Below are 43,986 nucleotides of genomic sequence, written 5' to 3' on the forward strand. Positions count from 1 at the left end.
GTGCGTACGCACTCCCGCCCCCTCGTCACGACAGAAGGATCAGCTCAGTAGCTCGACCTCCGCGAGCGTCGCCGAACCGTCCAGGACGAGCCGGTAGTGCGCGTACGCGCCCGGCTTGTCCACGGTGAAGGCCCGGGTCTGCTTGTCCCAGGCGAAGGACTCGCCGGAGCGCTTGTCCAGCTGGGTCCACTTCTCGCCGTCGGCGGAGCCTTCGAGCACCCAGCCGCGCGGCGCCTTCGCCTTGTCGGACGACGTCAGCGTGTACTGCGCGGCCTTCGTCGCCTTGGTGACGGGCAGCTCCACGGAGGACGAAGTGGCCTCCGTGGCCGAGGTGTTGTCGAAGAGCGCGCCGTCACCCTTGATGGCGTCACCGCGGGGCGAGGGCACCTTGTCGTCCTGCGTGACGGACGTGGGCTGGGCGTTCTTGCCCGTGCCCCACGACGAGGGCTCGGGGCCCATGTCGAACTCCAGGACACCGCCGCGTGCGATCTCCTTGTGGGGCAGCGCCGTGGAGGTCCACTTCTTGCCGTTGACCTTCAGGCCCTGGACGTAGACGTTCTTCGCGCTGTTCTTGGGCGCCTTGACGACCAGGTCGCGCCCGTTGTCCAGGTGCACGGTCATCTTGGTGAACTGCGGCGAACCGATCGCGTACTCGCCGCTGCCCATGACCAGCGGATAGAAGCCGAGCGAGGAGAAGAGGTACCAGGCCGACTGCTCGCCGTTGTCCTCGTCGCCGTGGTAGCCCTGCCCGATCTCGCTGCCCGTGTAGAGACGGGAGAGGACCTCGCGGACCTTCTCCTGCGTCTTGGACGGTTCACCGGCCGCGTCGTACATGTAGGCGGCGTGGTGGGCGACCTGGTTGGAGTGCCCGTACATGCCCATGCGTACGTCGCGTGCCTCGGTCATCTCGTGGATGACGCCTCCGTAGGAGCCCGCGAACTCGGCGGACCCGGTCTCCGGAGTGTCGAAGTACTTGTCGAGCTTGTCGCCCAGACCCTTGCGGCCGCCGTAGAGGTTGGCCAGACCGCGCGAGTCCTGCGGGGCGGTGAAGGCGTAGCCCCAGGCGTTCGTCTCCGTGTAGTCGTAGCCCCACACGCGCGGGTCGAACTTCTCGGAGGGGACGCGCCAGCCACCCTTCGCGTCCTTGCCCTGGAAGAAGCCCTCCCCGGCCGCCTTGCCGTCGAAAAGGTGCACGTAGTCACGGGCGCGGTTGAGGAAGTACTCCGACTCCTCCTTGTAGCGCTTCTCGCCCGTCTTCTTGTAGAGGGCCTCGCCCATGCGAGAGATGCCGTAGTCGTTGACGTAGCCCTCCAGGGCCCAGGACAGGCCCTCGTGGGTCTCGCTGGAGGTGTAGCCGAGGAAGGGGGAGGTCTCCATGCCCTTGCGGCCCACGCCCTTGCTCGGCGGCACGACCGTCGCGTTCTTCAGTGCCGCGTCGTACGCGTCCTTGGCGTCGAAGTCCACGCCCTTGACGTACGCGTCGGCGAACGCCACGTCCGACGAGGTGCCCGTCATCAGGTCGGCGTAGCCCGGCGACGACCAGCGCGACGTCCAGCCGCCGTCCTTGTACTGCTGCACGAAGCCGTCGACCAGCTCACCCGCCTTCTTCGGCGTGAGGAGCGAGTAGGCGGGCCAGGTCGTGCGATAGGTGTCCCAGAAGCCGTTGTTCACGTACGGCTTGCCGTCGACGATCTTCGCGCCGGTGTGGGTCGGGGTGTCCGGGCCCGTCTGCGGCGAGAACGGCGAGGCGTACTGGTACTTCTTGCCGACCTTCTCGAAGCCCGAGTTCGGGTAGAGGTAGAGGCGGTAGAGGGAGGAGTACAGCGAGGTCCGCTGGCCCTCGCTCGCGCCCTGCACCTCGACCTTGCCGAGGATGTCGTCCCAGCTCTTCTGCGCGCGGTTCTTCACGCGCTCGAAGGAGGTGCCGGAGGGGATCTCGCTGTTCAGGTTGGCCTTGGCCTGGTCGAGGCTGATCAGCGAGGTCGCAAGACGCAGGTTGACCGTGCGGTCCTTGCCCGCCTTGAAGCGCAGGTAGCCGGTGACGTCACCGCCACCGCCGCCCTCCAGCTTGCCGCCCGCGGTGACGGGGGAGTCGAAGGTGCCGTACACGAAGAGGCGGGTGGCACCGGTGGAGAGGCCGGACTTGACGTCCGAGAAGCCGCTGACGACACCGCTCTCCTTGTCGAGAGTGAGGCCGCCCTTCTCCGAGACGTTGTCGAATATGACGCTCGCGTCGTCACCGGGATAGGTGAACTTCATCATCGCGGCGTGGTCGGTCGGGGCCATCTCGGCCTTCAGACCGTTCTCGAACGTCACGCCGTAGTAGTGCGGGCGTGCCGTCTCCTTCTCGTGCTTGAAGGGCAGCGCGCGCTTGGTGCGGTCCGCGGACGGGGTGTCCTTGTCGACGGACGGCATCATCTGGAAGGTCTGCCGGTCGCCCATCCAGGGGCTCGGCTCGTGGCTCGCGCTGAACGCCTGGATCGTCGGCAGGTTGTCCGCGTTGTTGCCGCGCGCGTAGTCGTAGAGCCAGCTCAGCGAGCCCGCGTTGGTGACCGGCGTCCAGAAGTTGAAGCCGTGCGGCACCGCGGTCGCGGGGAAGGTGTTGCCGCGCGAGAAGCCGCCGCTGGAGTTCGTGCCGCGGGTGGTGTCCGCGTAGTCCGAAGGGTGGGCCTTCGGCTTCGCCGGGGCCTTCTCCTTCAGGGACACGTCGTCGACCCAGCCGCGGAACTTCGCCGGGCCCTTGGGGGAGTCGTACGCGACGAGCACCCGGTCCACGGTCTTGCCGCCCGCGACCTGCCCGATCCGGGCGGCGACGTTGTTCCACTGGTTGACGTAGAGGCCCTTGGCGGCTCCCTGGCCCTGCGGGGTCAGCGGGAAGCCGTTCTGGTCCGTGGCCTTGAGGTCACTCAGATAGGTGCCGTCGGTGAAGGCGAGGTCCACCGATACGTTCGTGGCGTCGTAGTCGAGGTCGCCCTCGGCCATCGACGGGAAGATGCGGTACGACAGCTCGGTGTCACGCCGCACCGAGACGTTCACGTCGAACACCTTGTTGTACGAGTATCCGCGGGCGTCCGCCTTGTGGGTGCCCGCATAGCGCAGGGCGCGCTTGCCGGTGAACCCGGCGCCCGACTTCGCGGTCGGCGATCCGCTGGGGCCGCGGTCCACGAGGGAGAGCATGTCCTCGGGGGCGGGGCTCTCGCTGCCGCCGACGGAGAGCTGGACGTCGGAGAGCTGGAGGGCGTCGGACGCGCCGTTGTTGGCGGTGACGTCCAGGCGGTAGTGGGCGTAGGCGGTGTCGTTCTCGAAGTCGTACTTCTTGGTCTGGTGGCGCTTGTCGAACGCCTCGCCCTTGCGGGTGTCGAGGGTCTTCCAGTCCTTGCCGTCCGCGGAGCCCTGGAGGGTCCAGTCCTTGGGGTCGCGCTCGTCGTGGTCGTTCGCCGACGTCAGCGCGTACGTGATGGCCTTGGCGGGCTCGTCCAGGTCGAACTCGACCCAGCCGGTGGGCTTGAAGGTCAGCCACTTGCTGGTGGGCTCACCGTCGGTCAGGTTCTCCTTGACCTCACCGCCCGAGGTGTTCTCGCCGCTGGCGCGGACCTCGGTGACGTGGTCGTTCACACTGCCGGGGATACCGGCACTGAACGCGCCGTTGACGCCGGCGGTCTTCTTCTTGCCGTCGGGCCCGGTCTCCACGGTGTTCAGCCAGTCGGGCTGCGCATCGCCCTCTTCGAACGAAGAAACGAACTCCCTCGCCGCTTTGGGTGGTTTCTCCGGCTTGGCGACGGCTGCGCCCTGCGCCGTCGCGACGAGCGTGAACGCGGCGGCACCCAGAACCGCGGCCGAACGATGGTGTCTGAAGCGAGGTCTGCGTGATCTGTGCGGCATCCCCGAGCCCCTCCCTGCAAGTGTGGACAACGTTGTCACTTGGCTGCGCAAGGTCCAGTAGGTCGTCAAGTTGCCGGTGGTGTCAAGGCTGTTGAAAGGGCCGGAGGAGCCGGAGGTGCTGCCGGGAAAGCCGGGAGGTGCTGCCGGGAAAGTCCAAGGAGGCCGGGGAGAAAGTCCAATGAGGAGCAAGGAGGGGCCAGGGAAGATCGGTGAGGGGAAGCGCCGGCGGGTTCCGACGCCGTCGATTATCCCGGCTGAATTTGCTCACGCCGTGAACGAACCAGTCCGTGTCTCCGCGAGGTCTCAACTCGGGAAAGACTGCTGGCCCAAGCTGCATTCGATCTTGCTCTGTCGCCGAGAAGTGGACTATACCTATCGGCACCCTGAGTGGCGGGTGCGAGCCCTTGCCATGTAGTTGACGCACGTGCAGCACCACCAAGCTTCAACTGACCCGCGGTGTCGGGCCCTTCGCCACTGGCGAGCTGTCGGGAGCCCCGTACGCCGCCTGAGTCCTGGAAGGCGAGGACTTGAGCATGGGATCCACCAGCATCAACCGTCGTGACGTGATGAAGAGGGCGGCGGCCACCAGCCTTCTCGCGGTGCCGGCCGTGGGCGCCCTGAGCTCCTGCGCGAGCGGGGGCGGGGACGAGAACAAGGCGGAGAAGGGCGACAAGTCCAAGAAGAACCCGCTCGGCGTGAAGGAGGACGCCGCGCTCGCCGTGGTCGTCTTCAACGGCGGTTACGGCGACAAGTACGCCCAGTTCGTCACCGACATGTACAAGAAGCGGTACCCGGACTCGGACGCCGGCCAGAAGTCGACGACGAAGGTCGCCACTCAGGTGCAGCCGAAGATCGTCCGCGGCAACCCGACGGCCGACGTCGTCAACAATTCCGGCGCCGACCAGATGAACCCCGGCAAGCTGGTGTCCAACAAACAGGTGGCCGACCTCACCGAGCTGCTCGACGCGCCGTCGTGGGACGACCCGAGCGTCAAGGTGCGCGACATCCTCGAACCGGCGGTCGAGGCGAGCGGCAACTTCGGTGGCCCCGGCACCTTCCAGGCCGGCATCTCGCTGACGGTCTACGGCACCTTCTACTCCAAGAAGCTCCTTGAGGAGGGCCTGGACTCCGAGTACCCGAAGACGTGGGACGAGATGTTGGCCGTCTGCAAGAAGGCCAAGGCCAAGGGCATCCACGGCTGGAGCTACCCGGGCGGCCACCCGCGGTACATGTTCTTCAGCATCTACACGATGTTCGCGCAGCGCGGTGGGCGCGAGATCACCACGGCCATGGACTACCTGGAGCCGGGCGCCTGGAAGAATGACGCGGTCAAGGACGTCTTCGAGGCCTGGGAGGAACTGGTCGCCAAGAAGTACGTCCTGACCGGCTTCGACGGCACCGAGGCGCACACCGAGATGCAGACCGCCTGGACCAAGGGCGGCAAGTGCGTCTTCGTGCCCAACGGTTCCTGGGTGGAGAACGAGGCCAAGGACACCACCCCGAAGGACTTCGGGATGTCGTTCGGCCCGAGCCCGTCACTGGACTCGGGCGACAAGATGCCGTTCGGCACGATCAACGCGCCGGCCGGTGAGTTCTACGTCGTCCCCGAGAAGGCGCAGAACCGGCAGGGCGGCCTTGAATGGCTGCGGGCGATGTACAGCAAGGAAGCCGCCCTGAACAACTTCAAGCAGCTCTCCGCTCTGCCGGTGGTCAAGGGGGCCATCGACGGCCAGAAGATGCCGCACGGTGTGGCCAGCGTGCAGGCGGCGATCAAGTCCGCCGGCGAGAACGTCGTCATCGCGAAGCACATGGACTGGTACAACGAGCTGTTCCGCGAGGACTTCAACAACATGATCGCCAAGTTCATGCTGGGCCAGATCGGTACCAAGCAGGCCATGGACATCATGGAGAAGGCCGGGGCCCGGATCCTCAAGGACCCTGACGTCGTCAAGGTCAAGAAGTCCTGATCAGCGGCGGATCGACCGAGGACGCGAGCGCGTGAACGAGGCGGGGCGGAGTGGCGTGAAGACTGACACCCGGGTGGACGGTTCGCCACCTTCGAAGAAGACACCGGACCCGGCAGGACGGCCCAAGTCGCCGAACGGGCTGCTGTTCGTCCTGGCGGTGCTGCTGCCGCCCCGCTTCACCCCGCAGAGCGTGCGCTACGACCGGCGCTACCGGACGCTCGACAAGTACCGCTTCATCGCGGGCTTCCTGTCGCTGCCGCTCGCGTTCTATGCGCTGTTCGTGATCTCGCCCTTCATCCAGGCGATCTACTACTCGTTCACGGACTGGTCCGGCGGTCCGGTGGCGAACTTCATCGGCTTCGACAACTTCACCAAGATGTGGAACGACGAGCGCTTCTGGGAATCCCTGGAGGTCAGCGTCACCCTGGCGGTCGTCGCCCCGGTGATCACGCTCGTGCTCGGCATGTTCTTCGCGTACATGATCACGTCGGGCGGGCGGCACCGTAAGGGCCAGGCCATCGCGGGCGTCGCGGGCTCGTCGTTCTACAAGGTCGTCTACTTCTTCCCCCAGGTCCTGTCCGTCGCGATCATCGCCGTGGTCTGGGGCCGCGTCTTCAACACCAATAGCGGCCTGATCAACGGCGGGCTCGACAAAGTGGGTGTCGACGGCCCGGCCTGGCTGGGCGGCGACCGCTCACTGGCCCTCATCGCCGTGATGATCGTGCTCTCCTGGAGCTTCGTCGGCTTCTACGTGGTGCTGTTCTCCGCCGCGATGGGCGCGATCCCCAAGGACATCTACGAGGCCGCGCTGCTCGACGGCGCGGGCCGCGGGCGGACCTTCTTCAGCGTGACGCTTCCGCTGATCTGGGACACCGTGCGGACCGGCTGGATCTACATGGGCATCCAGGCACTCGACTCGTTCGCGATCGTCCTGGTCATGGTTCCCGAACACGTCCTGAAGGTCACCCCGGTCTTCCTCTACGAACGGTTCCGTGACGGTCAGTACGGCTATGCCACCTCCATCGGCGTCGTCCTCCTCGTCCTCAGCATGGCGTTCTCGCTGATCGTCATGAGGATCGGGAACCGCGACCGGATCGAATACTAAAGACCGCGGGAGCACTGCATCATGACCACGACCACCGCACCCCGCGCCGAGTCCGCCGACACATCCCGCCGGGAGGGCGATTCGGCGGGCGGCGCGACCCTGAACGTCTTCTCGCACGCCTTCCTCGTCCTGTGGGTGGTCCTCGCGGCGGGCCCGCTGATCTGGGTCGCCCTCACCGCGTTCCGCCCCTCGGTCGAGATCCTCAGCGATCCGATGGGCTGGCCGACCTCCTTCCACTGGGAGAACTTCACCAACGCGTGGACCGAGGCGAACATCGGCCAGTACGCCATCAACTCCGTGATCATCCTGTCGGGTTCGCTGACCGGCACCATGCTGCTCGGCTCGATGGCGGCCTATGTGATCGCCCGCTTCACCTTCCCGGGCAACCGGTTCATCTTCATGCTCTTCGCGGGCGGCATGATGTTCCCGGTCATCCTCGCGCTCGTGCCGCTCTTCGCGGTGATGGAGAACTTCGGGCTCCTGGACACCCGGCCCGGCCTGATGATCGCGTACATCGCGTACTCGCTGCCCTTCACGACCTTCTTCCTCACCTCCTTCTTCCGCACGCTGCCCACCGGCGTCCAGGAGGCGGCGATGGTCGACGGTGCCTCGCACACGCGCACGTTCTTCCAGATCATGCTGCCGATGGCCAAGCCCGGCCTGGTCAGCATCGGCATCTTCAACTTCCTCGGCCAGTGGAACCAGTACCTGCTTCCGCTGCTGCTCAACAACGAGGAGGAGAAGAGCTACGTGCTGCCGCAGGGGCTCGCCACGCTCGCGGTCTCGCAGGGCTACCGGGGTGACTGGGGAGCGCTCTTCGCGGGCCTGACGATCGCGATGCTGCCGGTGCTCGTCGTGTACGCGGTGTTCCAGCGCCAGGTGCAGGCGGGCCTCACCGCGGGCGCTCTCAAATGACCCTGCCCGCAGGTGATTTCAGCTTGGCCACGAAAGTGGTCTAGGCCTGTTGCGGCAATTCCGGCCGTGAGTAATGTCGGCGCCACGGCGCCGCGGGGGGAACCTTTGCCCGCGTTCAAGTCGACACCGATGTCGAAGGGTTGAACAGCATGAGGAATCGATTGATCGCCACCGGTGCGGCAACGCTCGCGATGGCCATGGGACTTACCGCGTGCGGCGGTGACAGCGACAGCGGTGACAGCAAGACCATCAAACTCGTCGCCGCCGACTACGGTGACAAGGCGTCCAACGCTTCCAAGAACTACTGGAACGACGTCAAGAAGGACTTCGAGGCCCAGAACAAGGGCTACAAGGTCGACGTCCAGGTCATCAACTGGAACGAGATCGACAAGTCCGTCAAGAACATGATCCAGGCGGGCAACCAGCCCGACCTGCTGCAGACCGGCGGCTACGCCGACAAGGTCGCCGACGACCTGCTCTACAAGGCCGACGAGGTCCTCTCGCCCAAGACGCAGGAGAACCTCATCCCGAGCTTCGCCAAGGCCGGCGAGGTCAAGGGCACGCAGTACGGCATCCCGTGGGTCTCCTCCAGCCGCGTGATGTTCTACAACAAGGCCGTCCTGAAGAAGGCGGGCGTGAAGACGCCGCCCAAGACGTGGGACGAACTCGCCGCCGCCGCAAAGAAGATCAAGTCCTCCAAGGCGGCCGACACCCCCTACGCCCTCCCGCTCGGCCCCGAGGAGACCCAGGGCGAGACGATGATGTGGGAGCTCGGCAACGGCGGTGGCTACACCGACGCGAGCGGCAAGTACACCCTCGACAGCGCGAAGAACGTCGAGACCTTCGACTGGCTGCAGAAGAACCTGGTCAAGCCCGGCCTCACGTACTCCAACCCGGCCTCCACCGACCGCAAGACGGCCTTCGCGGACTTCGCGGCCGGCAAGGTCGGCATGCTCAACGGCCACCCGAGCCTGATCCAGATGGCCAAGGACGGCAAGGTCGACTACGGCGTCGCGCCGATCCCCGGCAAGACGGGCCCGCTGGACTCCACGCTCGGTGTCGCCGACTGGATGATGGCGTTCAAGGACGGCGGCGCGGAGAAGGAGGGCGTGAAGAAGTTCCTGGACTTCACGTACTCCAAGAAGATGCTGCAGTTCGACGAGATGTACAACCTGATGCCGGTCACGCAGGACACCCTCAAGGAGATGCAGACCAGCGGCAAGCACAAGGACCTGGAGCCGTTCTTCGAGGTCCTGCCGAACGCCAAGTTCTACCCGCTCGGCGACACCTCGTGGGACGTCATCTCCGCGGAGATGAAGAAGACCGGTGGCAAGGCGGCGAGCGACGACCCGAAGGCGGTCCTCGGCGACCTCCAGAAGAAGGCGGAGACGGCGGCCGCGGAGAACAAGTAGCCCGCAGGCAGACGCACTTTCGTCCCGTAGTCCCGTTTCGCTAGGAGACCTAGTGTCACTGAAGGCCCCTCCGCCCCCGGCCGACACCGGCCGGGGACGGAGCGGGCGCGCACCCAGGCCGGTGAGCCGCCGCAGCGGTATCGCACGACTCGGCCCGCTGCCCTGGATAGCGCCCGTCATTCTGCTGATCCTCGCCGTGGTCATCTGGCCGGTCGTCGAGCTGATCCGCACCTCGTTCCTCAACATCTCCATCGCCGGGATCGTGCGCGGCAGCGCGGGGACCGACAAGTACAAGAAGCTCTTCGACGAGACCGACTTCGGGGCGGTCCTGCTCTGGACGGTCGTGTGGACCGTCGTCGTCGTGACCGTGACGATGCTGCTCTCGCTGGCCCTCGCCCAGCTGTTCAACCAGAAGTTCCCCGGCCGCACCGTCACGCGCTGGGCGCTCATCGCGCCCTGGGCGGCGTCCGTCCTGATGACCGCCATCGGCTTCAAGTGGATGCTCAACCAGACCGCGGGCGTGCTCAACACGCTGATGCTGGACCTCGGCCTGATCGACAAGTCCAGGGACTGGCTCGGCAAACCGGAGACGGCCTGGCCGTGGATGATGGCCGTCGCGATCTTCGTGTCGCTGCCCTTCACCACGTACACCCTGCTCGCGGGCCTGCAGACCATCCCGCACGAGGTCTACGAGGCGTCGCGGATCGACGGGGCGAGCCCCTGGCAGACGTACCGTCACATCACGGTGCCGATGCTGCGGCCCGCGTTCCTCGTCGGTGTGGTCATCAACCTCATCAACGTCTTCAACTCCTTCCCGATCATCTGGGCCATGACGCAGGGCGGTCCCGGCTATGACACCTCCACGACCATGGTGTTCATGTACAAGCTGAAGGAGACCGACATCGGCGAATCCGCCGCCATGTCCGTGGTCAACTTCGCGATGGTCGTCGTGCTCGTGCTGATCTTCCTGAAGGTCAGCCGGTGGAACGAGGAGGACTGATGGCCACCGCGACGGCACCCCGCGCGGGGTCCCCGAAGGGCCCACCGAAGCAGCAGCTCAAGCCCAAGCGCACGTTCCGGCCGCGCACCCTGGTCATCACGGTGGTCGCCTGGGCGCTGGCGGCGATCTTCCTTGCTCCGTACCTGGAGATGGTGATCACCGCGCTCCGGCCCAAGAGCGAGCTGCGGGACCGGACGTATCTGCCCACGGACCTGGAGTGGTCGAACTTCATCGAGGTCTGGAAGGAGTCGGAGCTCGGCCAGAACCTGCAGGTGACCCTGCTCGTCGCGGGCGGCGCGACGCTTCTGGTGCTCCTGGTCTCGCTGCCCGCCGCGTACTACACGGCGCGCATGCGCTACCGCGGACGCAAGGCCTTCCTGCTTCTCGTCCTCATCACGCAGATGTTCCAGCCCACCGCCCTCCTGGTCGGCCTCTACCGCGAGTTCCACCAGCTGGACATGCTCAACTCGGTCTGGACCCTGATCATCACCAACGCGGCGTTCAACCTCGCGTTCGCGGTGTGGATCCTGACGGCCTACATCTCCTCCATCCCACCGGAGCTGGAGGAGGCCGCCATGGTGGACGGCACGAGCCGCTTCGGCGCCATGATCAAGGTGACGCTGCCGCTCGCGCTGCCGGGTGTGGTCACCGCGGTGATCTTCACTTTCATCACCTCGTGGAATGAGTTCGTGATGGGCCTCACGCTCACCACCGAGCCCGACAAGCAGCCGCTGACCGTCGGCATCAACAATTTCATCGGCGCCTACACCGTGGAGTGGAACTACCTCTTCGCCGCCTCCGTGGTGGCGATCGTGCCGGTCATCGTGCTCTTCGCCTTCATCGAGCGGCACGTGGTCTCGGGTCTCACCGCGGGATCGGTCAAGTAACGGATCGGCCCTCTCAGGCCGGGTCTGGGTGGTTTGGGGTGCATCCTCGCCACTTGGACCCGGCCTGTCCCACTGTTCAAGAGTGCCGATTTGGGTCAAGGACTTGACTGCGCCAACCCGTTCAGCAGAGCTTGGAGTTCACAACTTGTACGGGCGGCGAAGGTGCCGTTACGTCAGACGGAAAAGGGTGGCTGAGTCAATGGAGACTCCGGGGTCGCAGTCGTCGCTGCACCGGGCCAATCTCGAGCGGGTCGTACGCGCCGTACGCCTCGCCGGGTCGCTCACTCAAGCGGAGATCGCCAGGACGACGGGTCTGTCCGCGGCCACGGTCTCCAACATCGTCCGGGAGCTCAAGGACGGCGGAACGGTCGAGGTCACGCCCACCTCGGCGGGCGGCCGAAGGGCCCGCAGCGTCTCGCTCAGCGGTGACGCGGGCATCGTCATCGGCGTGGACTTCGGCCATACGCACCTGCGCGTGGCCGTCGGCAACCTCGCCCACCAGGTGCTCGCCGAGGAGTCCGAGCCGCTGGACGTGGACGCGTCGGCCGCACAGGGCTTCGACCGGGCCGAGCAGCTGGTCAGCAGGCTGATCGCGGTGACGGGCGTGGACCGGGCGAAGATCGCGGGCATCGGCCTCGGCGTGCCGGGACCCATCGACGTGGAGTCCGGCACGCTCGGCTCGACCTCGATCCTGCCGGGCTGGACGGGCACGAAGCCCGCCGAGGAACTCAAGGACCGCCTCGGCGTCCCCGTGCACGTCGACAACGACGCCAACCTCGGCGCGCTCGGCGAGCTGGTCTGGGGCAGCGGCCGCGGGGTCAAGGACCTCGCGTACATCAAGGTCGCCAGCGGTGTCGGCGCCGGGCTCGTGATCAGCGGGCGGATCTACCGCGGCCCCGGCGGCACCGCGGGCGAGATCGGGCACATCACCCTGGACGAGTCGGGCCCGGTCTGCCGCTGCGGCAACCGCGGCTGCCTGGAGACGTTCACCGCGGCCCGCTACGTGCTGCCCCTGCTCCAGTCGAGCCACGGCACCGAGCTGACGATGGAGCGCGTGGTCTCCCTCGCGCGTGACGGTGACCCCGGCTGCCGGCGGGTGATCGCCGACGTCGGCCGGCACATCGGCAGCGGCGTCGCGAACCTGTGCAACCTCCTGAACCCCAGCAGGGTCGTCCTGGGCGGCGACCTGGCGGAGGCCGGTGAGCTGGTCCTGGGGCCCATCAGGGAGTCCGTGGGGCGCTATGCGATCCCCAGCGCCGCCCGGCAGCTCTCCGTCCTCCCGGGGGCCCTCGGAGGCCGCGCCGAAGTCCTGGGCGCACTGGCTCTCGCACTCAGCGAAATGGGCGATTCAACCCTTTTGGACGGCTCGCTGCCCGCGACCGCACCTGCCTTCACTTAGATAACGCATGGCACCGTTGTCATCTCGTTAAGGATTTACTCCTTGACGCTGGTGTGGCGGCCGAGTTGACTTCGAGCCACCTCGGCCGCAACGACGCGGCCACGTCAGGGAGGTTGGACAGTGAACACCCATCTGCGTCGTGCCGCGATAGCCATGACCGCTACCGCGATGGCCGTTTCCCTTGCCGCTTGTGGCGAGGCCGGTGGCGGTGACAAGGGAGACTCGGACAACAAGACCATCGGTCTGTTGCTGCCCGAGAGCAAGACCACGCGTTACGAGTCCTTCGACTACCCGCTGATCAAGGCGAAGGTCAAGGAGCTCTGCTCCGACTGCGAGATCAACTACAAGAACGCCTCCGAGAACGTCTCGACCCAGAAGCAGCAGTTCGACGACCTCGTCGACTCCGGCGTCAAGGTCATCATTCTGGACGCGGTCGACTCCGGTGCCACCAAGGCGTGGGTGCAGGAGGCGAAGAAGAAGGACATCAAGGTCGTGGCGTACGACCGCCTGGCCGAGGGCCCGGTCTCCGCGTATGTCTCCTTCGACAACGAGAAGATCGGCAAGCTCCAGGGCGAGGGCATCGTCAAGGCCCTGGGCGACAAGGCCAAGGACTCCAATGTCGTCATGATCAACGGCAAGGAGTCCGACCCGAACGCCGCCCTCTTCAAGAAGGGCGCGCACTCGGTCATCGACGGCAAGGTCAAGAAGGTCGTCTACGAGCAGACGGGCGAGTGGGACCCGAAGATCGCCGGTGAGAAGATGGGCACCGCCATCACCTCGCTCGGCAAGGACGGCTTCGACGCCGTCTACTCGGCCAACGACGGCATGGCGGGCGGCATCGTCGCGGCGCTGGAGTCGGCGAAGGTCAAGGGGATCCCGGTCGGCGGCCAGGACGCCGAACTGGCGGGCATCCAGCGGATCCTGAAGGGCACGCAGGCCTTCACCATCTACAAGCCGTACAAGCCCGAGGCGGAGAAGACCGCCGAGGTCGCGGTGAAGCTCCTCAACGGCGAGAAGATCGACTCGCTGGTCACGGACAAGCTCGACAGCCCCAGCGACAAGGGCATCCCGTCGGCGCTCGTCCAGGCGTTCGTCGTCACCAAGGACGACATCAAGGACACCGTGGTCAAGGACAAGCTCTACAAGACGAGCGAGATCTGCACCCCGGACTTCGCCAAGGCCTGCGCGGACGCCGGCATCAAGTAGCCGCGAGTTGCCGGCAACGGACTCGTACGGCGTCTCGGCCCCCCTCTCACTCACCCCGCTGCCGGGGGCCGGGACGCCGTACGTACGCACCTGCTCGCACCCTCGCTACTTCCCCCCTTAGCCCACATCAACATCCCGCCGTACGCCATGCCCGTACGGCCCTCCGCCAGCCCCTGGCGGACGAAGGAGATGGTTCACATGTCCGCTCCGCCCGTGCTGGCGTTGCGCGGCGTCTCCAAGCGCTTCGGTGCCGTTCAGGCGCTCACCGATGTCGAACTGGAAGTACACGCCGGTCAAGTCGTCGCCCTGGTCGGCGACAACGGTGCCGGTAAGTCGACCCTGGTCAAGACGATCGCGGGGGTCCACCCCATCGACGAGGGCACCATCGAGTGGGACGGCAACCCCGTCTCCATCTCGCGCCCGCACGACGCCCAGGGCCTGGGTGTCGCCACCGTCTACCAGGACCTCGCGCTCTGCGACAACCTGGACGTCGTCGCCAACCTGTTCCTCGGCCGTGAGCTCGGCCGCGCCAAGGTCCTCGACGAGGTGGCGATGGAGAAGCGTGCCAAGGAGCTCCTTGACACCCTCTCCATCCGTATCCCCAGCGTGCGCATCCCGATCGCCTCGCTCTCCGGCGGTCAGCGCCAGGTCGTCGCGATCGCCCGTGCCCTGGTCGGCGACCCCAAGCTGGTGATCCTCGACGAGCCCACCGCGGCGCTCGGCGTCGAGCAGACCGCACAGGTCCTCGACCTGGTGGAGCGGCTGCGCGAGCGCGGCCTCGCGGTGCTCCTCATCAGCCACAACATGGCCGACGTCAAGGCCGTCGCCGACGAGGTGGCCGTCCTGCGCCTCGGCCGCAACAACGGTGTCTTCAGCGTCAAGGACACCAGCAACGAAGAGATCATCGCCGCGATCACCGGAGCCACGGAGAACGCCGTGACCCGGCGCAAGGCGCGTAACGCGGAGGCCGCGAAGTGAGTGACACCGTGAACACCTCGAAGAAGGTGGACGCCGAGGCCCCGGCCGCCGACGCCATCCCGGCCGTCGACCCGCGCCTGCTCGTCCGTGAGCAGGGTTTCGCCGGTTACCTCACCGAGTTCAAGCGCAAGATCAAGGGCGGTGAGCTCGGCTCCATACCGGTCGTCACCGGTCTCATCGTGATCTGGGCGATCTTCGAGATCACCACCGGGCGCTTCCTCGACCCGTCCAACCTCAGCAACATCGCGCAGTACATCGTCGGCCCCGGCCTCATCGCGACCGGCATCGTCTTCGTCCTGCTGCTCGGCGAGATCGACCTGTCGGTCGGCTCCGTCGCCGGTCTCACCGCCGCGATCAGCTCCGTCCTCGCCATCAAGCAGGACGTGAACGAACTGCTCGCCGTCCTCATCGGCCTGGCCGCCGCCGGCGCGATCGGTGCCCTGCACGGCTTCTTCTTCGCCAAGATCGGCGTCCCGGCCTTCGTCGTGACCCTCGCGGGTTTCCTCGGGTGGAGCGGCCTGCAGCTGTACGTCCTCGGCAACACGCTGAGCCTGAACAACATCTCCGACGGCATCATCTACAACCTGAACAACTACTACTTCAGCGATGTCGCCGCCGCCTACGGCCTCGCGACCGTCGCGGTCGCCGCGTACGCCTACTCCCAGTGGAGCCAGCGCGTGCGCCGCAAGGCCGCCGACCTGCCGCACCGCCCGGTCAGCGAGCTGGCCCTGCGGACCGCCGTCGTCGCCGTCCTGGCCTACGTCGTCGCCTTCGTCCTGAACCAGGAAGACGGGCTCCCGCTCGGCCTCACCGTCTTCGTCGGCGTCGTGGTCCTTGCCAGCTTCGTGCTGCGCCGCACCAACTACGGCCGCCAGGTCTTCGCGGTCGGCGGCGGCGTCGAGGCCGCCCGCAGGGCCGGCATCAACGTCGTCTGGATCCGGATCTCCGTGTTCACGGTCTCCGGCTTCCTCGGCGGGCTCGGCGGCCTGTTCATCGCCTCCCAGTCCGGCGTCGCCGACTCGAACCTGGGCGGCGGCGACACCCTGATGCTGGCGATCGCCGCGGCGGTCATCGGCGGCACCAGCCTCTTCGGCGGCCGGGGCACCCCCTGGTCGGCGCTGCTCGGCATCCTGGTCATCCAGTCGATCATGACCGGCCTTTACATGTCCGGCAGCTCCAGCAAGGCCGTGCAGTCGATGATCACCGGCGCCGTGCTCCTCGCCGCGGTCGTCCTCGACTCCGTGTCCCGCAGGAGCCAGAAGGCGGCGGGCCGCGCCTGACCCCCGCCCGCGGGCGCTGCCGTCATCCGATCGGCAGCAGCCTCGCATGAACCCTGTGCCCGGCGTCGACGAAGACGCCGGGCACAGTCATGACCCGTTCGCGTGACGTGGAACTCACGGCCCGGACGCCGTCGGCAGCGGCGGAACATTAGACTCAACAAGCCCGGCAACATCCGGTCAACGCTCGAACAGCTCTACTGCAAGGAGGCACGGGTGCCGCTGCTGACCCGCATCAGGGGACCGCGCGATCTGGACCGGCTCAGCCCGGAGGAGCTGAACCAGCTGGCCGGCGAGATCCGCGCCTTCCTCGTCGACGCAGTCTCCAAGACAGGCGGCCACCTGGGCCCCAACCTCGGTGTGGTCGAGCTCACCATCGCCATGCACCGCGTCTTCGAGTCCCCTCAGGACAAGGTGCTCTTCGACACCGGCCACCAGAGCTACGTGCACAAGCTGCTCACCGGCCGCCAGGACTTCGCCAAGCTGCGCACCAAGGGCGGCATCTCCGGCTACCCCGCGCGCGCCGAGTCCGAGCACGACGTGATCGAGAACTCGCACGCCTCGACGGTCCTGGGCTGGGCCGACGGTCTGGCCAAGGCCAACGAGGTGCGGGGCAAGGACGACCACGTCGTCGCCGTCATCGGTGACGGCGCACTCACCGGCGGCATGGCCTGGGAGGCGCTGAACAACATCGCCGCCGCCAAGGACCGCCCCCTGGTGATCGTCGTCAACGACAACGAGCGTTCGTACGCCCCGACCATCGGCGGCCTCGCGAACCACCTGGCGACCCTGCGCACCACCGACGGCTACGAGCGCTTCCTGGCCCGCGGCAAGGACCTCCTGGAGCGCACTCCGGTCGTCGGCAAGCCCCTCTACGAGACGCTGCACGGCGCGAAGAAGGGCCTGAAGGACTTCATCGCCCCGCAGGGCATGTTCGAGGACCTCGGCCTGAAGTACGTCGGCCCGATCGACGGCCACGACATCGAGGCCCTGGAGTCCGCCCTGACGCGCGCCAAGCGCTTCGGCGGACCGGTCATCGTGCACTGCATCACCGAGAAGGGCCGCGGCTACAAGCCCGCCCTGGAGGACGAGGCGGACCACTTCCACGCCGTCGGCGTCATCCACCCGGACACCGGCCTGCCGATCTCGGCCTCCGGCATGGACTGGACCTCCGTCTTCGGCGAGGAGATGGTCAAGCTCGGCCGCGAGCGCGAGGACATCGTCGCGATCACGGCCGCCATGCTCCAGCCGGTCGGCCTGAAGAAGTTCGCCGAGGAGTTCCCCGACCGGGTCTACGACGTGGGCATCGCCGAGCAGCACGCGGCCACATCGGCGGCGGGCCTGGCCACCGGCGGCCTGCACCCCGTCTTCGCCGTCTACGCGACCTTCCTCAACCGCGCCTTCGACCAGCTCCTGATGGACGTGGCCCTGCACAAGTGCGGTGTCACCTTCGTCCTGGACCGGGCGGGCGTCACCGGCACGGACGGCGCCTCGCACAACGGCATGTGGGACATGTCGATCCTGCAGTGCGTGCCGACCCTGCGGATCGCCGCCCCGCGCGACGCCGACCAGGTCCGCCTCCAGCTGCGCGAGGCCGTCGAGGTCGACGACGCCCCGACGGTCGTCCGCTACTCGAAGGGCGCGGTCGGCCCGGCGGTCAAGGCCGTCGGCAAGGTCGGCGGCATGGACGTCCTGCGCAAGGCGGGCACCAACCGCCCCGACGTCCTCCTCGTGTCCGTGGGCGCGCTCGCGCCCATGTGCCTGGAGATCGCGGGCCTCCTGGACAAGCAGGGCATCACGACCACGGTCGTCGACCCCCGCTGGGTCAAGCCCGTCGACGAGGCGCTCGCCCCGCTCGCCGAGCAGCACCGCGTGGTCGTCACCGTCGAGGACAACTCGCGCGCGGGCGGCGTCGGTTCGGCCGTCTCCCAGGCCCTGCGCGACGCGGGCGTCGACGTACCGCTGCGCGACTTCGGCATCCCGCCGCGCTTCCTCGACCACGCATCGCGCAAGGAGATCCTCGCCGAGATCGGTCTGACGGCGCCGGACATCTCCCGCCAGGTCACCGGCCTGGTCGCCAAGCTCGACGGACGGTACGAGCGCACGGCCGCCGTCGACTCCGTCGAGGCCGGGGAACCCGCGCGCGACTGAGTCAACCCGCACCGCCGACGGGCCGGTTTCACCACCCTGTACGGGTGGTGAAACCGGCCCATTCGCGTGAATAGGCTCGCGCCGGGGCTTACGGGGTACCCGCCCTCTCGATCATGTCGGGGACGACAAGCGTGGGAGGTACGCCCGTGAGCAGCAGTCTCTTCAGGACGAAGAGCGTCGAGCAGTCCATCAGGGACACCGAGGAGCCGGAACACGCGCTCAAGAAGTCCCTGTCCGCCCTCGATCTCACGGTCTTCGGCGTCGGTGTCATCATCGGCACCGGCATCTTCGTGCTGACCGGAAAGATCGCCAAGGAGACGGCGGGCCCCTCGGTCGCCCTCGCCTTCGTCGTCGCGGGACTCGTCTGCGGCCTCGCGGCGCTCTGTTACGCCGAGTTCGCCTCGACGGTGCCGGTGGCGGGATCGGCGTACACCTTCTCGTACGCCTCGCTGGGCGAGTTCCCCGCCTGGATCATCGGCTGGGACCTCATCCTGGAACTCGCGCTCGGCTGCGCGGTGGTCGCCGTCGGCTGGTCGGGCTACATCCGCTCGCTGCTCGATTCGGCCGGCTGGCACCTGCCGCAGGCGATGAGCGGAACCCACGAGGGCAGCTTCGGCTTCGACCTCCTCGCCTGCCTGCTCGTCATCGTCCTGACCGGCATCCTGGTCGCCGGGATGAAGTTGTCGTCGCGGGTCACCAATGTGATCGTCGCCGTCAAGGTGACGGTGGTGCTCCTGGTCGTCATCGTCGGCGCCCTCTTCATCACCGGCTCCAACTACGACCCGTTCGTCCCGCCGTCCGAGCCCGCCGAGGGCGGCGGCGGCATCACGGCGCCCCTTGTCCAGCTGATGTTCGGCTTCACGCCCTCGCACTTCGGCGTCATGGGCATCTTCACCGCGGCGGCCGTGGTCTTCTTCGCGTTCATCGGCTTCGACATCGTCGCCACCGCCGCCGAGGAGACGCACAACCCGCAGCGCGACGTGCCGCGCGGCATCCTCGGCTCGCTCTTCATCTGCACGATCCTCTACGTCGCCGTCTCCGTCGTCGTCACGGGCATGCAGAAGTACACCGAACTCTCCACGGACGCACCGCTGGCGGACGCGTTCAAGGCCGTCGGGCACCCCTTCTGGGCGGGCCTGATCAGCTTCGGCGCCGCGGTCGGCCTGACCTCGGTCTGCATGATCCTGCTGCTCGGCCAGACCCGGGTGTTCTTCGCGATGAGCCGTGACGGACTGCTGCCCCTGACCTTCTCCAAGGTCCACCCCAAGTTCGGCACCCCTTACCGCTCGACGCTGCTGCTCGGCGGCATCGTCGCGATCGTCGCGGGCTTCACCTCCATCGACGAGCTGGCCGAACTGGTCAACATCGGGACGCTGTTCGCCTTCGTGGTGGTCGCGATCGGCGTGGTCCTGCTCCGCAAGCAGCGCCCCGACCTGCCGCGTTCCTTCCGCACCCCGCTGGTGCCGTTCGTTCCCGTCCTGTCGGTGCTCGCCTCGCTGTGGCTGATGCTGAACCTGCCCGCCGAGACCTGGCTGCGGTTCGCGGTCTGGATGGTCATCGGCGTGGTGATCTACTTCGCGTACGGGCGTTCGCACAGCCGTCTGCACCAGCGCGACCCGCACGCCGACGACGCACGGTAGTTGCCGCTCTCCGGCGTTCCTCGGCACTCCTTCACATCCGGCCCCGTATGTCCCGTTCCGATGGGGACTGCGGGGCCGGATAGCGTGCACCGTATGCTCGTCGAGCCCACCGCATCGCTACGTTCCGTAAGTACCCTTCGGGGATCGGGCCCGTCCGGGGAGCGCGTCCGGGGCGGTGGGGGCGCCTACTGGGTGCGTCTGCTCCCGCTGCTCGCCGCCCTGGCGTGCGTGACCCGGCTGCCCTCCTTCCGGTGGCCGCTGTGGAACCCCGACGAGGGCTATCTCGCCGTACAGGCCCGGATATTGGCGCACGGCGGCGAGCTCTACGAAACGGTCGTCGACCGCAAACCGCCGCTCGTCCCCTGGCTGTACGAGGGGTCCTTCGCGCTCTTCGGCGACTCCTCGCTCCTGCCGCTCAAGGTGCTCGCCGTCACCGCCCAGCTTCTGACGGCGGTCTTCCTGGCCTCCCTGGCCCGGCGGCGCTGGGGGGACGCGGCGGGACGCACGGCGGGCGTCCTCTACCTCCTGATCTCGATCGGCCTGAACCCGCAGGACGCCCAGGCGGCCAGCTTCGAGATCTTCATGCTGCCGTGCACGGCAGCCGCCATGTGGTGCGCGGACCGCCGCCGGTGGGGCTCCGCGGGGGCGGCGGTGGCCTGCGCGTTCCTCGCCAAACAGACCGGGGGAGCGGTGCTCCTGCCGGTGGCCTGGCTGCTGTGGCGGGACGGGGCCTCCCGCTGGTGCGCGGCGCGCCTCGCGGCGGGCCTGTGCGGTCCCGTCGTCGCCGCGGCCGTCCTGACGGCCCCCGCGGGCTTCGTGTTCTGGACGGTGACGGGGTCGGGCGCGTACGCCTCCTTCACCGGCTCCGAACTCCACGTGCTGGGGCGGGGCCTGGTGAACGCGGCGGTCCTCGCGGGGGCCTGTGCGGGGATCATCCCGCCGGTCCTGCGCGTCCTGTGCGTCGCCCGGACCGGGGCGGCCGAGCTGTGGCTGTGGCTCGCGTCATCGGCGGCGGCGGTCTCGCTCGGCTTCCACTTCTTCGGCCACTACTACCTGCAACTGATGCCGCCGCTCGCCCTGTTGGGCACGGCGGCGTTGCAGAGCCTGCCGCGTGAGCGCACGGCCAGGGCGGTCGTCGTCACGGGGTGCTCGTGCGCGGTGTTCCTGGCCTGGGGTCTCCTCGCGCCACGGCCCGAACTGGCGCACGCGGCGCGGCTCGCGGAGGCGGTCGAGTCCCGTACCGGCCCGAAGGAGAAGGTGCTGGTGTGGGGGATACACCCGGAGACGTACTGGCTCGCCGACCGCGCCCCTGCGAGCCGCTATCTCACGGCCGGGCTGCTCACCAACTACAGCGGGGGCCGCAACGGGCCGCAGGTGGGGGAGAAGTACGCGGTCGAGGGCGCCTGGCCCGTCTTCCGCGAAGAGCTGCGACGCCACCCGCCGGCGCTCGTGGTCGACGACTCACGGGGCAAGCCGTACGGCCCTGACCGGGTGCCGTCGCTGCGGCGGGTGCTCACGGTGGACTACCGGCCGGTGCTGCGGGTCGGGGGAGCGGTGGTGTACGCGCGGGTGGACCAGGGGCGGTGAGAGGCGAGGGGACGGCCGGTGCGGGGCTGGTACGGGGCGGGCGGCCAGGGGGCTTCTGACGGACCTCCGCCGCGTCGCGGCGCCCGGCATGTCGTCTCGCCGCACCTTCCGGCCGGTACGCCGAGTGCACGACCGGACGCCGCTCCTTCCTCCACGGAGATCGGTCAGAGGCCCGCTAACCGTCGCGCCGCCAGGTGCGTGTGACGTCCGCCAGGGCCTCGACCGCCTCCGCCGAGCGGGCACGGTCCTCGCGGATCCGGTGGCCGAGCTCGATGTGCAGGAACGGCACGTCGTGCGCCGCGGCCGTCCGGCCCTGCAGATTGGAGCGGCCCGCGAGGGGGCAGGACCTGGCCCAGGCGCGGCAGACGTCGTAGCCCCGCTTCCGCAGTGCGTCCGCGAGGTCGCGGCCCTCGGTGACGGCGTCCCTGCCCCGGCCCGTGGAGGCGACGACATCGTGCTCCGGCGCGGATTCGTCGTCCATCCCGTGCAGCTGCACGCCGGGGAGCCCGCGGCGCACCAGCTCGGCGCAGACGGCGTCAAAGACGCTGTCCCTGCGGTGCGCCACATCCGCCTCGTCGCCGCGCCCGGCTTCGCGATGTGCTCCCGCGACGACCAGTACGCCGCCGGGTGAGCGGCTCATGAGCTCCGCGCCGAGCCGTTCGGTGTACCGGTCGGCGACCGGGTGCGGGATCTGGGCCGACCAGCGGACGGGGGAGTCGAGGTCGACGTAGACACGCCCCCAGCCGCGCGGTGCCGAGCCGCCGTCGGAGCGGTCGGCGGCTTCGGCGACCTCGGCGAACCGCCGGCCGCCCGCCGGGTCGGTGACGGTGCGGACCGCGAAGTCCACCTCGGCGAGGCGGCGTTCGGCCTCCGTGCGTTCGTGATCGAGGAGCAGCGCGATGCCCGCTGCCATCGTGCGCCGGTCCTCGCGCGTGGGGCGGCGGTATCCGCTGTCCGCGTGGAAGCCGGCGGTGTAGTCGGTGATCAGCCGTTCGAGGCCCTGGCCGGAGGGCTTGTCGTCCTTGCCCCGTGGGTCGCCCCCGCACTGCACGAGGCCGAGGATCCCGGCCGTCGTGACGGCGAAGGCCACGACGGCGAAGACCCGGAGCTTCTTTGCGATCGTCATCGGCCGGGTGCGGGAGTGCGTGAGCGCTTCATGGTGGTTCGAAGATAAGGCCCCGCCTGCGGCGCCTGACGCAGGGGCCGTGCGTCTCCTGACGTAACGGACGTCGGACGTTCAGCGCGAGCTAGCTCACATTTTCCCTTTCTCGTGCATCCCTTCGGTTGTCTCGTAGGTCCAAGCTCTCCGGAACGCATCACTCTGCGCTCGCGCGGCCGTGCGTCACCTCACGCCACCGCACCACCGGAAGTCCCCGCACCACCGGAAGTCCCGCATCACTTCACGTTCCCGCGTGATTCCAGGAGAGGAGCACCCCTTGGCCGCTTCGCGTTCGAAGCGGCGGCACAAGGTCCGCCGAAGGACCGACATGTCCCTGATAGGTGGCATTCGTCCACCGATCGCCGTGCTGTCGGTCCTGCTCCTCGCCCTCGCGGGCATCACCGCCCTCACCCTCGGCCGCGCAGGCCAGGAAGCCGTACCCAAGGCGGTGAAGTCGTCCCAGCAGCACTTCGCCGAGGACGGCGCCATCGCGCTGCGCGCCTCCATCGACGAGTCCGTGACCGACCTGACCCGGACCGCCGAGCTCTTCAGCGCGGGCGACCCGGTCCCCGCGGACGCGGTCCTCGACAAGATCGGCAGCGTCTACCAGAAGTGGATGGGCACCGCGGTCGTCGAAATCTCCTCGGGCAAGCTCCTCGCCGCCCGCGGCGAGAACCTGCCGCTGACCGCCATCGACCGCGGCAAGCTCGCGGACGAGGACGGCCTCGCCCCGCGCATGGTGCGCCTGGAGAACGGCGAGACGCGCCTGCTCTCCTTCGCCCTGCTCACCTGGAAGGGCGAGCCGCAGCAGCTCCTCGTCGCGTCGAGCAGCCTGCGCTTCCCCGGCATCAGCCTCGGCAAATCCCGCTCCATCGCCGTCGTCAGCCATGACGGCGGCGTCCTCAGCCAGGACGGCATCCCCGAGCCGGAGCAGGTCAGCGGCGAAGGCCCGCGCGAGGAGATCAAGCGGTCCGAGGCACAGCTCAAGGCGTTCGCCACGACCGCCGCCAAGAAGACCCGCGAGCACCCGATCATGTCGAAGGAGCCCGGCTCCGGCGGCTTCGCCGGCGTCAGCGGCCACCTCACCGGCGAAGGCCACCTCGGCCAGCGGGCCGTCGCCGGGTACGCAGGCCTCGCCGCGCCCGAGCCGGGCGAGACCACCATGGCCACCGAGCTCGGCCTCTCCGTCGTCGCGATGGTCCCGGTCGCCGAGGACCGGACGGCCACCAACAGCTCGGCCTTCGGGGTACTCGCCGCGGCCGCCCTGCTGCTCATCGGCGGGGTCACGGTCTTCCTGCTCCTGCGGACCGTGCAGCGCCCGCTGATCCAGCTGTTCCTGGAGGGCCGCAGGCTCACCCGCGGCGACCTCGAACGGCCCGTCTCCGTACCGCGCCGCGGCGAGGCCGCCCGTATCGGCGCCGCCCTCGAACGGCTGCGCCGCCAGCTGCTCGGCGCGCCCACCGACCAGCAGGACAGGCCGGCCCGCCGCGGCAAGCGGGGCAGCCGCACCCTCCTCGCGGTCTGCGCCGTGCTCCTGCTCGCCTGGTCCGCGCCGCTCATGCTGCTGCTCAACCGCGCGGGCAACGGCGTCGACATCCCGCAGCAGATGGTCGCCGACCAGCGCGAGCGCACCGACACCCTCACCGACCGGGTCCGCCGCGCCCTCAACGAAGGCCACGCCGACCTCACCTCGGTCGCCACCCTCATCGGCGACCGCACCGAGGCCTCGGACATGACCAAGGTCCTCGAAGGCACCCTGCACCAGCACACCCGATACCAGTCCCTGTACGTCCTCGACGCCTCGGGCAAGGTCCTCGCCCGGGCGGGCGACGACCCCCGCAGCCCGGATGGCGAGGGCGCGTCGACGCAGCCCGTCCGGGTCATCGACGAGGGCGGCAAGAAGCCCGTGATCCTCGGCACGGCCGAGGTGCCGGGCCGCAAGGGCGCCGCCGTGGTGGGCGAGTTCCGCATCGAGTTCCTCAACTCGCTGCTCGGGCGCCCCGGCCTCGGTGAGGTCCGCGTCGTCGACGACAAGCGCAGGGTGATCGGCGCCAACACCGGCTACCGCGAGTTCCAGGACCTGCCGGGCGGTCGCATCACCGAGCTCGCGAAGTCCGTCGCGGGCAAGGGCGTCGAGAAGCCGCGCGCCGACGGCGCCCTGCACCGGGACGACGGTGACGTCCGGATCGCGGCGGCGGCCCCGTTCGCGGGCGGCGGCGTCGCCCAGGCCCTCAACTGGACCGTGGTCACCTGGCAGCCCGCATCGGCCCTGGCCATCCCCGAGTACAGCCTGCAGAACCGCACCGTCCTCGCCGGTCTCCTCGGCATCACCGCGGCGGCCGCCTGTCTCGGCTGGCTGCACATCGTCGTCGTACGGCCGCTGCGGCACCTCGCCGACCAGGCCGAGGCACTCGCCGACGGGGACCGCCGCACCGTCCTCTACCCGCGCCACCACGACGAGGTCGGCGCCGTCACCCGCAGCCTGGAACTCATCAGGCAGCAGCTGCCGACGGGCACACAGCGCAAGCGGGACGGCGTCACGGCCGGCCTCGCCGGAAGGAACTGAACCCCGTGCTCTTCCTCTACACCGTGCTCGTGGTGTGCGGCGCCATCCTGCTCGCCGCCGGAATCGTCGAACAGCGGCGGCACTTCGCCAACCTGGAGCACATCCCCTCCCGGGTCCTCGTCAACGGCATCCGCGGCAAGTCCTCCATCACCCGCCTCTGCGCGGGCGCCCTGCGGGGCGGCGGGCTCAACACGGTCGCCAAGACCACCGGCACCGCGGCCCGGTTCATCCACCCGGACGCCACCGAGGAGCCCGTCTACCGCAAGTTCGGCATCGCCAACGTCGTCGAGCAGATCGGCATCGTGCGCCGGGCCGCCGCGTACAACCCGGACGCCCTGGTCATCGAGTGCATGGCGGTCATGCCCGCGCTCCAGGAGATCAACCAGTCCAAGCTGATCCGCTCCACCATCGGCGTGCTCTGCAACGTCCGCGAGGACCACCTCGCCGAGATGGGCCCCACCCTCGACGACGTGGCGCGCTCCCTTTGCCGCTCCATGCCGGAGAACGGCATCTGCGTCACCGCCGAGAAGGATCGTTTCGACATCCTCCAGGAGGAGGCCGACGCGCGGAACTGCCAGTTGATCTACGCCGACCCCGAGACGGTGACCGACGACGAGCTGCGCGGCTTCAGCTGGTTCACCTTCAAGGAGAACGTGTCGATCGCGCTCAAGGTCGCCGAGCTCCTCGGCGTCGGCCGCGAGGTCGCACTCCAGGGCATGTACGACGCCCCGCCGGACCCCGGTGTCCTCTCGGTCGAGCGGTACGCCACCGAGGACGGCAAGAAGGTGCGCTTCGCCAACGTCTTCGCGGCCAACGACCCCGAGTCGACGCTGATGAACATCAACCAGCTGCTCGACCTCGGCGCCATCCACCGCCCGCTCCACGTGGTCATCAACTGCCGTCCCGACCGCGTCGAGCGCAACGGCCAGATGGGCGAGATCATCCCCGACCTCCAGCCGGAGAAGGTCTTCGTCATCGGGCACCCCGCCAAGTCCGCCATCGACGCGATCCCCGCCGAGTGGCGCGGGCGCGCGGTGGACCTCGGCGGCGACCGGCGCGACCCCGAGGAGTTCCTGCACCAGATCCTCGGTCAGCTCGGCGCCGACTCCTCCCTCGTGGCGATCGGCAACATCCACGGCCAGGGCGAGCTGCTCCTGGAACACCTCGCGGAGCTGCCGCCGGACGAGAGCGAGGAGCAGGCCCCCGAGGAGCCCGCGCCGTTCTACGAGCCGCACGTGGACCCCTACCAGCACTACCCGGAGGCGTACGAGTCGCGGTACTCCACGGCCCAGCTCCAGCAGGTCCAGGTCCCGCAGCCTCGGGCCTACGCGCCGCAAGAGCCCTACCAGCACTACCAGCCGCACGAGCAGCACCAGCAGTACCAGCAGCAGCCCCAACCCCCCGCGCCCCGCGGCATGTTCGAGCCGAGGGTCGCCCCCGTACCGCCCGCCCAAGACGACGACCAGCAGTGGCACAGCCCAGGAGAGCCCCGTTGATTCCCTCCGTCCTCACCCCCGAGATCGCCGCGGTCGGCATCGCGCTCGGGCTGCTCTTCTCCCTGGTCTGCTATCTGACGACCAACCTCTCGCCCGGCGGCATGATCACGCCGGGCTGGCTCGCGCTGACCCTCGTCGAGGACCTGCAGCGCGCGGCCATGGTGCTCGGCGTGACCGTACTGACCTACGTCGGCACGCTGCTGATGCAGAAGTTCGTGATCCTCTACGGCAAGCGCCTCTTCGCCGCGGTCGTGCTGCTCGGCGTCACCCTCCAGGCGACCGTGATGATCGTCCTGTCGATCGAGTTCCCGCTCATGTACGCGAACCAGACGCTCGGGTTCATCGTCCCCGGCCTGATCGCCTACCAGCTGGTGCGCCAGCCCAAGGGCCCCACGCTGCTCGCCACGGGCTCGGTGACGCTCATGGCCTACGTCGTCCTCACCGCCGGGATCCTCCTCGGCTTCATGCCGTCCGCCTGATTCCCAGGAGTCATTCATGCCGCCCAAGAAGAAGCGTCCCGTCCTGCACGCGGCGACCGTGCTCGCCCTCCTCGCGGGCAGCGCGTACCTGACCGTGGAACTGCGCAAGGACGAAGAAGCCAGAGCGCCCAAGGTGCAGGCCGTCACCGACACCCCCGGCGGCCTGCAGAACAGCAACGGGCAGCCGGACAGCGGGAAGCAGAAGTGGGAGCGCCTGAAGAACCCCGCCCGCTCCGTCCTGCGCACCGAGGGCGGCAAGGTCATCGCGACCTTCACCGACAACGCCCGCACCGCGACGCTGACCGGACCGAGCCGCACCTTCACCGAGCCCGCGAACACCAAGTCCCGCGTCGTCACGAACGACTGGGCGCGGCTGATGCCGGAGACCTGGCGCGAGGGCGCCGAGAAGGAGAAGTGGTTCAAGGACTGGTACAAGGAGTTCGCCGGCAGCGAGGAGGACGACATCTTCGCGATGGCGTTCCAGTACGTGCAGGGCGCGCCCGTCAAGAAGGACGACGAGGGCATCGCCTACGCGGGCGACGCCAACTTCGGCCCGCTCAACCCCGACGGCAGCGCGGGCAACGACCTGCGTCTGGAGCAGTCGGACTTCTTCGACTACCTCGGCATCCCGTACACGTTCCGCAGCGGCACGACGATCCAGCCGGAGACGATGCGGGCCCGCTCCATGGACTGCTCCGGATTCATCCGCACCGTCTTCGGCTACCGCGCCCGCTACCCCCTGATGGCCGACGACAAGACCGGCGACGGCCTGCCCCGCACGGCCAACGGCATGGCGCGTGGCAAGGCGGGCACGGACGTCATCGAGCTCAAGGGCGTCGGCAAAGCGGACCGGCCCAAGTCCATCGACGTCGTGCAGCCCGGTGACCTGGTCTTCTTCAAGCTGGACGCCCGCACCAAGGAGCGCCTGGACCACGTGGGGATCTTCCTCGGCCACGACGCCGACGGCCACAAGATCTTCATCTCCAGCCGCGAGGAGGTCAACGGCCCCACGATCGGCGACAAGGGCGGCACGTCCCGCCTCGACGGCAACGGCTACTACGCCGCCACGCTGCGCAGCGCCAAGCGGCTCTGAGCGGCGGCTACACAGGACGTACGGTTCGGGGGCCCGCGCATTGGGCCCCCGACTCGCCCACCCGGCGGCGCAGTTCGCGGTCGGCCGTGACGACCAGGCAGGGGCGCTCTCCGGCCGCGGCGGCCAGCTCCACGATGCGGTCGTCGCCGCTGCCGGGCGCGCTCTCCACGCGTACGCCGGGCACGGACTCGATGCCGCGCGCCGCGCCCTCCACGACGAGGACCACCTCCAGCGGTCCCGGATGACCGGGCAGGCCCTCCCGCGCGTACGTCACGAGCCCGTCCCGCAGCCGCTCGGCGGCCCCGCGGCGGTCGCGCCACCAGCCGTCGGGCACCGAGCCGACGACGTTGGCGGCGTCCACGACGAGCAGAGTTCCCATGGCGCAAGACTGGCACACCGGGCGCCGAGCCCCGGCCGGGAGCCGTCCCCGGCGAACGTAGACTGAACGGGCCGGAGAAATCGCACGCTCGTAGGAAGGTCGGCGCCGAGTCATGCCGCTGAGGTCCTCCCCAAGGCCGGAGCGGGAGCCCTCCCGCCCGACGGCCCCCACCGCCGGCCAGGTCGCGAGCGCCACCCTCGCCACCGGAAGCTGGCTGCTGCGCGGCAAGGACGGCAGGCTCACCGCGTACGCCCGCTCGGCGGACGGTCTGCTGCGCTGGACCCAGGACCGCCCCGGCGGCCCGGACTGGAGCGGCCCGGACCTCTTCGACGCGTCGCACCTGAGCCACCTCACCCTGGCCCAAGGCGCCGACGGGTACGTGCACTTCGTCGCGTTGCGCACGCGTCCCAAGGAGGGCGGCGGCACGGAGGTCGACGTCGTGCACGCCGTCCAGTACCAGTCGGGCCGTCCGCTCATGGACTGGCGCTCGCTCGGCAACCCGCACACCAAGATGGTCGAGCGCGCCCCGCACCTGGGGGCTCCGACCGCCGCGGTGGACGCCTCGGGATCGGTCCACGTCTTCGTGCGGGACGCGGTGCACAGCGTGCGGCTGCGGCGCGAGGGCAAGGGCGGCAAATGGGAGGGCTGGAAGGACTTCAAGGTCCGTGAGGTCCTCGACGGCATCACGGCGGTCGCCACGTCCACCGGCCGCGTCGAGGTCTTCGGCCCGGCCGAGAACAAGACGCTGCACTGGACGCAGGAGAAGCAGGGCGACGGGTTCCAGCGCACCGACGACATCCCGCTGCCCCCGGCCTCCGGCTCGGGCGCGGCCCTGGAGACGGCCCCGGACCGCCTCACGTACTACGCCACCGACGCCCGCGGCAAGGGAGTCCTGGCCCACCGCTCCGGAGAGGCCGAGGCGGAGGTACGGCCCCTCGGCGGCACCCCCGACGCGGGACCCACGGCCGCCGTGCGCGCGACGATAGAGGGCCACGACTGCACGGTCCTCGCGCACCGGGGCGCGGACGGCCGCCCGGTCATAGCTGCGTACCCGACGCAGGACGAGCAGGCGGGCGTCTGGTGGGCCGAGACGGGCGAACCCTGTCTGGGCACACCGGCGTTGGCCCTCGACGCGCAGGACCGCGTGGTCATGGCGACGATCGGCCTGGACGGCACGCTGCGGATCGCGCGGCAGAAGGCGGAGTCGGGCCTCGCGCTCGACGCGTGGACGCGGGTGTAAGCGGCAAGCGCACAACGACCGATGCCCGGCAGACCAGGAGGCCTGCCGGGCATCGCCCGTGTACGGCAGTGTTACGCGGGAACGCTGGCCACGCCCGGCGCCAGGAACTTCTTGCCGTTGACGCGCTCGCTGACGCCCTCACGGTCCAGGTACGGCGTGATGCCGCCCAGGTGGAAGGGCCAGCCCGCACCGGTGATCAGGCACAGGTCGATGTCCTGCGCCTCGGCGACGACGCCCTCGTCGAGCATCAGGCCGATCTCCTGCGCCACGGCGTCCAGCACGCGGTCACGGACCTGCTCCTCGGTCAGGACGGAGTCGCCCTGCTTGAGGAGGGCAGCGACCTCGGGGTCCAGCTCCGGCTTGCCGGAGTCGTAGACGTAGAAGCCGCGCTTGCCGGCCTTGACGACCGCCGCGAGGTTCGGGGACACGGTGAAGCGCTCGGGGAAGGCGCGGTTCAGGGTCTCCGACACGTGCAGACCGATGGCGGGGCCGACCAGCTCAAGGAGCACCAGCGGCGACATCGGCAGACCGAGCGGCTCGACGCCCTTCTCGGCGACGGCGACCGGGGTGCCCTCGTCGATGACGTTCTGGATCTCGCCCATGAAGCGGGTGAGGATGCGGTTCACGACGAACGCCGGGGCGTCCTTCACGAGGACCGCGGTCTTCTTCAGCTTCTTGGCGACACCGAAGGCCGTGGCGAGCGAGGCGTCGTCCGTCTGCTCGCCGCGCACGATCTCCAGGAGCGGCAGGATCGCGACCGGGTTGAAGAAGTGGAAGCCGACGACCCGCTCGGGGTGCTTCAGCTTCGACGCCATCTCGGAGACCGAGAGCGAGGAGGTGTTGGTCGCGAGGATGGCGTGCGCCGGAGCGACGGCTTCCACCTCGGCGAACACCTGCTGCTTGACGCCGATCTCCTCGAAGACGGCCTCGATGATGAAGTCGGCGTCGGAGAAGCCCTCGGCCTTGTCGAGCACGCCGGAGACGAGCCCCTTCAGACGGTTCGCCTTGTCCTGGTTGACGCGGCCCTTGAGGAGGAGCTTGTCGATCTCCTCGTGGACGTAGCCGACGCCCTTGTCCACGCGCGCCTGGTCGATGTCGGTCAGGACGACCGGCACCTCGAGGCGGCGCAGGAAGAGCAGCGCGAGCTGCGAGGCCATCAGACCGGCGCCGACCACGCCGACCTTGGTGACCGGGCGCGCCAGGTTCTTGTCCGGGGCACCCGCCGGGCGCTTGGCGCGCTTCTGGACGAGGTTGAAGGCGTAGATGCCGCTGCGCAGTTCGCCGCCCATGATGAGGTCGGCGAGCGCCTTGTCCTCGGCGTCGAAGCCCTGCTGCAGGTCGCCGTCCTTCGCGGCCGCGATGATCTCCAGGGCGCGGTAGGCGGCGGGGGCCGCACCGTGCACCTTGGAGTCCGCGATGCCACGGCCGCGCGCGACGGCGGCGTCCCAGGCCTCGCCGCGGTCGATCTCGGGGCGGTCCACCGTGAGCGAGCCGTTGAGGACGGAGGCCGTCCAGATCAGCGACTGCTCCAGGAAGTCCGCGCCCTCGAAGAGCGCGTCGGCGATGCCGAGCTCGAAGACCTGCTTGCCCTTGAGCTGGCGGTTCTGGTTCAGCGAGTTCTCGATGATGACCGAGACGGCCTTGTCGGCGCCGATCAGGTTCGGGAGCAGCGCGCAGCCGCCCCAGCCCGGTACGAGACCGAGGAAGACCTCGGGCAGCGAGAACGCCGGGAGCGCCTTGGAGACGGTGCGGTACGAGCAGTGCAGACCGACCTCGACACCGCCGCCCATGGCAGCGCCGTTGTAGTACGCGAAGGTCGGCACGGCGAGGCCCGAGAGCCGCTTGAAGACCTCGTGGCCGCCCTTGCCGATGGCGAGCGCGTCCTCGTGGTGCTTGAGGATCTCCACGCCCTTGAGGTCGGCGCCGACGGCGAAGATGAACGGCTTGCCGGTGACACCGACGCCGACGATCGTGCCCTCGGCCGCCTCCTTCTCGACCTGGTCGATGGCGGTGTTCAGGTTCGCCAGGGAGCCGGGGCCGAAGGTGGTCGGCTTGGTGTGGTCGAAGCCGTTGTCCAGCGTGATGAGCGCGAAGCGCCCGGCGCCGGCCGGCAGGTCGAGGTGGCGTACGTGCGCCTGCGTGACGACCTCGTCCGGGAACAGCTCGGCCGCGCCCTTCAGAAGCTCAGTGGTGGAGCTGCTCACTTGTCGCCTCCGGCGTCCTTGTGGTTCGGGTTCTCCCAGATGACGGTGGCGCCCATGCCGAAGCCGACGCACATCGTCGTCAGGCCGTAGCGGACGTCCGGCTGCTCCTCGAACTGCCGCGCCAGCTGCGTCATCAGACGCACGCCGGAGGAGGCGAGGGGGTGGCCGTACGCGATGGCGCCGCCGTACTGGTTGACGCGCGCGTCGTCGTCCGCGATGCCGTAGTGCTCCAGGAAGGCGAGCACCTGCACGGCGAAGGCCTCATTGATCTCGAAGAGACCGATGTCGGAGATGGACAGGCCCGCCTGGGCGAGCGCCTTCTCCGTGGCGGGGATGGGCCCGTAGCCCATGACCTCGGGCTCGACACCCGCGAAGGAGTACGAGACGAGCCGCATCTTGACCGGCAGGTCGTGCTCGCGGGCGAAGTCCTCGGAGGCGATGATCGACGCCGTGGCGCCGTCGTTGAGGCCCGCTGCGTTGCCCGCGGTGACGCGGCCGTGCGTACGGAACGGCGTCTTGAGGCCTGCGAGGCTCTCCAGGGTGGTGCCGGGCCGCATCGGCTCGTCGGCGGTGGCGAGGCCCCAGCCGGTCTCGCCGGCTTCCTCGTTCGTCCGCCGTACGGAGACGGGCACGAGGTCCTGCTGGATCTTGCCGTTGGCGTAGGCCTTGGCGGCCTTCTCCTGCGAGCGCACGGCGTACTCGTCGGCGCGCTGCTTGGTGATGCTCGGGTAGCGGTCGTGGAGGTTCTCGGCGGTCATGCCCATGAAGAGGGCGGACTCGTCGACGAGCTTCTCGCTCACGAACCGGGGGTTCGGGTCGACGCCCTCGCCCATGGGGTGGCGGCCCATGTGCTCGACGCCACCGGCGATGACGGCGTCGTACGCACCGAACGCGATGGAGCCCGCGGTCGCCGTCACGGCGGTCAGCGCGCCCGCACACATGCGGTCGATGGAGTAGCCCGGCACGGACTGCGGAAGCCCGGCCAGGATGCCGGCCGTGCGGCCCAGCGTCAGACCCTGGTCGCCGATCTGCGTGGTCGCGGCGATGGCGACCTCGTCGATCTTGGCGGGGTCGAGCGCCGGGTTGCGGCGGAGCAGCTCCCGGATGGCCTTCACGATCAGGTCATCCGCACGGGTCTCGTGGTAGATGCCCTTCGGGCCCGCCTTGCCGAACGGGGTGCGGACGCCATCAACGAAGACGACGTCCCTGACGGTACGAGGCACGATGGCTCTCCTCCAGGGTGCGGGGCGCTGGCGCTTGCAGGCGCTTTTCCTCATCCATGCTACTTGCCGGTAACTATGCGGCCAAGGGCTGGCACGGGGTGCCTCGGGGAGGCGAAGGTCACACTTGGGTTTCGGTGGGGTGGTGTGTCTTGGCGGGGGATGTCTTGCGCGCTGTGGCGGGGCGCGCGTGCTGATCTCTCCGTGTTCTTGTCCCGCCCTGTGGTGGATGCGGGGCGGCCCCGGCCCGCCGCTCCGCGACGGATCTCTCCCGCCCGCCCGGTGCCCGGCATCTACCGGGGTTGGGTCGGTGTGTTTCCGCGGCTCGGTGGGGCGGCCCCTGTCCCGCCGCTTCGCGACGGATGTCTCCCGCCCACCCGCCCGAGCACCCGGCGTCCACCGGGGGGCGGTCTGTATCCGCGGCTCGGTGGGGTGGTTCCTGTTCCGCCGCTTCGCGACGGATGTTTCCCGCCCGCCCGCCCGAGCGCCCGGCGTCCACCGGTTCGGTGGGGCGGCCGCTGTCCCGTCCGCCCGCCCGGGTGTCCCGCATCCCCCAGGGCCGTAGGAGCAGCCGCCCCCGCCAGGCGGCACCGCAACGCGAACCACCCACCCGCCCCTTCACCTCGCAACGCGGGGTAAACGGGTGGGTGGGTGGGAGACATCCGCCGCGCAGCGGCGGATCAGCCCGCGACGGCAGGGCCACCCCCCACTGCGGGGCACGGCCGCGCCGGCAAGGCACCGCCCCGCGGACAGGTCAGTCCGTCGTGAGGGCCGTCACCAGGGCCGGAGTGACCTGGGTGATCTGCCACTGGCGCGCCCCGTGCGAGGCGAGCGCCGCGGCCACGGAATCCGGTTCCACCTGAGCCGGAGGCTCCCAGCAGACGCGCCGGACCGTGTCCGGAGTGATCAGGTTCTCCTGCGGCATGTTCAGCTCCTCGGCCAGCGCCGAGACCGCCGCCCGCGAAGCGGAGAGCCGAGCCGCGGCAGCGGGGTCGCGGTCCGCCCAGGAGCGGGGCGGCGGCGGCCCGGACACGGCCTGCCCGGGCTGCGGAAGCTCGGAGTCGGGCAGGGCCTTGGCCCGGTCCACCGCGGCCTGCCACTGCTCCAGCTGACGCCGCCCCATCCGGTGCCCGAAGCCGGTGAGCCCGGCGAGCGCGTGCACGTTGGGCGGCAGCCCCAGCGCCGCCTCCACGATCGCGCCGTCACTGAGCACCTTGCCGGGCGACACGTCCCGCCGCTGGGCCACCTTGTCGCGGGCGTTCCACAGCTCCCGTACGACCGCCATCTGACGGCGGCGGCGCACCTTGTGCATGCCCGAGGTGCGGCGCCAGGGGTCGACCCGCGGCGGCGCCGGCGGCGCGGAGGCGATCGCGTCGAACTCCTCGCGGGCCCACTCCAGTTTGCCCTGCCGGTCGAGCTCCTTCTCAAGCGCGTCCCGCAGGTCCACGAGCAGCTCGACGTCGAGCGCCGCGTACCGCAGCCAGGGGTCGGGCAGCGGGCGCGTCGACCAGTCGACGGCCGAGTGGCCCTTCTCCAGGACGAAGCCGAGTACGCCCTCGACCATCGCGCCGAGGCCGACCCGCGGGAAACCGGCGAGGCGCCCGGCGAGCTCGGTGTCGAAGATGCTGGTGGGGATCATGCCTATTTCGCGGAGGCAGGGCAGATCCTGCGTGGCGGCGTGCAGCACCCACTCCGCATCGGAGATCGCCTCGCCCAGCTGCGAGAGGTCGGGGCAGGCGACGGGGTCGATCAACGTGCTGCCCGCGCCCTCCCTGCGCAGCTGCACGAGATAGGCACGCTGGCCGTACCGATAGCCGGACGCACGTTCGGCGTCCACGGCCACGGGGCCACTGCCTGCCGCGAACGCGGCGATCACCTCGGCGAGGGCGGTCGCGTCCGCGACCACCGGGGGGATGCCGTCGCGCGGCTCGTCCAATGGGATCGGCGCCGTTTCGACGTCGTCCGGAGGGCCGCCTCCGGTGGTTCGCAGTGAACTGTCTGCTGCGGTCTCTTGGGCGTCGGTCACCTGTCAAGGGTATCTGTGTATGCACAGCGCCCGTCGACGGAACGTTCCGTCGACGGGCGTGCGAGGGGTGTAAATCAGTCAGTGGATGATTCCGGTGCGCAGAGCCACCGCCACCATCCCGGCCCGGTCACCCGTGCCGAGCTTGCGTGCGATCCGGGCGAGGTGGCTCTTCACGGTCAGGGCGGACAGGCCCATCGAGACGCCGATGGCCTTGTTCGACTGGCCCTCCGCGACGAGCCGGAGAACCTCCACCTCACGGCCGGACAGCTCGCGATAGCCGCCGGGGTGGCTCGGGGCGCCCGGCGGGCGGCGGTGCATTCGGGCGGCGGCCGAGCCGATGGGCGCGGCGCCGGGACGGGTGGGGAGACCGACATTGTTGCGGGTGCCGGTGACGACGTAGCCCTTCACGCCGCCCGCGAGGGCGTTGCGTACGGCACCGATGTCATCGGCGGCGGAGAGGGCGAGGCCGTTCGGCCAGCCCGCCGCACGGGTTTCGGAGAGGAGAGTCAGGCCGGAGCCGTCGGGGAGGTGGACGTCTGCGACGCAGATGTCACGGGGGTTGCCGATGCGGGGACGAGCCTCCGCGATCGACGAGGCCTCGATCACGTCGCGTACACCGAGGGCCCACAGGTGGCGGGTGACGGTGGAGCGTACGCGGGGGTCGGCCACGACGACCATGGCGGTCGGCTTGTTCGGGCGGTAGGCGACCAGGCTTGCAGGCTGCTCGAGGAGAACGGACACCAGGCCTCCTGGGGTGCGGGACGCAATCCGGCTCGGGGATTAAGCCGGGACGAACCGTGCTGTCAAGGTCACCAACCTCTTCGGCATCAAACCCGTCCGCCTTTAGAGAATGATCACGATTTGGTGAGTAACAATTCGGACCATTCGGACGTGTGATCGATCATCCGAAGATCAACCCGAATCGCAGTCGTTCAGAATCGCTCATCCGCGTGACCGTCCGGTCCCGTCCGGCGCGCTTCAGCCCTCCCGGCCCGTCGGCCCCTCGGCCCCCTCAACCGCCGCAGGCCCGACCCCCGGTCACGGCGTCTGCGGCCCCCGCCGCTGCGGCAGCGACACCACGGACCCCTCGCCGTGGCTCTGGTTCACCGGCGGCAGCCCCGCGATCTGGCAGAGCAGATCGCACCACGCCGCGAGGTGCGCCGCCGTGTCCGGCACCCCGCCCGCCCCTTCGCGCGGCGTCCACGACGCCCGGATCTCGATCTGGGACGCCGGCGTGCGCTCGGAGAGCCCCCCGAAGTAGTGCGAGCCCGCGCGCGTGACCGTGCCGCTCGGCTCACCGCAGGCCAGACCGCGCGCCTGCAGCGCGCCCGTCAGCCAGGACCAGCAGACCTCCGGGAGCAGCGGGTCCGCGGCCATCTCCGGCTCCAACTCCGCGCGGACGAGCGTGACAAGGCGGAAGGTGCCCTGCCAGGCGTCGTGTCCCGCCGGATCGTGCAGCAGGACGAGACGTCCGTCCGCGAGGTCCTCGTCGCCCTCGACCACCGCCGCCTCCAGGGCGTACGCATGGGGGGCCAGGCGCTTGGGCGGCTTCGTCGGGTCGATCTCGATCTCAGGCCGAAGCCGTGCCCCGCGCAGCGCCTCGACCGCCGCCCGAAAGGGCAACGGAGTCGATTCCGCCACCTTCCCCTCCGTACTTTCCATCTCGCCAGCGCCGTCCGACCGTTGTCCCTGAGCCGCAGCCATGCGGGGAAGGTTAAGGGGAACGGTGGCTTCGCGCAGGGAGGGACACCCGTGCGGGGGGCCCCGGTCAAGGCAGGGTGTCCCTCGGGACGGGGTCGCGCGGGCCCGTGCGAGACTTTCCGGGTGAGCGCCAACAACAGCCCCGCGGGCCAGCAGAACGCAGCGACGAACGCAGCGACGTACGACTCCGCCTTCATGAAGGCCTGCAGGCGCGAGCCCGTGCCGCACACGCCGGTCTGGTTCATGCGGCAGGCGGGGCGCTCACTGCCCGAGTACCGCAAGGTGCGCGAGGGCACGGCCATGCTGGAGTCCTGCATGATGCCGGAGCTGGTCACCGAGATCACGCTGCAGCCGGTGCGCCGCCACAAGGTCGACGCCGCGATCTACTTCAGCGACATCGTCGTCCCCCTCAAGGCCATCGGCATCGACCTCGACATCAAGCCGGGCATCGGCCCGGTCGTCGCCAACCCCATCCGCTCGCGCGCCGACCTCGCCCAGCTGCGGGATCTGACGCCGGACGACGTGAGTTACGTGACCGAGGCGATGGGCATGCTGACGGCCGAGCTGGGGTCCACCCCGCTCATCGGCTTCGCCGGCGCACCTTTCACTCTCGCGAGCTACCTCGTGGAGGGCGGCCCGAGCCGTAACCACGAGAACACCAAGGCCCTGATGTACGGCGACCCGCAGCTGTGGGCCGACCTGCTCGACCGGCTCGCGGAGATCACCGGCGCCTTCCTGAAGGTGCAGATCGAGGCGGGCGCGAGCGCCGTGCAGCTCTTCGACTCGTGGGTGGGCGCCCTTGCCCCCGCCGACTACCGGCGCTCGGTGATGCCCGCGTCGCAGAAGGTCTTCGAGGCGGTGGCCCCGTACGGAGTGCCGCGCATCCACTTCGGTGTCGGCACGGGCGAACTGCTCGGTCCGATGGGCGAGGCGGGCGCCGATGTCGTCGGCGTCGACTGGCGCGTGCCGATGGACGAGGCCGTGCGGCGGGTCGGTCCCGGCAAGGCGCTGCAGGGCAACCTCGACCCGGCGGTCCTCTTCTCCACGCGGGAGGCGATCGAGGCCAAGACGGACGAGGTTCTGGACGCCGCGTCCGGTCTCGAGGGGCACATCTTCAACCTCGGCCACGGCGTCCTGCCGACCACGGACCCGGACGCGCTGACGCGGCTCGTGGAGCACGTCCACACGCGGACCGCCCGCTGACGGGGCCGCCGCACAGTTGGCTGAAAATCTCGCCTGAATATGACGGGTGAGGAGGGGGACGGGACGTGTCCGCGGTGGAGATCGGCGATCTCGTCGAGGTCTGGGGCTCGGTCCAGGACGACTACCAGCGCCACGGAGACGCGGCAAAGGACCGGATCGTCCTGGAATGTGCACGGTCGCTCGCCGCGGACCCCGGCGGTGAGCGCGCACATCAGTGGACCTTCGGCCTGGTCATGATGCTGCCGTACGTCGGCTGGCTGCCGGGCGACGACGTTCCCGGCGCCGTGTTCGACGCGGCGCGGGCGGCCGACGAGGCGCTCAGGGACCGGCCGTGCGCCCACGAAGTGCATCCGTACGCCGAGGACGAGCTGGAGGACCACCTCTTCTGGCTCCGCGATCTCGTGGCGGACCTCGTCGACGAGAGCGCCGAGTGGGACGAGGACGAGCGCCCGCGCGACGAGTGGCTCTGCCCGCGCAACGTCGCCGGGTTCGCGCGCATCGCCATGGACTTCATCGAGCCCGGATCGGCCACCGGCATCCCGCCGCGCCTTCCCGAGGACACCCAGCGGGACATCGAGTCGCTCTCGGCCGTCCTGCACGGCTACCCCCGGCCCGGCACCGACGTCGACTCCGAGATCTCCTGCGTCGGTGACGCGCTCGGCCGGGCCACCGACCCCGACGACCGCGCGGGGCTGGTCATCGCCACCACGGCCGTGTCCTGGTACGCCGTCTCCGACATGATGCGCTCGAAGTCGGTCCTCGACGATCTGGCCGCGGGACTCGAAGCGGCCCTCTCCCATCTCTCCGACGCACGGTGCGCGCACGTCGGGCATCCCGACCTGCCGAGCAGCGGGCCGGACGCCGTCTGGGTCGGCCTCCACCTGAGCAGCCCCGCCGGACGCCGGCTCTACGATCTGGAGCGCATGTCCAGCGGCTGGGGCGCCCCGCCGGACGCCCTGCTGTGCCCGGCGTTCACCGCGGCCACCGCCCGCGAGACCCTCGCGCGGCTTCGGGAGCGGCGCGAGGCCCTCTTCGGAGCGGGGTCCCCGGAGAACCCGAAAGCCACCTAGCGCGCCGACCTGACCGCCGCCACCGCCTTGCGCGCCGCCACCAGGACCGGGTCCCACACCGGCGAGAACGGCGGTGCGTAGCCGAGGTCGAGCGCCGTCATCTGGTCCACCGTCATCCGGGCCGTCAGGGCCACGGCCGCGATGTCGACACGCTTGCCCGCGCCCTCGCGGCCGACGATCTGGACGCCGAGCAGCCGTCCCGTGAGGCGCTCGGCGAGCATCTTCACCGTCATCAGGGCCGCGCCGGGGTAGTAGCCCGCGCGGCTCGTCGACTCGATGGTCACCGGCACGTACTGCAGGCCCGCCGCCCGTGCGTCCTTCTCGCGCAGGCCCGTGCGGGCGATCTCCAGGTCGCAGACCTTGCTGACGGCCGTGCCGACGACGCCGGGGAACGTCGCGTAACTGCCGCCCACGTTCGAGCCGATGACCTGGCCGTGCTTGTTGGCGTGGGTGCCGAGCGCGATGTGGCGCTCGCGGCCCGAGACCAGGTCGAGGACCTCGACGCAGTCACCGCCCGCCCAGATGTTCTCGTGCCCCCGCACCCGCATCGCCAGATCCGTGAGCAGGCCGCCGTACTCGCCTACGGGCAGGCCCGCGGCCTTCGCGAGCTCCGTCTCGGGGCGCACGCCGATGCCGAGCACCACCACGTCCGCCGGATACTCCGCGTCCTCGGTGGCCACCGCCCTGACCCGGCCGTCGTCACCGGTCAGGATCTTGGTGACCTCGGCGTCGTTCACCATCTCGATGCCCATGCCGGACATCGCGTCATGGACGAGACGGCCCATGTCCGGGTCGAGCGTCGACATCGGCTCCTTGCCGCGGTTGACGACCGTGACCTCGTAGCGGCGCTGGATCAGGGCCTCGGCCATCTCGACGCCGATGTAGCCCGCGCCGATCACGACCGCCCTGCGGCCCGGCGTGCGGGCCAGCGTGTCCAGGAGCGCCTGGCCGTCGTCCAGGGTCTGCACGCCGTGCACACCGGGGGCGTCGATGCCGGGCAGCGACGGGCGGATCGGGCGGGCGCCGGTGCCGATGACGAGCTTGTCGTACGCCGTCCAGGCCTCGACGCCCGACTCCAGGTCCCGGGTGCGGACCCGGCCGCCCCCGACGTCGATCTCCACGACCTCCGTACGCATCCGCAGATCGATGTCGCGGGCCCGGTGCTCCTCGGGCGAACGCGCGATCAGCTCGTCCCGCGAAGGGACGTCGCCGCCGACCCAGTAGGGGATGCCGCAGGCCGAGTACGAGGTGAAGTGGCCGCGCTCGAACGCGACGATCTCCAGCTCCTCCGGGCCCCTGAGCCTGCGTGCCTGCGATGCGGCGGACATGCCCGCCGCATCGCCCCCGATGACCACCAGTCGCTCTCTCGCGCTCTTCATACGGACACGCTACGACGCGGCGGCAGTTGACGGACCGCTGGAAGCCTCTAGTCGTCGTCGCCCTCGCGCGCCGGTGCGGAGGGGGCCGCGGCCACCGCCGGCCGACGGGGCAGCCGGGGCCGCACCAGGCGCTGCCACAGCAGGAACAGCAGCGTCGCCACCGCCACGAACGGCAGGATCGCGCCGAGGGCGACCGCCAGCCACCGCAGCATCGTCACGAAGGCGCTCCAGCCGCCGGACAGCGCGTCCACGAACGTCGGGTCGTCATCGTCCGCGACCGCCTTCTTCACGGCGCTCTCGCTCAGCGAGAGCGTGATCGTCGACATGCTCGTACGGTCCTTGAGCGAGGACTGCTGTGCGAGCAGCGCCTCCAGTTCGGACTGACGCGAGCTCAGCTCCCCTTCCAGGGTGACGACATCGCTCAGCTTCGTCGCCTTGTCCATCAGCTCCCGTACGCGGGCCACGCTCGCACGCTGCGACTTGATGCGGCTGTCGACGTCGACGACCTGGTCGGTGACGTCCTGCGCCTTGGCCTTGCGCTCGATCAGCTTGCCGGTTCCTTCGAGCGACGTGAGGACCTCCTCGTACTGGTCCTGCGGGACGCGCAGGACGATGCGGGAGCGCTCGTGGCCGCGGTCGTCGCGGTCCGTGGTCTCGTCGCCGACGACACCGCCCGCGTCGGTGGCCGCCGCGCGCGCCTCGTCCAGGGCCTTCGGCACGTCCTTCACGCGGACGGTCAGGGTGGCGGTGCGGATGATGTGCGTGCCGGTGAGCTCGGGCGGCTTCTTCTTGCCCGACTGATCCGCCCGGCCGCCGCCGCCCATCCCCTTGTCGTCCTTGTTGCCGGACGCCACGTCCTCCTGTGCGGAACCCGCCGCCTTGCCGCCGTCGTCGCTGTCGCCCCCTCCCGCGCTGCACCCCGTGAGCGCGAGGGCGGCCGCGAGCAGCAGGGCCGAGAGTGCCTGGACGGTGCGGTGCCTTGATGTGCCGGACGCGAGCATCTCGACGTACCCCCCGAGGTTTTTGGTGACTGGTGCTCCTTTGACGCCGGGGAGGGGCGAAACGATGGTGTCCGACCGGTCCCGATGGGGTCACGGTCGGGACTCGTACGACGCGTGAAGCACGGCTCGTAGAGTGGGGGCATGCGCGAAACGGACACACGTAGGGGCCATGTCGTCGTCATCGGTGGCGGGATCGGCGGACTGGCCGCCGCCCACCGATTGCTCGACACCGGGGCCCGCGTGACCGTCCTGGAAGCCTCCGACCGGCTCGGCGGCAAGCTGCTCCCCGGCGAGATCGAGGGCGTCCGCGTCGACCTCGGCGCCGAGTCGATGCTGGCCCGCCGCCCCGAGGCCGTCGCCCTCGCCCGCGAGGTGGGCCTCACCGACCGGCTCCAGCCGCCCGCCACGGCGACCGCGGCGATCTGGACGCGCGGGGCCCTGCGGCCGATGCCCAAGGGCCACGTGATGGGCGTACCCGGTGACGCTTCCGCCCTCTCCGGGGTGCTCTCCGACGAGGGCCTGCACCGCATCGAGCAGGACCGTGACCTGCCGCCCACCGAGGTCGGCGAAGATGTCGCCGTCGGCGAGTACGTGGCCGCGCGCCTCGGCCGCGAGGTCGTCGACCGCCTCGTGGAGCCACTGCTCGGCGGGGTGTACGCGGGCGACGCCTACCGCATCTCGATGCGCTCGGCGGTCCCGCAGCTCTTCGAGGCCGCCCGCACGCACGCCTCGCTCACCGAGGGCGTCCGCGCGCTCCAGGCCCGCGCCGCGCAGAACCAGCAGACCGGGCCCGTCTTCATGGGCATCGAGGGCGGCGTCGGCCAACTGCCGCTCGCGGTCGCCGATTCGGTACGCGCGCGTGGCGGCGAGATCCGCACCGGGACCCCGGTCGACGAACTGCGGCGCACCCCGGAGGGCTGGCAGGTCACCGCGGGGGAGCAGACCATCGACGCCGATGCCGTGGTCGTCGCCGTGCCCGCCTACGCCGCCGCCGCGCTGCTCGGCGTCGAGGCACCCGCCGCCGCTGCCGAGCTCGCGGGCGTCGAGTACGCCTCCATGGCCCTGATGACCCTCGCCTACCGCCGCAGCGAGACCGACCTCCCCGAAGGCAGCGGTTTTCTCGTGCCGCCCGTCGACGGGCACACCATCAAGGCGTCCACCTTCGCCTCCCGCAAATGGGGCTGGATCGCCGACGAGGACCCCGACCTGCTGGTTCTGCGCACGTCGGTGGGCCGGTACGGCGAAAGCGCGATCCTGGGGCGCGACGACGCCGACCTCGTCGCGCTCTCCCGGCGCGACCTGCGCGCGGCCACCGGCCTGGACGCCGAGCCCGTCGCCACCCGCGTCACGCGCTGGCACGACGGCCTGCCGCAGTACCCCGTCGGCCACCACGCGCGCGTGGCCCGCGTCCGCGAGCACGTGAGCAAGCTGCCGGGCCTGGCCGTGTGCGGAGCGGCGTACGACGGCGTGGGCATCCCCGCCTGCATCGCGAGCGCGTACGCGGCCGTCGACCAGCTGGGCGGTGACCTGGCCGGTGTGCAGCAGCTCACCGCCAACCCGGTGCAGAGCCTGCACGGCGGCGGAGGAGAATAGGGCCATGAGTGACGACGCCCCCGCCAAGAGCCCGAACGCGGGCAAGAAGGCCAAGGACCTCAACGAGGTCATCCGCTACACGCTGTGGTCCGTCTTCAAGCTGCGTGACGTGCTCCCCGAGGACCGCGCAGGCTACGCTGACGAGGTCCAGGAGCTGTTCGACCAGCTCGCGGCCAAGGACATCACCGTCCGCGGCACGTACGACGTCTCGGGCCTGCGCGCCGACGCCGACGTCATGATCTGGTGGCACGCCGAGACCTCCGACGAGCTGCAGGAGGCCTACAACCTCTTCCGCCGCACCAAGCTGGGCCGCGCCCTGGAGCCGGTCTGGTCGAACATGGCGCTGCACCGTCCCGCCGAGTTCAACAAGTCGCACATCCCGGCCTTCCTGGCCGACGAGACGCCGCGCAACTACATCAGCGTCTACCCCTTCGTGCGCTCCTACGACTGGTACCTCCTGCCCGACGAGGACCGTCGCCGCATGCTCAAGGACCACGGCATGATGGCCCGCGGCTACCCCGACGTGCGCGCCAACACGGTCGCCTCGTTCTCCCTGGGCGACTACGAGTGGCTGCTCGCCTTCGAGGCCGACGAGCTGTACCGCATCGTCGACCTCATGCGGCACCTGCGCGCCTCCGAGGCCCGCATGCACGTCCGCGAAGAGGTCCCGTTCTACACCGGCCGCCGCAAGTCCGTGGCGGACCTCGTGGCGGGCCTGGCGTAACCCTCCCCGTTTCACGCACCGGGCGGGCGCGGCGACCGAAATTCGGT

General features: G+C 69.7%; 32 protein-coding genes. 22 read left to right on the forward strand and 10 right to left on the reverse strand.

Translation table 11 applies throughout. From position 1 onward, the window contains the following. Positions 1–39 precede the first annotated feature (39 nt). Complete coding sequence (locus ACWFR3_RS37245; protein ID WP_453739129.1) at positions 40–3,882, reverse strand: GH92 family glycosyl hydrolase; 3,843 nt, start codon at positions 3,880–3,882, stop codon at positions 40–42. A gap of 533 nt (positions 3,883–4,415) precedes the next feature. Between ACWFR3_RS37245 and ngcE the strand changes: the two genes are divergently transcribed. The 13 genes from ngcE (at position 4,416) to ACWFR3_RS37310 (ending at position 21,406) form a co-directional block, all read left to right on the forward strand. Beyond that, a complete protein-coding gene (gene ngcE, locus ACWFR3_RS37250) occupies positions 4,416–5,849 on the forward strand; it encodes an N-acetylglucosamine/diacetylchitobiose ABC transporter substrate-binding protein (protein WP_453739130.1) in 1,434 nt (477 codons plus the stop codon). Positions 5,850–6,039: 190 nt separating this feature from the next. Beyond that, on the forward strand, positions 6,040–6,954 hold the full coding sequence (locus ACWFR3_RS37255) for a carbohydrate ABC transporter permease (RefSeq protein WP_453739157.1): 915 nt from the start codon (positions 6,040–6,042) through the stop codon (positions 6,952–6,954). 21 nt (positions 6,955–6,975) lie between these two features. Next, positions 6,976–7,869, forward strand: coding sequence for a carbohydrate ABC transporter permease (locus ACWFR3_RS37260; RefSeq protein WP_453739131.1), 894 nt, complete (start codon positions 6,976–6,978; stop codon positions 7,867–7,869). A gap of 149 nt (positions 7,870–8,018) precedes the next feature. Further along, the gene (locus ACWFR3_RS37265; protein WP_453739132.1) at positions 8,019–9,281 is read left to right on the forward strand and encodes an ABC transporter substrate-binding protein; all 1,263 of its coding nucleotides are present in this window, start codon (positions 8,019–8,021) and stop codon (positions 9,279–9,281) included. 121 nt (positions 9,282–9,402) lie between these two features. Next, a complete protein-coding gene (locus ACWFR3_RS37270; protein WP_453739133.1) occupies positions 9,403–10,281 on the forward strand; it encodes a carbohydrate ABC transporter permease in 879 nt (292 codons plus the stop codon). Continuing rightward, complete coding sequence (locus tag ACWFR3_RS37275; RefSeq protein ID WP_453739134.1) at positions 10,281–11,168, forward strand: carbohydrate ABC transporter permease; 888 nt, start codon at positions 10,281–10,283, stop codon at positions 11,166–11,168. Before ACWFR3_RS37270 ends, ACWFR3_RS37275 begins: the two co-directional genes overlap by 1 nt. A gap of 199 nt (positions 11,169–11,367) precedes the next feature. Beyond that, a complete protein-coding gene (locus ACWFR3_RS37280) occupies positions 11,368–12,567 on the forward strand; it encodes an ROK family transcriptional regulator (RefSeq protein WP_453739135.1) in 1,200 nt (399 codons plus the stop codon). A 120-nt stretch (positions 12,568–12,687) separates the two neighbouring features. Continuing rightward, entirely contained in the window at positions 12,688–13,773 is a 1,086-nt protein-coding gene (locus ACWFR3_RS37285; protein ID WP_453739136.1) for a substrate-binding domain-containing protein, read from the forward strand. 189 nt (positions 13,774–13,962) lie between these two features. Then, positions 13,963–14,751 carry an ATP-binding cassette domain-containing protein gene (locus tag ACWFR3_RS37290; protein ID WP_365858470.1) on the forward strand — a complete coding sequence of 263 codons (789 nt, stop codon included), beginning with the start codon at positions 13,963–13,965 and terminating at the stop codon, positions 14,749–14,751. Beyond that, entirely contained in the window at positions 14,748–16,031 is a 1,284-nt protein-coding gene (locus ACWFR3_RS37295) for a sugar ABC transporter permease (RefSeq protein ID WP_453739137.1), read from the forward strand. Before ACWFR3_RS37290 ends, ACWFR3_RS37295 begins: the two co-directional genes overlap by 4 nt. A 213-nt stretch (positions 16,032–16,244) precedes the next feature. Then, a complete protein-coding gene (gene dxs, locus ACWFR3_RS37300; RefSeq protein ID WP_453739138.1) occupies positions 16,245–18,179 on the forward strand; it encodes a 1-deoxy-D-xylulose-5-phosphate synthase in 1,935 nt (644 codons plus the stop codon). Positions 18,180–18,292: 113 nt separating this feature from the next. Beyond that, complete coding sequence (locus tag ACWFR3_RS37305; protein ID WP_453739139.1) at positions 18,293–19,819, forward strand: amino acid permease; 1,527 nt, start codon at positions 18,293–18,295, stop codon at positions 19,817–19,819. Positions 19,820–19,912: 93 nt separating this feature from the next. Continuing rightward, on the forward strand, positions 19,913–21,406 hold the full coding sequence (locus tag ACWFR3_RS37310) for an ArnT family glycosyltransferase (protein WP_453739140.1): 1,494 nt from the start codon (positions 19,913–19,915) through the stop codon (positions 21,404–21,406). Between the two features lie 175 nt (positions 21,407–21,581). Here the strand turns inward: ACWFR3_RS37310 and ACWFR3_RS37315 are convergent, their stop codons facing one another. After that, on the reverse strand, positions 21,582–22,532 hold the full coding sequence (locus ACWFR3_RS37315; RefSeq protein WP_453739141.1) for a hypothetical protein: 951 nt from the start codon (positions 22,530–22,532) through the stop codon (positions 21,582–21,584). 361 nt (positions 22,533–22,893) lie between these two features. Between ACWFR3_RS37315 and ACWFR3_RS37320 the strand changes: the two genes are divergently transcribed. Genes ACWFR3_RS37320 through ACWFR3_RS37335 form a run of 4 tightly spaced genes read left to right on the forward strand, consistent with a single transcriptional unit; the run spans position 22,894 to position 28,199 of the window. After that, the gene (locus ACWFR3_RS37320) at positions 22,894–25,131 is read left to right on the forward strand and encodes a HAMP domain-containing protein (protein WP_453739142.1); all 2,238 of its coding nucleotides are present in this window, start codon (positions 22,894–22,896) and stop codon (positions 25,129–25,131) included. 5 nt (positions 25,132–25,136) lie between these two features. Continuing rightward, a complete protein-coding gene (pgsB, locus tag ACWFR3_RS37325) occupies positions 25,137–26,627 on the forward strand; it encodes a poly-gamma-glutamate synthase PgsB (protein ID WP_453739143.1) in 1,491 nt (496 codons plus the stop codon). Next, positions 26,624–27,106 (forward strand): poly-gamma-glutamate biosynthesis protein PgsC/CapC, encoded by a 483-nt coding sequence (locus ACWFR3_RS37330; protein ID WP_249587145.1) that lies wholly within the window; start codon positions 26,624–26,626, stop codon positions 27,104–27,106. Before pgsB ends, ACWFR3_RS37330 begins: the two co-directional genes overlap by 4 nt. A 16-nt stretch (positions 27,107–27,122) precedes the next feature. After that, the gene (locus ACWFR3_RS37335) at positions 27,123–28,199 is read left to right on the forward strand and encodes a C40 family peptidase (protein WP_453739144.1); all 1,077 of its coding nucleotides are present in this window, start codon (positions 27,123–27,125) and stop codon (positions 28,197–28,199) included. A 7-nt stretch (positions 28,200–28,206) separates the two neighbouring features. Here ACWFR3_RS37335 and ACWFR3_RS37340 read toward each other — a convergent pair whose 3' ends face one another. Further along, positions 28,207–28,578 carry an NTP pyrophosphohydrolase gene (locus ACWFR3_RS37340; protein ID WP_453739145.1) on the reverse strand — a complete coding sequence of 124 codons (372 nt, stop codon included), beginning with the start codon at positions 28,576–28,578 and terminating at the stop codon, positions 28,207–28,209. Positions 28,579–28,690: 112 nt separating this feature from the next. Between ACWFR3_RS37340 and ACWFR3_RS37345 the strand changes: the two genes are divergently transcribed. Next, complete coding sequence (locus ACWFR3_RS37345) at positions 28,691–29,818, forward strand: hypothetical protein (protein ID WP_453739146.1); 1,128 nt, start codon at positions 28,691–28,693, stop codon at positions 29,816–29,818. A 71-nt stretch (positions 29,819–29,889) separates the two neighbouring features. Here ACWFR3_RS37345 and ACWFR3_RS37350 read toward each other — a convergent pair whose 3' ends face one another. From ACWFR3_RS37350 to ACWFR3_RS37370, 5 genes are all read right to left on the reverse strand, one after another. Continuing rightward, positions 29,890–32,022 (reverse strand): 3-hydroxyacyl-CoA dehydrogenase NAD-binding domain-containing protein, encoded by a 2,133-nt coding sequence (locus ACWFR3_RS37350; RefSeq protein WP_453739147.1) that lies wholly within the window; start codon positions 32,020–32,022, stop codon positions 29,890–29,892. After that, positions 32,019–33,245 carry a thiolase family protein gene (locus tag ACWFR3_RS37355; protein ID WP_453739148.1) on the reverse strand — a complete coding sequence of 409 codons (1,227 nt, stop codon included), beginning with the start codon at positions 33,243–33,245 and terminating at the stop codon, positions 32,019–32,021. Before ACWFR3_RS37355 ends, ACWFR3_RS37350 begins: the two co-directional genes overlap by 4 nt. A gap of 751 nt (positions 33,246–33,996) precedes the next feature. Next, positions 33,997–35,268, reverse strand: coding sequence for an HRDC domain-containing protein (locus ACWFR3_RS37360; RefSeq protein ID WP_453739149.1), 1,272 nt, complete (start codon positions 35,266–35,268; stop codon positions 33,997–33,999). Between the two features lie 78 nt (positions 35,269–35,346). Beyond that, positions 35,347–36,009, reverse strand: a complete 663-nt coding sequence (locus ACWFR3_RS37365; protein WP_160507754.1) for a response regulator transcription factor — start codon at positions 36,007–36,009, stop codon at positions 35,347–35,349. Between the two features lie 297 nt (positions 36,010–36,306). Next, complete coding sequence (locus ACWFR3_RS37370; RefSeq protein WP_453739150.1) at positions 36,307–36,972, reverse strand: DUF3000 domain-containing protein; 666 nt, start codon at positions 36,970–36,972, stop codon at positions 36,307–36,309. Positions 36,973–37,092: 120 nt separating this feature from the next. On the opposite strand from ACWFR3_RS37370, the gene hemE reads away from it, so the two are divergent. Together hemE and ACWFR3_RS37380 are read left to right on the forward strand one after the other, a co-directional pair. Continuing rightward, entirely contained in the window at positions 37,093–38,172 is a 1,080-nt protein-coding gene (gene hemE, locus ACWFR3_RS37375; protein WP_453739151.1) for a uroporphyrinogen decarboxylase, read from the forward strand. A gap of 65 nt (positions 38,173–38,237) precedes the next feature. Further along, on the forward strand, positions 38,238–39,242 hold the full coding sequence (locus ACWFR3_RS37380) for a hypothetical protein (protein ID WP_453739152.1): 1,005 nt from the start codon (positions 38,238–38,240) through the stop codon (positions 39,240–39,242). Here ACWFR3_RS37380 and ACWFR3_RS37385 read toward each other — a convergent pair. Beyond that, positions 39,239–40,621, reverse strand: a complete 1,383-nt coding sequence (locus tag ACWFR3_RS37385) for an FAD-dependent oxidoreductase (RefSeq protein ID WP_453739153.1) — start codon at positions 40,619–40,621, stop codon at positions 39,239–39,241. The genes ACWFR3_RS37380 and ACWFR3_RS37385 overlap by 4 nt on opposite strands. Positions 40,622–40,668: 47 nt before the next feature. After that, entirely contained in the window at positions 40,669–41,622 is a 954-nt protein-coding gene (locus ACWFR3_RS37390) for a DUF4349 domain-containing protein (protein ID WP_453739154.1), read from the reverse strand. A 141-nt stretch (positions 41,623–41,763) separates the two neighbouring features. Here ACWFR3_RS37390 and hemG point away from each other — a divergent pair, with 141 nt between their 5' ends. Both hemG and hemQ read left to right on the forward strand, forming a co-directional pair. Next, on the forward strand, positions 41,764–43,215 hold the full coding sequence (gene hemG / locus ACWFR3_RS37395) for a protoporphyrinogen oxidase (protein WP_453739155.1): 1,452 nt from the start codon (positions 41,764–41,766) through the stop codon (positions 43,213–43,215). A gap of 4 nt (positions 43,216–43,219) precedes the next feature. Beyond that, positions 43,220–43,939 (forward strand): hydrogen peroxide-dependent heme synthase, encoded by a 720-nt coding sequence (hemQ, locus tag ACWFR3_RS37400; RefSeq protein WP_453739156.1) that lies wholly within the window; start codon positions 43,220–43,222, stop codon positions 43,937–43,939. The last annotated feature ends 47 nt before the right edge of the window (positions 43,940–43,986 follow it).

Source organism: Streptomyces sp. NPDC055189, assembly GCF_053606765.1.

Bases quoted from the DNA above. Each gene is read 5' to 3' on its own strand.
- hemQ (WP_453739156.1), top strand. From the start codon at position 43,220: ATGAGTGACGACGCCCCCGCCAAGAGCCCGAACGCGGGCAAGAAGGCC.
- ACWFR3_RS37320 (WP_453739142.1), top strand. From the start codon at position 22,894: ATGTCCCTGATAGGTGGCATTCGTCCACCGATCGCCGTGCTGTCGGTC.
- ACWFR3_RS37335 (WP_453739144.1), top strand. From the start codon at position 27,123: ATGCCGCCCAAGAAGAAGCGTCCCGTCCTGCACGCGGCGACCGTGCTC.
- ACWFR3_RS37385 (WP_453739153.1), bottom strand. From the start codon at position 40,621: ATGAAGAGCGCGAGAGAGCGACTGGTGGTCATCGGGGGCGATGCGGCG.
- ACWFR3_RS37260 (WP_453739131.1), top strand. From the start codon at position 6,976: ATGACCACGACCACCGCACCCCGCGCCGAGTCCGCCGACACATCCCGC.
- ACWFR3_RS37275 (WP_453739134.1), top strand. From the start codon at position 10,281: ATGGCCACCGCGACGGCACCCCGCGCGGGGTCCCCGAAGGGCCCACCG.
- hemG (WP_453739155.1), top strand. From the start codon at position 41,764: ATGCGCGAAACGGACACACGTAGGGGCCATGTCGTCGTCATCGGTGGC.
- ngcE (WP_453739130.1), top strand. From the start codon at position 4,416: ATGGGATCCACCAGCATCAACCGTCGTGACGTGATGAAGAGGGCGGCG.
- ACWFR3_RS37345 (WP_453739146.1), top strand. From the start codon at position 28,691: ATGCCGCTGAGGTCCTCCCCAAGGCCGGAGCGGGAGCCCTCCCGCCCG.
- ACWFR3_RS37290 (WP_365858470.1), top strand. From the start codon at position 13,963: ATGGTTCACATGTCCGCTCCGCCCGTGCTGGCGTTGCGCGGCGTCTCC.
- ACWFR3_RS37310 (WP_453739140.1), top strand. From the start codon at position 19,913: ATGCTCGTCGAGCCCACCGCATCGCTACGTTCCGTAAGTACCCTTCGG.
- ACWFR3_RS37340 (WP_453739145.1), bottom strand. From the start codon at position 28,578: ATGGGAACTCTGCTCGTCGTGGACGCCGCCAACGTCGTCGGCTCGGTG.
- ACWFR3_RS37390 (WP_453739154.1), bottom strand. From the start codon at position 41,622: ATGCTCGCGTCCGGCACATCAAGGCACCGCACCGTCCAGGCACTCTCG.
- ACWFR3_RS37370 (WP_453739150.1), bottom strand. From the start codon at position 36,972: ATGGCTGCGGCTCAGGGACAACGGTCGGACGGCGCTGGCGAGATGGAA.
- ACWFR3_RS37280 (WP_453739135.1), top strand. From the start codon at position 11,368: ATGGAGACTCCGGGGTCGCAGTCGTCGCTGCACCGGGCCAATCTCGAG.
- ACWFR3_RS37245 (WP_453739129.1), bottom strand. From the start codon at position 3,882: ATGCCGCACAGATCACGCAGACCTCGCTTCAGACACCATCGTTCGGCC.
- ACWFR3_RS37265 (WP_453739132.1), top strand. From the start codon at position 8,019: ATGAGGAATCGATTGATCGCCACCGGTGCGGCAACGCTCGCGATGGCC.
- ACWFR3_RS37315 (WP_453739141.1), bottom strand. From the start codon at position 22,532: ATGACGATCGCAAAGAAGCTCCGGGTCTTCGCCGTCGTGGCCTTCGCC.
- ACWFR3_RS37305 (WP_453739139.1), top strand. From the start codon at position 18,293: ATGTCGGGGACGACAAGCGTGGGAGGTACGCCCGTGAGCAGCAGTCTC.